Source organism: Pseudomonas gingeri (assembly GCF_013385635.1).
GTDB lineage: Bacteria > Pseudomonadota > Gammaproteobacteria > Pseudomonadales > Pseudomonadaceae > Aquipseudomonas > Aquipseudomonas gingeri_A.
The window spans coordinates 1-57,671 of record NZ_JACAPR010000034.1 but is presented as its reverse complement, the minus strand read 5'-3'; the positions used below and the strand labels follow the sequence as shown (position 1 = coordinate 57,671).

The following is a 57,671-nucleotide window of genomic DNA, read 5'->3' as shown; positions in this document are numbered from 1 at the left end:
GATCAAACCGATGATCGAGGAAAACTCACCGACCTGCACCCGGCCGACCAGGGTCGAGCGGGTACGGATCCGTGGGTTGCCGGTGACCGCGCCCAGACGGGCGTTCTGCAGCAGCGGCGCCACCAGGTAGGCGGCCGTGTGCGGCGCCAGCAGGGCATCGCCGTCGATACACACCAGGTACTCGCTGCGGGCCGCCACCGCGCCCATGCTCAGGGCCACCGCCTTGCCCTGGTTCTGCGCCAGGTGGATCACCCGCAGGCGCGGGTCCTGCTGCGCCAGGCCATCGAGCAACTGGCCGGTGTTGTCGCTGGAGCCGTCATTGATGGCGATCACTTCGATATTCGGATAGTGCTGGGCCAGCGCCGCCTCGATGGTCTCGCCGACATTGTCACCTTCGTTGAAGCAAGGGATCAGGATCGAGATCAGCGGTTCGCCGGCCAACGGCGGCGGCAGGGTGTCGGCTTCCCAGGGCCAGCGTCGCTCCCAGTGCAGCCAGAAGTACAGGCCGCCGGCCATCCACAAGCCCGACATGAACAACGGGTAGAAGAACACGAAGTCCATCAGGAATTGCCCGGTGACCAGGAAAATCACGCCCAGGGGAAACCCCAGGACGAGCGCCAGGACGATCAGTGCCAGGATTCGATCCATCATGATCTAAGGATTCCACTTGTTGGAAAGTGCGGGGCGTACGCTTTTCAGGTCCGGACTGTCTTCGAGGAAATTGTCCGGGTAGTAACCGAAGCTGGTCGCCCCCTGGCGCTTGATCCGCCCCATCCAGTCCGCCAGCTGTTCGCCGGAGATATCCGTCGCCGGCTTCTGCCGCCAGTCCCGGGCCTGCAGTTCGAACACCGTGCGGTCCAGAGCGCCGGGGCGTTGAGCGATCCGCTCGACCAACCTGTCCAGCCAGTCGCCCGAGGCACTCTCGCTCTGGCCTTCCATCAACGGCATGGCCATGGGTGCGGTCCAGTCGTAGCTGGCGAGGAAATCATCGAGGTTCTGCGCGAACCAGGTTTCGCTGGCGGGATCGATGATCGGACGGGCGAACAGATTGCGCGCGGTCTGCACCTGCGGCCCGCGGATGGCGCGCACCTTGGCGGTCAGCTCGTGGGTGAAATCGACCAGGTAGCGACTCTTGAAACGGGTCCAGCGCTGAAGGGTCGCCGGGTCGTCGCGCAAGGCACTGATGGCACCCGGCAGGCCGTTGGTCGCGTAGATCCGCAGCGCTTGCGGGCCGGCATCCTCGAAGTCGGACAGCACGGCGTCGTCGTGATAAAGGATGCCGTCGACCGAAGTCAGCCGGGCCAGGTCTTCGTAGATATCACCGATCTGGCGGCGCACCTCGGGGTCGAACGGCGACAGGCGCAGGTACTGCTCGGGATCGGCCGCCGCGTGGCCGCTCACCGGGTCCCAGCGCGTCACCCGGGGCAACTTCGCGTCCAGGGCGAAGCTGAGCACCGGCATCCAGGCGAAGACCTCGACATGAGCGCGGGTGCGCAATTGCCAGGCGACACGCTCGAAGATATCCGCGCGGACCGGCAGGTGCCGGTTGGGGAAGTACAGCGAGCGCGCCAGGCCATCGCCTTCGGGGTCGGCGAAGGCTTGCAGGAAGACGGTATTGGCACCGATGTCGGAAATGCGCTGGACCAGCTTGTCGAGGTTGATTTCCTGGCGGACCGGATCCGGGTCGTAGACGTTATCCAGGTCGACATGCACCACGCGTTTGGGCGAGCGCGCCTGCACCGCGACGAGGCTGCTGGCGTAGTGCTCGCCATCGGGGTCCGAGGCCACCAGGAAACGCGGGCTGCTCATCAGCCTGTCGACGCTGCCGAGGCCGTCATCCAGGGTCAGCGCCAGCTTGTAGCCCTGGTCGTCGATCACCCGTAAAGCGGTGCCGTCAGCCACCCCGTAGGGCCAGACCCAGACCCGTGGCGCGTGGCCGGTGACCGCGCGGATCTTGTTCGAGATCGCCACCACGTCCGCGCGTATGCGCGCCTGGAAATCGGCTTCGCTTTCATAGCGGCCGGTGGCGGCATCGTAGCGCCGCGTCGCTGCCGCCGGTTGCTGGTTGCCTTGCGGATTGGCCAGGATGCCCAGGTGGCTGGCATCCGTATGGGCGGCGATCTCGACCAGACCCGAGGCGGAAATCTCCTTGATCTGGGCCCAGGTGAGGAACTGCGAACGCGGGCGCATTTCGCCGGCGAAGTTCACCGGCCGATCCGCCGGCGTATCGATCCAGGCCCCGACCGGCGCCAGCAACGCCGGCCACCGATAGCTGCGCAACACCGGCATCACCCGGGTGTAGAAGCTGGCGTAGCCGTCGTCGAAGCTCAACAGCACCGCCTTGGGCGGGAGCGCCGTACCGCCGCTGCGCGCCGCCAGGATCTGGTCGACGCTGACCGGCCGATAGCCGTTTTCCCGCAACCACGCCAGTTGCTCGAGCAACCGCTCGGTGCGCACGGCCACCACGGCCTGGTCCGGGTCGCGATCCTCGACATCGTGATAGGCGATGCCCAGCACCTGGTTCTTCGGCCAGGGTGCCTCATTGGCCGGCAGCGGACGCTGCGCGGGGGCGGTGAAAATCGCGGGAGGCTGGGCGCAGGCGCCGAGCAGCAACACTCCCAGGAGAAGCAGGCAACGCGAGATCAAAGGCATCATCTATCTCTTCTAGAAGCGATAAGTAAGGTCGACGGTCAGACGCAGATCGCGTTCGCGATCGCCGTCGTACGGTCGGCTGAGCCAACTCACGAGCGCACCGGCTTCGAAGACATCGTTCCAGGTCACGCGCTGGCCGTAGCCCAACAGGGCCATGGCGCCGGTCGAATGATCGCGCTGGCTGTAACTCCCCGCACCGGCCTGGAACTGCTGGCTCCATACGGTTTCGTAGCGGTGGTAAAGGATGTGATTGACGTTCACGGTCGGCAACACACTGAAATCGGACTTGGGATTGAAGTACGGGACGTCTTCGCTCTTGGTGTTGTGGCTGGTGCTGACCTCCAGGCCCAGGTCCACTTGCACATGCGGTGCGCTGTAGAGACCTTCGCGTCCGGTGAGCACGGTTTCGATGCGCCGGTTGCCGTCGCTGAAACGCGAAGGCGTCACCGCCAGTTTCCACTCACGGCTTTCGTTGGCCCGCCAGCGCAGGAACGCGCTCGCGGAGTTGGCGCTGATGCCGTTCTTCAAGGCACGCAACGGTGTCGCCGCGGCCAGGCGCTCGAGGCTGCCGCCGTATTGCCAGTGGTCGTCGATGTCCAGGGCGGCGGCCAGGCGCGCGCCGATCTTGCTGCCGTCACCATAAGACTGGTTGGACACCTCGGCTTCCAGAGTCATGTCGCGGGTGCGGCGCTCCACGCCGATGCGCTGCCAGCGACGCTGGGCATCGCCTTCGGTGAACTTGCCGAAGGCGTAGCCGGCACCGGCGAACAACCGCCAGTCCTCATTGATCGGCGGGCTGTACAACACCGTTTCGAGGCCGTAGTCACGGCTGCCGGTCACCGCCCCGGGATCGCTGTCCGAGCCGCCGCCAAAGCTCTTGCCGGTATAGGCCTGGACCCGCAACTCCGCCATGTCATGGACATCGCGCAGCCGTTGCAGGCGCTGTACCTGGCGATTTTCCGGGAAGCGCTCGACCAGGTCGTCGGTCAACGCATCGAGCTGGCGCCATTCCTGCAGATCGAGCGCGGTGTAGCCCTGGACCACCTCCAGGCCGCGATCCCTCGGGGCCTGGCCTTCGGTCTCCTTGTTCAGGTATTCGGCACGACGCGGCCATTCACGGGCCAGGTACATCTGCGCCAGGGCCACGCGCAAGCCGATGTTGCCCGGTGCCTGGTCGAACAAGGCATTCAAGCCTTGCTCGCTCTGCGGCACATCGTTGTCATACAGCCCGACCTGGGCGTTCAATTGCTGGGCATCCATCCACGAATCACTGGGGTTGCCCAGCGGCAATCCCTTGAGAGCGACCCGCGGCCCTTCGTTTTTCGCCAGTGTCTGCGCGACCTGGCGGGCCTCTTCCGGCTTGTCGCTCTCAAGCAGCGCATAGAACAGGGCGGAGGTGTCATCGACGCGGTCGGCGGGGTCGGCGTCCGGTGCCGACAGCGCCTGGCGATACAGCTGCGCGGCGGTCTCGGGCTGACGCACATCGAGATAGGAGGCCGCCACCCAGCGCAGGGCATAGGTGGGAATCCGTACGCCTTCATCGATCAGCTTCTGGTATTCGAGCAGCACATCGGCGCTGCGCGCGCGCGCCTTGAGCGCCCCCATGCGGTCGATGCGCCAGCGCACCACGTCATCCCGCGCCTGGGGATTGGAGGCCCAGGCGCCGAGCAACTGGTCATAGTCGGCCAGGGCGCGGTCGGCGACGACAAAACGTTCGCTTTCGCTGCGCGAGGCGAATTCGGCCAGGCGCACGCGCTCGGCCGCCAGTTCGCCTTCAAGGCGGGCCTGGGGCAACGCTTCGATCAGCCCCGGATGACTGCGGGCCAGGCGCAACGCCGGCTCGGGCAAGCGCGCACGTTCGAGGGCAAAGAGGTATTCGCGAACCACCTGGGGGTTGTCCGAGGCGCGGATAAACGCCTGGTCGTACTCGAACAGCGCGCCATAACGGTCGTCGATCCGTGTCAGCGCATAGCCCAATGCCAGGCGGCGCGCAGGATCGTTGGGTTGCCTGGCCACCAGTTCGCGGGCGCGGCGCACGGCCTCTTGCGCCTCACCGCCGTCAGCCTGGGTCACGGCCAGGCCCAGCTGGGCATCGACATTCTGCGGCTCGCGCGCCAGCGCCAGGCGATACAGGCGTTCGGCGTCGTCCCAGCGCTTGAGGTTGCGATAAGCCCTGGCCGTGGCCGTCAGCGCCTGAACCGGCAGGCTACGGTGCACACCGCTGGATTCGTAGACCGCCACCACCTCACTGTCCAGCCCCGCCCAACTGGCGATCTGCAAGTGGTCGCTGACCTGGCCGGCCGTCTGTTGCCCGGCGGGCATCTGGCGCAATTGGCTCAGCGCCGGAGTGTAGTCGCCGTTACGGGCCTGACGGATGAGTTGGTCATAGGAGGCGTCGGCACAGGCCAGGCCGCTCCAGAGCAACTGACTGCAAAGGGCCACCTGAATGAACAGGCGTCGATCAACACGGGCAAAAGGAATCGCGGTGCTCGGCATCTCGTCAGCTTCCTTACGTGGCAACTAAAGCCCGCTACGTCCAGAAAGCCACCCTTGGATGATGCGAATTGGCTATCTGATTTGGAGCCTTTCACGCAAGGTTAGACCAAAAAATCAACAGCAATAATTATTCGGGCAACGGTGGGCCCGAGGCGGGGCAAGCCGACTCATTCGGATAGAACCGCCAGGGCGAAAGTGAAGATCGTGCCCTTGCCCTCGACACTCTCACAGCGAATGTGCCCGCCATGCCGGTCGATCACCGCCTTGACCATCGCCAACCCCAGGCCCAGCCCTTCGCTGTCGTGGGCCGAGGCAAAACGCCGGTAGGACTCGAACAGCCGCGGCAACTCGGCGGCACCGATACCCCGGCCCTGGTCGCTGATATGGCAGGTCAGCCGGTTATCCGCCACCGTCAGGTCGAGGCTGACGCAGGTCTCGGAGGGGCTGTACTTGATGGCGTTTTCCAGCAGATTGAACAACGCCCGGGTCAGCAGCGCGGCATCGGCACGGACCAGGCTTTCATCGGCCCCGTCGAGCCGATGGCGCAGTTCGATCCCCTTGAGCTGCGCCAATGGCGCCACCTGGTCGAAGGCATCCAGCACCAACATGGCGAACAGCACCGGCTGGAACTGGTAGGCCTCCGACTCGGCCTTGGCCAGGTGCACAAAGGCCTCGGTCAGGCCCAGGGCGCGGCGGACCTGTTGTTCGATCTGCCGATGCAGCGGTGCATCGGGGTGTTGTTCGCGCTGCACATCCAGCAGCGCGAGGATCGCCGAATGCGGCGCGCGCAGGTCATGGGACAGAAAGCGCAACAAGGCCGCCCGCTGTTGCTCGGCTTCGCGCTCCAGGCTCAGGTCCGCCAGGCTGAACAGCCAACCGACGGCGACTTCATCTTCCGCCGACAGCAACGGTGCGCGGTCCAGGTGCAGGGTGCGCTGGCGGCTATCGCGAAACTCCTGACTGGCCAGTTCGGACAATGCCAGACGCTCGGGCCCGTGCATGCCGGGAAAGCCGAGACGCGCCAGCACATCGAGCCAGTCTTCGCCCACCAGTACCGAATCCGCCAACACCGGGGCCAGCAGCTCACGGGCGCTGCGGTTGGCGAGCAGCACCTGACCTTGAGTATCCGTGATCAACGTGGCGACGGGCAGGCACTCCAGGCCATCGGCCATGAAGCGTCGGGTATCGCGGGTGCGCCCGAGGGCCTGCTCCAGGGCGGCGATGCGACCTTGCAGGACATCGCCCCTGGGCACGACCGGCCGGCGGCGTTCAGGCAGCACCCCGGGTTCGTCGTTCAGCCGGGCCAGCTCCCAGCCGAAGTAGGCCAGCACCGCGCTCAGGCGTCGCCAGTTCCAGATCAGGTAAGCCAGCAGGAAACCGCTCAGGCTCGCCGCCGGCGACCACCACAAGCCGAAGCGCAACAAGCCCCAGGCGCCCGCCAGCACCGCCACCATGCAGGCAAGCGTCAGCCACAAGGCGTGCCGCGCACGCAGCAACAAGCCGCCCAGCAACAGGGCCACCGCCGCCACCGACAACAGCATGCCCGCCAATGGCGGTAACTCGACAATACTGCGTTGCTGCAGCAGGCCATTGAGCAGATTGGCCTGGATTTCCACCCCGGCGGTGGTCCCGGCCTGTTCGGAGACCGGCGTGACATAACGGTCGCCCAGGCCCGGCGCGGTGGCGCCCACCAGGATCAGCCGGTCACGCAACAATTGCGGCGGTACCTCGCCACGCAACACGCTGCTGTAGGGCACGCTGGGAAAGGCGCCGGCACCGGCGACAAAGGGCAGCAAGATGGCATTCTGGCGCTGCCAACCGTGGAGCTCGGAGCGATCCGCGGTACCCGGCATCAGTGGCCGCCCGCCCGCCGGCAGCGCGATCTGATAGGCCAGCCAGGCCAGTTGTTCACGGGGCTGCCCGACCGGGCCTTCACGCAGGAATACCCCACGCACCACGCCGTCGTTATCCGCCTCGACGTTGATATGCCCGACCGCCCGGGCACAACGGCGCAACGCTTCGACCGGCTCGATTTCCCGCAGCGGCGTGGCAAACCGCGGTACACCTTCGCGCAGCAGCGGCAAGACCACGTTGCCGGCGCGACACAGGGACTCGGCCAGGCGTTCGTCACCATTACCGGAGCGCTCCGGCTCACTGAAGATCACATCGAACAACACCCCCCGAGGCTGCGCCGCGCTCAGCCGATCCAGCAGTTCGGCATGCACGCTGCGGGGCCAGGGCCAGCGGCCCAGGGTCTCAAGGCTGCGATCATCGATGGTGACCAGCAGGATCCGTGGATCGACCGGCAGCGGGCTCCAGCGACTCAGGCGATCATAGAGAAAATGGCTGAACGCCAGGTTCTGGCTCAGGGACAGCACGGCGGTCAGCGGCAGCAACAGCAAGCCCACCAGCAGCCACTCGCGCAGCAGTCCGCGAAACAGCCGTTGCGCCTGCGTCGGTTCGCGTCCCTCGCGCCGCCGCCAGAACCTCATGGATACGAAACGCTCATGCAGGTGAAAGACCGCGGCTATTGGGCATGCAAGGTCCTGGGCCAGTAGTAGATATCGTAGACCCCAGTCTGGCCCTCAAGTCCCTGTTCGTCGAATGCCGACAAGCGCACGTGGTAGAACGCCGCCTGCAAGTCGCTGAACTGGATCTGCGGCGTGCTGGAGAAACGTTCCTGCTTGATATTGAGGAATTCGACGTCGGTCGCGACCTGCGCGCGGTAGCGCCGGGCACCCTCCAGCGGCTGGAGAAACAGTTGCCAGACCGGCTTGTCGCCGCGCTGGCCGTCCTGTCCCACCAGACGCGGTGCCGGCAGCAGGTCGATGGGTTTCAGCTCGCCGCTGCTGCGGATCTTCAAGCCCTGCCGGGCATTCACCGGTACCGCCGCTTCGGCAACCGGCAGGCGCTGCGGCCCGGTCTTGCCAGGCGTCGCCGGGGCGGCGATACGACTGACCGCGACCTGACCGTCCAGCACTTCGACCAGCACCTGGCCGTCTTCGCCACGGGTGCGGAAATGAGTGCCACGCACACCGAGCACGCCCACCGGGGTCTGGATGCGGAAACGGTCGTGATCGCTGGCGCGCTTGATCACATAGGACTCGACCTGGCCCTGTTCGAGGATCACCTGGGGCACCGCCAGCACATCATCCAGGCGCAGGCGGACCTGCGAGCTGGACGGCAGGACGATCCGCGAGCCATCCCCCAGCACGAGGCTGACAAAGGCATCGGATGCCGTTCGCACCGCCTCCTGCTCATCGACCGTCATCCCCTCTTCCAGGCGGCTTTCCCGGCCCTTGGCGTCGAGCTTCCAGGCCTCACCGGCGAGGTGCAGGACTACTGCCGGCAACGGTTGCGGACGGCATTGCTGTTCACGGTCGAGATAGGGCGCGCGCGACACGGGGGTCGCCGCCGAAACGCCAAGGCCGAGCAGGCCGATCACGGCACCGATCAGCCACGGGGCTACTGTTCGAAAGGGCATGCCGCGAAGCAGGGGAAAGGAAGAAGAGAAAGGCTCGGTCATGGGCTCGGTTGCTCGGACAAGGAGCTGGGATAAGGACTACGGCGTTGAGCCAGGTTTCTCAATCATGCCACAGCACCCTGCAACCACCAGGCCGCACTGTATGTCCTGATATGAAAGGAGTGCCACAAAAAAATGGCCAAGGGAAGGCATCCCAACCTTCCCTCGACAACGATTCGTGTGGATCCGAATCGCTACCCGTCCGTGGGTCGGACTTGCTCCAAAGTGCCCCTGTGCTACTGGAGCTACTGTATGGGCAAATCCGTCGATGGCGGGCAATCTGCCAGAATTGTTCAGAATTGCCCGGCTCGGAATTATCCGTTTCAGAATATCCAACGCTGCTGCTCCTGCCGCACAGCCCGTTCCTTGATCCACTGCGCCAGCGCCAGGCTGCGCGAGCCCGGCAACTCAGCGGGCGCGACCAGGTCGCTGGCCGCGGGCATCGACAGGCGTACGGAGACGATCGTCGCCGTACGCGAGGCCGAGTAGAACAGGCCGAAGGCAAAACCAAGTCCCAGGCACAGCATCAGCCCGGTGATCACCGACACCATCGCCCAGGGTTGCCAGCGAATGACGCGAAGGGGGCTGCCCATTGTTCCTTCTCCTTGTATCCACGAACCGGTACCCTGCAACCAGGCAACTCGAGCCCCGCACAGCAGGCACCGGCAATTTGATATCAGCCTAACCAGCCGGCGCGGGTGCCTGAGGGATTCGCCAGAATTGTTCAGATTTCGCCGACGCCGATCCGTCAGAATCGGGCTTATCAGGCAAGGAGAAAGGACAAGACCATGCGTGTCGCCATACTCGATGACGAACCCGCCGAACTGCGTCGGGTCGAGCAGACCCTGGGGCAGATGGCCCAGGCGGGCGAACCGCCCTGGACCGTGCACAGCTTCGAGCGCGGCGAAGACCTGCTGCGCCAGTTACGCCGCGAAACCTTCGACCTGCTGATTCTCGACTGGCAGTTGCCGGATCTCAGTGGCCTGGCGCTCCTGCGCTGGACCCGCGAGCACATGGAAGCGCCACCACCGGCGATCATGCTCACCAGTCGCGACGCCGAGAACGATATTGTCCTGGCCCTGAGCAGTGGTGCCGACGACTACGTCAGCAAGCCGTTTCGGGCCAATGAACTCAAGGCGCGGATCAACGCGGTGCTGCGCCGGCATGGCGTGCAGCGTCATGCCGCCGGCGAAACCGCGACCTTCAATGACCTGAGCTTCGACGATGCCGAACTGCTGGTCAGCCGCGACGGCCAACCCATCGGCCTGACGGAACGCGAGTACCGCCTGGCCCGTTGCCTGTTCGCCAACCTCGGGCGGCCGCTGTCGCGCGAGTACCTTTACGAGCGTTTCTGGCCCCACGAGGAAGTACTGTCCTCGCGGCCCCTCGATACCCATATCTATCGCCTGCGCAACAAGCTCGGGCTGACCGCCGAGCGCGGCTGGCAATTGCAGACCGTGTACGGTTATGGCTATCGACTGGAAAGTGTCACGTCAGAAACGTAGGAGCCCGTTACCTGTAGGAGCCGAGCTTGCTCGCGAAGAGGCCCTCAAGGCCTGTAGGAGCCGGCTTGCCGGCGATGGCGTCCTTGAGATCGCTAAAAGCTTCGCGAGCGAGCTCGGCTCCTACAGGTCACGAAAGCGTCCCGGGCAAGCACGCTCCCACATGGCGGGTGCTTACTCGGCGGCTTCAGCGCCGCCCAGGCCACCGACCTTGGACATCATCAGCGCGATGAAGTCTTCCACCGGCATCTTCTGCCCGTTGAAATCCACCTGGCCAGCGGCGTAGTGCAGCTTGGAGACGATATCCGTGCCCGAGAGGGTCGCCATCTCGGTGGACACCGCCATGGTGCCGGCCATTTCACTGGTCATCGACGCGTACTGCGCGATGGCCTTCGGATCGGTCTGGCCCTCGACCTGCGCCTGCACGCCGGCAAGATCGGCGATCATCGGCTTGGACAGCGACAGCTTGGCGTCCAGCTGCGCAATCAGTTGCTTGCCCAGCTCCAGCGGCGGCAACTGCGTGGACGACGGGTTGGTCAGGTCCAGCAGCAGGCTGAAACGGCTTTCACCATTGGCGGTCTTGAACGACAGGTTTTCCACGGCGATCTGCGGCTTGCCGGCCAGCAGTTGCTTGATATCGGCCTGGGCCTTGAGTTGCTGCTCGGCGGTCAGGGCCGGCATCGTCGGGGTGTCTTCACCCTGCGCGGCGGCTTGCTGCATGGCCTGCAACTCGGCCTGGTAGGTCTGGGTCAGGGAGCGTACCGCCGGGATATCGAGGTTCTTCGCGGCCAGGCTCATCTGCGCGCTGCCCACCGATTTGCCGTTATAGCCGATATCACCAATGGTGTAGGCCAGGCGTCCGGCGAGGATATTGCCGGTGGCGTCCAGGGCGTCCTTCTGCTCGAAGTCCTTGATCGTCACCGTCGCCGGGCTCACACCATAGGTCACCTTGGCGTTGCTCAGTTCCAGGGTGTTGCCGCCCAGGTAGAAACCGAAGTCGCTCTTGGCCAGGTCGCTGGCCAGGGTCAGGCCACCCAGCTCGACCGATACCGGCCCGTCCTCGGCGGACTGGGCGGCGATCTTCAGGCTGTCCATGTAGCCGTTGAGCTTGATCTTCGCGCCACGGTCGCTGCCGGTCAGGTTCAGGTTCAGCCCGGAGAACTTCACCGTGCTCTTGTCGTCCGGCGCGAAGTCCAGCGGGATCAGTTCGACGTTGCCGTCGATCGAGTTGTTGTAGCCCAGCGCAACCACGCCCTTGAGCGGCGCGGCGCCCTTGGCGGCGTCGAACCACTTGGCGGTCACGTCGTTCTTTTCCAGCTCGTAGTTGCTGTTGACCATCACCGGCGTCAGCTTCAGCGCCTTGAGGCGCGACCACGGCAATGGCCCGTGTTCGATATGGTCGACGAACAGCAGCTCGACGTCCTTGTTGTCTTCACCGAGCTGCAGGTTCTGCAGCTTGAGCCGGTAATGGGCGGTGCTGGTGAACAGGTTGCGCTCCAGCGACACCAGCTCGATGCTCGCGTTGCCGCCGCCACTGCTCAGGGCCGTCTTCAATTGTGCGTTGGCTTCCTGGATCGAAGTGTTCAACACCCCTTCCAGCTGATTGCCGGTGTACCACGCGCCAGCGGTGCTCAAGGCACCCACCACCACGACAAACCCCAACAGTACGCCTGCTGATTTATTCATGAATTGACCCGATCAATGTCCGTTGTGTTGAAAATGCTGGTCTTCCCTGAACCCCTGGTCGGGTTCGGCTCGACGGCGCCCGAAAGGACGAAGAGTAGCATTTGCACGAAGACGGGCGCACCTGTCACCCCGGTATCGGCATGTGACGAAGGCAGCAAAATGCACAGGAAGAACACGCGCAGGCACCCGGCAAGGCTGCCGGGGTACATTGCATTGACGCCAGGACCGCCATTAAGTTCGGGTCACGCCTGGCGACTCACGAATACTGCAGCTCCATTTCGTCCAGCTGATGGTCGAAGGTCTTCAGCCGTGCCGTCCAGGTGTAGACCAGCACCTCGAAATCACGGTTGATCACCACACCATCCGGCGAATCGTTGCGCGGGTCGCAGACGTCCAGTTGATAACGCTCGCGGGCCATGGCAATGGCCACGTCCGCCAGCTCACGGGCATTGCTCAGCCAGTGGCGCTCTTCGTGGGCCACTTCGTGGTCGAGTTTCAGGCATTGGCTCTTGAGGGTTTCGAGGCTTTTTTCCAGGGGCGTGCCGGTCAGCTCGCCCATGACTTCCTGGAAGGTCCGCCCCGGCTGCCAGTAGCTGCCCCAGAAATAGCGGTCGAACACGGTTTCGACCCGGCGCAGGGCGACCTTGGTGTCCCAGACCAGCACCAGGGTCTTGCTCTGCGATAACTGGCGCTTCTTCACCTGCTGGCTCTGGTAACTGGCCCAGGCCACCACCACGATGGACATCACGGCAATCAAGGCACTGGCGCTGTCGAGGAACACCAGTGCCTTGTCGATCTGGTGGGCGAGCATCACGCCGTAGAAATACGTCGCCGAGAGCAACACCAGGGCCACCACCGCACACCAGAAACCGGGAGCATAAGGGTTTTTCATTATTAGAATCCCCATCAAGCCACGCCGACCGCGCGTGAGGATTCACCCGAAGCCCCGAACCAACGACGGCCAGCCGATAGTTCAGAGCATAGCAACGGACTCAGGGTTTCGCGTGTTCCACAGGTGGCGTTCGTCCGCTTTCCCAACCACCGCCCAGTGCCAGGAACAGATCGATCTGACTCATCGCTACCTGGGTGTTGGCCGAAGCCAGTTGCGCGCGCACATCGGTGTAGGTGCGGGTGGCTTGCAGGTCGGCGAGGAACGAGGCGCGACCGGCCTTGAAGAAGCGGTGCGTCTGATCCGCCGCGAGGCTGGCCGACTGCTCGGCATCGGCCAGCGCATCGCGGCGGTCGAGTTGCGCGGTGTACTGGGCCAGGCTGGTCTGGGTCTCGCGGATAGCGTTGAGCACCACGCCGTCGAAGTGCGCCAGGACACCCTGGGTGGTCGCTTCGGCCTCACGGATCCGCGCCCGCGCGCCGTTGGTCGGCACGGTCCAACTGATCGCCGGACCGAAGCCCCAGCGGTTGGTCGACGGGTCGCCGAGGTCTTTGAGGATACCGACCGTCCCGACCGTCGCGCCGATGCTGATGTTCGGGTACAGCTCGCCCGTGGCGACGCCGATACCGGCGGTCGCCGCCGCCAGCCGGCGTTCGGCCTGGCGGATATCCGGACGGCGCTTGAGCAACTCGGCACCGTCGCCCACCGGCAGCAGTTGGACGATATGCGGCAGCGCGGCGCAATCGGCGACGCCAGCAGGCAGCTGATCCAGCGGCCTGGCCAGCAACATCGACAGACGATACAAGCCGGCCTGGCGCGCCGCCGTATAACGCGGCAGCTCGGCGCGCAGGGATTTGAACTGGGTCTGGGAACGGGTGACCTGGGTTTCATCGCCGCGCCCGGCGTCGCGCAGGCGTTTGGTCAACTCGGTGCTCTGGGATTGCAGGTCGAGGGACTGCTCGGCAATCTCGCGTTCCTCGTTCGCCGCGCAGACCTGGGTGTAGGAGCGCACCACGTCCGCCACCAAAGTGATACGGGCGACATCGCCCGCCGCCTGGGTCGCGTCGGCATTGGCCTTGGCCGCCTCGATACCGCGCTGCAAGGTGCCCCACAGGTCGAACTGATAGGACGCGGACAGCGCGATTTCACCGATATTCGCCACCGGCACCTTTTCCGGCAGCAGGAACGCCTGGCCGGACTCCTGCAAGCGCTGCGCCCCGGCTTTCACGCCGGCACTGAAACCGCCGGCCGCCTCGGCCTCGTCCACCTGCGCCCGGGCCCGCGACAGGCTCGCCGCCGCTACCCGCAGGTCGGTGTTGGACGCCAGCGCCTGGCGCACCAGTTCATCCAGGCGCGGGTCCTGGTACAGGCGCCACCAGTCGGTCGGTACCGGCGCCGAGACGACATTGTCGCCGCTGCCGGCGATCTCGCCCTGCAGGTCCTTGCGCTGCATCGCCGAGTCGCCCGGCAGATGGTAGTCAGGGCCGACGATGGAACAGGCCGACAGCAGCAGGCCAAGGCCGAGTGTGGTGACTTTCACCAGCGGTTTCATTTCGCGGCCTCTTTCTTCGCGGCGTCCCCGGCATCATCGATGATCGAAACGGTCGCCGTCCGTCCGGCGATCATGCGGAAGTCTTCCGGCACATCGACGAAGGCGATCCGCACCGGAATCCGCTGGGCCAGGCGCACCCAGCTGAACGCCGGGTTGACGTTGGGCAGCAGGTTCGAGCCGCTGCTGCGGTCACGGTCCTCGATCCCGGCGACGATGCTTTCCACCCGGCCGCGCAGGCGGGCCTTGTCGCCGATCACGCGAATATCCACGCTCTGGCCGACATGGATGCCGTCGAGCTTGGTTTCCTCGAAATAACCGTCGATATGGAACGAGCCGCTGTCCACCACCGACAGCACCGGCCGGCCCGCCGTGACGAACTCCTGCTCACGCGGCGCGCGGTCGTTGACATAGCCGTCCACCGGGCTGCGGATCACCGAACGGTCGAGGTTCAGTTGCGCGGCGTCCACCGTCACCTGGGCTTCGGCCAGGGCCGACTCGGCACGGGCGACCTTCGACTGGCTTTCCTCCAGTTGCTCGCCGGCCACCAGGTTGCCGAGGCCACGGTTGCGCTTGTTCTCACGCTGGGCCTGGGCCAGGGTTTCCTGGCGGTCGGCCACCGCCGCCCTGGCCTGGCGCAGCGCCAGCTTGAAGCGGTCCTGGTCGATACTGAACAGCACCTGCCCGCGACTCACCAACTGGTTGTCGCGCACCTGCACCTGCTGGATCAGTCCGGAAACGTCCGGAGCGATCTGCACGATATCGGCACGGATATGCCCGTCCCGGGTCCAGGGCGCGAACATGTAGTACATCACCATGCGCCAGACCACGAGGCAGGCGAAGATCACCACCAGCAAGGTCAGGACCACACGGCCAATGGTCAAGATAGGTTTTTTCATGTCATCAGGTATCGACTGAACGAATCCACAACGCCCAGCAGCAAAGCGTAGAGACCGACGTTGAACAATGCCCGGTGCCAGACCAGGCGATAGAAGTGGCAGCGCGTCAACAGCCCGTGCACCACCAGGTACAGCGCATAGGTAATGCCCATCAGCACCAGCAGCGTGGGCAGGAACACCCCGCTGATATCGACGTCACCGATCATAAAGGCACTCCATTGATCCCATACGGCACGCTCTCCGGCTGCTCGCCGAGGTCGACGAACTCCACCCCGGGCAACAGCGCCAGGCGCAGGCCGCTTAGGGCGTGCAGCAGGTGCAGGCGGGTCTCGCCATCGTCCAGGCCCTGGGAGCTCAGGGCCCGGCGCGTGCGGTCCAGGGTCATCAGCAGGGGCGCCGGGGCCGGCAGCCGCTCGCGGGCCTTGAGGCAGGCGCGGAAGTACGCGCCGACCTCTTCCACCACCTGCTTGAGCAGCACGTTGGCCACCCCCAGCACGCGCGGGGTATAGGCCAGCAGGTCGAGCAGATTCAACGCGACCCGCAACTCGCGCAGCGCAGCGCCGGTGTCCTGGCCGGTCATGGCCAGGCGCGGCAGGTGCTGCATCAGCCGGTCGAGCATCTGCGCGCCCATGTGCCGGTGCTCGGCCAGGGTCGCAGCCTCAGTCAGGCTGACGATGTCGCGCCAGCTGAAACGGGTCAGGCGCTTGGCCGCCAACTCGGCACCGAAGGGCCGCGCCACCAGGGTCCAGATAAAGGCGAACAGCAGCCCCACGGGACCGGCCAGATTGGCGTTGGTGAAGTTCAGGAAGTCCGCGTCATAGGCGCCCGAAATGCTGATGAAGGACGAGGTGTTGACGATGGTCAGCAAGGTGCCCAGGTAGAAACGCGGCTGCACGGTGAGGGTGCCGACGCAGATGAACGGCACGGCGAACGCCAGTACCAGCATCGGAAAATCGTGCAGGTTGGGCAGCACCACGAAGAGGTAGAGGCTGGCGAAAATCACCGACATCGCGGTCCAGAAAAAGAACCGGTAGATCTGCGGCGCCGGGTCGTCCATCGCCGCGAAGAAGCTGCAGGCCACCGCCGCGAGAATCACCGCGCTGGCGCCGTCGGTCCAGCCGAGCAGGATCCACAGCACCGAAGCGACAATGATCGCCAGGACCGTGGAGCCGGCCGAATACAGCATCAGGCCGCGGTCGAGAAACGGCGTCAGGCGGCTCAGGCGCCAGTGGCGATAGACCGCGCGCCAGTTGTCCTGGCTTTCGCACTGGATGGCGTATTGCAGGCTGCGCAGGTCCTGCCACAGGTCGATCCACTCGCCAAGGCGATAGAGGGCGTTGGAGAACAGCAACTGGCGACGCTCATCCAGCTCGACCGGGCTCGGTTGCAGGCTTTCGACCTGTTCGCGCAGGGCCTGCCAGCGTTCGACCGGCGCTTCCCGGGCGGTGCTTTCCAGCCATTCGCGGGTGGCGACGAGCAGCGGCTCGAAGCGCTCCACCAGTTCCGGAGTACGCCGTTCCATGGCGTAGAGCGCATCGTCCAGAGCATCGACCACCGGCAGCAGGTGGATCATCCGCCCGCGCAGTTCCCTGGCGTTGCGCACAGTCTGTGGCCGCGCGCCTTCGTGGCTCAGTTGGCCGATCATCAATTCCAGACTGTTGAAGGTGGCGACCATGGCCGAGCGCAGGCTGCTCACTTCCTCGGCCTGCACGTTGCGCTCAAGGAATTTCAGGCTGTAGTTCGAGGCGTCGCCAAACCACTTCTTCGCCGCATCCTGCAACACCGGCGCCAGCCGGCGCGGCCAGAACATGCTGCCGACCACGGCGGCGACGACGATGCCGAGAAAGATTTCCTCGGTCCGCGACACGGCGATATCGAACACGTTCAGCGGATTGTCCACCACCGGCAGGGCGATCATCGGCATGGTGTAGCCGGCCAGCATCAGCGCGTAGCTGTTGGCGGTGCGCAGGTGCAGCGAGAGAAACAGCAGGATGCCGGTCCACAGCGCGACCGCCACCACCAGCAGGAACGGCGTCTGCACGAACAGCGGCACGAACAGCACCGCCGCCGAGGCGCCGAGGAACGTGCCGACCGCCCGATACAGCGCCTTGGAACTGGTGGGGCCGACAAAGGGGCTGGACACGATGTACACGGTCGCCATCGCCCAGTAGGGGCGCGGCAGTTCCATCAGCAGCGCGATATACAGCGCGATCATCGAGGCCGCGAAGGTGCGCACGCCGTAGAACCAGTCGCGGGCCGGCGGCATGCCTGTCCAGAAACCGTTCAAGAATCGGCCACTCCCGACGCTTGCCCGGCGGCCTCGAAGGCCCGGATCACCCGCAGTGCCGCTTCCAGATCGGCCGGCGCAATGCCATCCAGCACCTCGCGACGCAGGCGCACCAGTTGGGTTTCGATATCGTGGAACAGGCCGTGGCCGGTCTCGGTCAGGCCCAGGGTCTTGGCGCGGCGATCACTGGCGTCCTCGGTGCGCTGCACGTAGCCGGCATTGCACAGTTGATCGAGCAGGCGGACCAGCGACGGGCTTTCCATCCCGGCGACCTGGGCCACCGTGACCTGGCGTACTCCCGGTCCCATGCGCCCGATGATCAGCAACGGCATGGCGCAGGCTTCGGAGATGCCATAGTTGGCCAGCGTGGTCTGGCAGACCCGCCGCCAATGACGCGAAGCGAGCACCATGCCAGTGCTGATGTTCTGCTGGAGCTGTTCGAGATGCTTGGACACGAGAGGATTCGCACAATGTTAGTTTGCTAACTATCAATATCGCGTATCGATCAGGATTTCGTCAAGTCTTGAAACAATTTGTTCTTGTCGGTTCGGTCAGGCGCAGAGGGACCGTGGCCGTTGGGGTGAGCGTAGCTCATGGGAGGGTGATCGTTTCCACGCAGGGCGGGTGGAACAATCAAGGGCAAACCGCAATCAGCCTGCGAGAACGTCGCGAAAAACGTCAGGACGTAGCGCGGCAATGTGCAGCAACGACCGAGCGGCACCGGAGGGCGAACGCCGTCCCTGCTCCCACTCCTGCAAGGTCCGCACGGAAACACCCAGCAGTTCCGCAAACCTGGGCTGTGACAGTCCGGTCCTGCTGCGGGCCTCGGCTGCTTCTGTCACTTTCACCGCGTGAACAGCCCCGTGGCGGCCGGCCTTGACGTCGACGATGGCGGCAAGGAGCTCTTCGCCAAGATCACGCTTGGCGTCACGTTCCAGCAATTCTGTTTCAGTCAGGGGCATGATTCATCTCCTTTGCCACCTTGCGCAGGATATGCGCCGGAATACTCTCTGTGGCTCCCTTGCCATATATCAACAGCGCAACCAATGAGCCATTCGCCAGCTGTGTCATATAGATGACCCTGACGGCGCCACTCTTGCCACGCAAGCCGGAACTCCAACGTACCTTGCGACAACCGCCCGAACCTGGAACGACAACACCACACTCTGGATGACTCGCCAGATGAGTCATGAACTGATCGCGTTCGTCCTCGGTCCAGTAATCCCGCCAAAGTTTGCTGAACAGAGGCGACTCTATGATCGTCAGCATAATTGATTCTACGTCTTTGACGTACAAGCAGACCAGGTTTCTGGTCGGCTTGTACGCACCTATGGGAGGAAAGTGAACGGAAGGAAACCGTGTCAACTTATCCAGAAGCGTTTTGACCTGGAATCAGGGAAGTAACGCCTGGCCTATAGGTAGATGCGCCGTGTCAGGTAGCCGACGTCATCTCAAGAGGTAGGAACTACCGAGGAACATCAGATAAGCTTGATCTCAGCCCTGCCTCCCCTTGCGCAACAACACATCCAACTGATCCACCACCTCGGCCCAGTCCGCATCCTCGAGCACTTCGCTGCGCAGGAAATCCGCCTGGCTCTTGCTCCAGAAAAACGCATCGGCCAGGTGCAGCTCCGGCTTGAGCGGCGAGTGGATGGCAACAAACTTGTCGATGCTCTCGGGGTCATCGGGTAGCCCCAGTTGCTTGAACAGCGACGGGAGGTTGTGGGTAGGTGATTGCATGGGGGTTCTCCAGTGATCAGCGAAATAGCGGTGCCTTGATCGTTCCCACGCTCTGTGGGGCATGCAGCCCGTGACGCTCTGCGTCACCAGAGCGGACGCGGAGCGTCCAGAGAGGCGTTACCACGCAGAGCGTGGGAACGATCATCAAGTAGTCCGGCAATGGAGGGCACGGGCGGGCCAAAGGTTCAGTGGCAGACCTCGCACACTTCGGCATGGGGCACCATGCGCAGGTACTCGCCCATTTCCATATGCACCAGGTTGTGGTGGTTGCCGGCTTCCAGGTAGATATCCTTCTCGCGGGTCAGCAGCGGGTCGACCACCATGCGCAGGCCATAGGACTCGCCCAGGGCCGGCACGGCGCCGCGCTCGCAGTCCTGGAACAGATACGCCAGGGTGCTTTCCCGGGTGATCTGCCAGGTCGAGGCGCCCCGCACCTTGCTCAGGTCCAGGTGCCGGCTGGCGGGCAGGACGGCCATCAGGTAATGCCCATGCCGGTCGTCGAGAATCACCGACTTGGCCATGCGCTCCGCCGGAATCCCCGCCAGGCGGGCGGTCTCCAGGCTGCTGGCCGAATGCGGGTGATGGATGATGTCGAATTCGCAGCTCGCCTTTTCCAGGCTGCTCTGCACGGTCCTGGCCATACGCATGATGCACCTCCGAGCCCCGCAGAATGCCCCGGGGCGATGGGTCTACGGCAATCCATGGGTATGAGTCTAGGCAGTCCGGCGCCAGGCGTCGGCCCGAGGCAATCACCGTTATCGCTATCGCCGGGCCTGGATAGTCGACTTGGCGCTAAACGCAGCCGCCACCGCTCGACTAGACTGCAAGAGGGGGTGACGAACTCGCGGAGAAACCTGTGAGCATGACCATCCACCCCAGTGTGGCGCTGATCCTCCTGGGTATCGCATTCATGCTGGCCGAGACCTTTCTGCCGACCTTCGGCCTGATCGGTTTCGGCGGCCTCGTCACGTTCGTGGTCGGGCTCTTGCTCCTGATCGACAGCCAATGGCCCGGCTACGCAATTCCCCTGCCTTGGCTCGTTCTGCTGGCGGTGAGCGGTGCCCTGTTGCTGCTGGCACTGATCGCCGCGGCCGTGAAGGCACGCCAGCGCCAGGTGGTCAGTGGCGATGCCGGCCTGGAAGGCAGCCTCACGTCCATCACCGCACTGCAAACCGGCGATGTCCATCACGGCCGGGTCTATGGCGGCTGGGTCCAACTGCAAGGGGAAAACTGGCAGGTACTGAGCCCGACGCCGCTGCACCCCGGACAACGGGTGCGGGTGATCGCGCGCAAGGGCCTGCTACTGGAAGTGAAGGCTGCTGACGACCCGCCAAGGCGAGGAGATTGATCATGGTCCTGCAACTGGGTTCCGGAGCGCTGCTGGTGCTCCTGCTGCTGATGCTGGCGGCCTCGACCTTTCGCATCCTGCGTGAATACGAGCGCGGAGTGGTGTTCCAGCTCGGACGCTTCTGGCAGGTCAAGGGACCGGGGCTGATCCTGCTGATTCCACTGGTGCAGCAGATGGTCCGGGTGGACCTGCGCACCGTGGTGCTGGATATACCGCCCCAGGATGTGATCACCCGCGACAACGTCTCGGTCAAGGTCAACGCGGTTCTGTATTTCCGTGTGCTCGATCCGCAGAAGGCGATTATCCAGGTCGAGGATTTTCTCGCCGCCACCAGCCAGTTGGCGCAGACGACCTTGCGCGCGGTGCTGGGCAAGCATGAACTGGATGAACTGCTGGCCGAGCGCGAGCGCCTGAACACCGATATCCAGCACGTGCTCGATGCCCAGACCGATGCCTGGGGGATCAAGGTGGCGAATGTCGAGATCAAGCACGTGGACCTCAACGAGTCGATGATCCGCGCCATCGCCCGGCAGGCCGAAGCCGAGCGCGAACGGCGGGCCAAGGTGATCCACGCCGAAGGTGAATTGCAGGCTTCGGAGAAACTCATGCAGGCGGCCGAGATGCTCGGACGCCAGCCGGGGGCCATGCAGTTGCGCTATATGCAGACACTGGGGGCGATTGCCGGGGACAAGACCTCGACCATCGTCTTTCCGCTGCCGATCGAATTGCTCAAGGGCATGGCGGACCTGTCGTCGAAATCCTGAAAGCCATTTTTCGCCGGATGCCGGAAAGCTGTGGGGATGGCGTTTATACGGGAGTGGGCTTGCCCACGAAGCTTTTAGCGATCTCGAGGGCCTATTCGCGGGCAAGCCCGCTCCAACAGGATGTTTTTCAGCCTCGACGCAGGTGCTCCAGCGCCTCGTAAGGCGCCCGGGCCCAGGAGGATATCCGCTCCCTGAGCCGCTCGGAGGCCTCGCGGTGCTTGTCCTGGCTGTCGGGCACAAACACCTGGGCAGGCTGTTTGGCGTGTTGTCCGACCGTCGCGAAAACCCGGTTTCGTTGTTCGCCATCCAGACCGAAAAAGTCTGCCAGGTGCCCGTCCATGGCCGCCGGCAACTCGCGGTAGTTCACCGGCACGCCACCCAATGCCCGGCAATGCTCCAGGCCCTGCTGGAAAATCCGCCCCAGCCGCCGGGCGATATAGTCTTCCCGCGAGTCGTCCTGCCCCGGGCTGTCCAGGGAGCTGGCGCCGATCATCCCCGGGACCATGTGCATGCCCGCCCGACGCCAATGGGACACGGCGATTTCCAGCGGGTCGCGGTACACGAACAACCAGGGCGTGGCGGGAAAGCACTCACGCAACAACGGCAGCTCGGCGATATTCCAGGCATCGAGCTTGATCACCAGTTTCTGTTCGCCACCACGGCGCAATTGGCCGTAGGCCGCCAGCAGGCCACGCAACGCTGCCTGTCGCTCTCGCGGCTCGAATGTCCCGCGCAACAGAGTATCCAGCGCCGGAGGTTCGGAGATGACGATAGCCTCGTCGAGTTGCGCCAGCATCTGGCTGAGCAAGGTCGAACCGCAACGCGAGGCGTGGTAGATAAAGGCCGTCGGCGCCACCGCCGGGGCACGCCACTCGCTGAGTGCCGCCAGGGACGTTTCACGACGGAATGCCTGGTTGAACGGCAGGCGTAGCGCGTCGTCCACCGCTTCGCGAAAAAACGGCTGGTCGAGTTTGCGCCCACCGAACCAGCACCAGTCCACCCGCCACTCGCCGGCCTGCTGCCAGAGGCGGATCGGCAGCCAGTCCTTCAGGCCATCCATTGCTGGCTCCAGCGGCTGCGGCCCTGGCGCATCGCCGAGCGGATGTCCTCACGGCCGAAGCGCAGGCCGCGCTCGCCCGCCAATTGCAGGGCACGGGCGATAAAGGCTTCGCTGTCCTCCAGAACCTGCAAGGCCTGGCATAACACGGGATCGTTCTCCAGCAAGGTCCGAAACCGCGCAAAATCCGCGGCGGCCCGGCCGATACCCGGTGCCGGCGTAGTCGCCAGCCCGCTCGCGATCTGCTGCTCCAGCCAGGGGTTCGGTCGGCAATCGAGCACCAGGTGAATCCGCTCGCCCCCGCCCCAGTTATCGACGCCGTGGGGCCGTGACAGATCGAGAAACCAGCATTCGCCGACCTGCATCGGGATGCGTTGGCCATCGAGCATGAAGTCCACATCCGGCGGGCTGAGCAGGGGAATGTGCAGTCGTCGGTCCGCGTCCGGCGCACCGAGGTCGTAGTCGCGATGCTCGTGAATCCGCCCGCCCGGCCCCAGGCGCAGCAACCGCGCCGAACGTATCTCCAGGGGCAGGTCCAGGGCCGCCGCCCAGGTTGCATCCAGCAACCAGGGCTCGCGCTCGGTCGGCGCACCGGCCCCGGGCGCCAGCTCGCTCAAGGCATCCGCCGCCGAAATCAGCGCGACGCCACTCCAGTCACCGTCGTAGTAATCGGCATTGAAGTGGGCTTTCCAGGCCGGTCCGGCGATACGAGAAAGGGCTTGCTGCAGCAGCGGCAAGGCCACCGCCACAGGCAAACGGGAAAAGGCCGGCAGGCTCAGGGAATCACCCCGGACGACTGCAGATGGCCCAGCAGTTGTTCGACACAGGCTTCGACAGAGAGGCGCCCGGTATCGAGGATCAGATCGGGTGCCCGCGGCACGTCATAAGGCGCGGAGATCCCGGTAAAACTCGCCAGCTCGCCGCGCCGGGCGCGGGCGTAGTGCCCTTTCGGATCGCGCCCTTCGCAGACCTGCAACGACGCGCTGCACCAGACCTCACGATAATCCTCACCCAGGCGCCGGGCGAACAGTTCACGCAGGTCGGCCTGGGGCGCGATCATCGCCAGGATGACGATCTGGCCGTTGTCCACCAGCAGTCCGGCCAGCTCGCTGGCGCGACGGATATTTTCCTGGCGATCGCTTTCGGCGAACCCCAGGTCGCGATTCAAACCGCCGCGCAAGGCATCGCCGTCCAGCACCAGGCACTGCAATCCACGTGTGAACAACTCAGCCTGCAGCGCCTGGGCCACGGTCGACTTGCCTGCCGCCGGCAAGCCGGTCAGCAGGATCGCCGTGCCGCGATGGCCGTTGCGGGCCTCGCGCTGACCGCGACTGACGCTTGCCCGCGGCGCCAGCAGGTTATTGTCCTTCGGCATGGGCCACAGGCGCGCTGATATTGCCGGCCGCCCACTGCGACTCGCGTGTCGCCATGGCCCCGGCAATCGCCGCGACCTTGGTCGACGAGACTTGCGCCGGCAACGGATCGAGCCCGGCGCTGGCGAAGATCTGGCCGTAGGCGTTGCGCAGGTCGGCATAGGCCAGGTCGCGACGCAGGTCGGCCTGCAGGGTGTTGAGTTCGCCCTGGATCAGGTCCAGCTCACCCAGCCCGGCGGCCTTGTAGCGGTTGCGCAACTGGCCGACGATCTGTCCGTCGATATTCGACAGTTGCTGGCTGGTCTTGAACTGACGCAGTGCCTCGCGGTAGTTGGCGTTGGCCACGTAGAGCTGCGCCAGCACGGCGATCGACATCGCCTGGCGGCGCGCGGTCGCCACTTCCTCACCGGCCTTGGCCACATCGATGGCCGCCGGCGCGGAGATCACGTTGAACAGGTTCCAGGTGACTTTGACGCCGAAGTCCGCCCACTTGTCATTGACCAGGAACGAGTTGCTGTCGTAGTGACCACCGGCCGAGAACTCCAGGCCCGGCAGCAGGCGCAGCATGGCCTTGCGGGTTTCGGCGGCGCTGATACGGCTCTGGTAATCCTGCTCGCGCAGTTCCGGACGGCTGGCCAGGGCCTCGTGTTCCAGCTGGGCCATATCGACCTTGAGCTCCGGAATCGCATAATCATCCGAGGTCGCCAGGGTCAGGTCGGTGCCCAGTGGCAGATTGATCAGGGTCGCCAGTTCGGTCTTGGCCAGGGACAACGCCTTGCGCTGCTCTTCCAGTTGGCGGGTGGCCTCGATCAGCGAGCGCTGGTAACCCAGGGCCTGGATCGGATCGCCGATGCGCTGCTCGCTCATCTTCTCGCTGTTGCCCTGCGCCGCCTCGACCCGCACCATCAGGCTGTCGATCTGCTTGAGCAGGCGTTCGGCCGCCACCGCCCGCCAATAGGCCGAGCGCACGTCCTGGACGATGGTGTTGATCACCTTGCGCCGGCGTTCCTGGACAATCAGGCGCTGGTCGCCCTGCTGCTTGGCGCTGATATAGCTGACACCGAAGTCGAGCACGTTCCAGACCATGGTCAGGTCGGCGACGCGACGATTCTTGTCCTGGGAGGTCGAAGGTTCCAGGGACTGGGTATGAGTCTCCACGCTTTCGCTACTGGAGCCGCTGACGTTGTTACGCCCGGCATAACCGGCCGAGAGCGCCATGCGCGGCAACATGTCGAAGCTGGCGAGGTCCAGCTGACGCTTGGACAGCGCCTCCTCCATGATCTTCAGGCGCCCTTCGAGGTTGTATTTCACCGCACGGGCCATGGCTTCGTGCAGGGTGAGCGGGCCGCTGAGGGGTTCCTGATCCCTGTACATGCTCTGCAGATCGGTTTTGGCGCGTTGCTCACTGACGCTGCGATCGATCGGTTGGCTGGTGACGGCACAACCGCTGACTACCAGCGCCAGCAAGCTGACGCTGAACAACTTCTGACTTCTTCTCATTCCCTGGCACCGCCCCTGACTACCGCTCTCTATTTTTATAGGCGCCGACAAACGTCGGCGCAGATCTCAAATCATTGTTCAGGCCGGTATTTCGCTGACACCGACCTGCTCCAGAGCCCAGGCTAGTTCATGCAGCTGTTTCTGCTCGGAATCCTTGAGCTGCTGCAATTGCTGGCCGAGGGTCGGCGCACCGAAAATCCCGCGCAGGCCCTGGGACGGATCGCCCAGGCTCTTGCTGCCCTGGCGCTCGAACGCCTTGAAGCCGCTGCTGTCGCCCGTCGTCGATTCGCGATTGAACAGGCCCGACAAGGTGCTGCTGCCGAACACCCCGCCATCGCCGCCGCCAAAACCGAGGAAGCCGCTGCCGCTGCCGTCGCCACCGCTGTCGGTGCTGAACACCTGGGCAATGAAGCTCGGGGCCAGGGCACCGTTGCGGATGAAGATATTGCCGAGCGGCGGCAGGCCGCCGCCCACATCACGCTGTTCGAACAGCGGCGGGAAGCCGATAGGCGAGCCCAGGTTGCCGCCGGGTGGGCCGAAGACGATCGGCTGCAATGGCACATTCGGCAGGTCCGGCGCGGGCGCCGGGTCGGTGATGCGAAATTGCGGGTCGCCGCCCAGGGACACCGTGGTGATCCCGTAGTTGTTGGAGTTGGCGAAACCCGTACCGGCGTTACCCGCCAGATCGGTGACCAGGCTGGTATCGAGGGTGATGAAGTTGCTCGGATCGGTGATATTCGCCGTCGGCGTCAGGGTCGCGGTCCAGGTCTTGCCGCCATCGCTGCTGGCCAGGTTGGACAGCACACCGTTGGCCACGCTCAGGTCCGACAGGTCGAAGCCGGTGACTTTCTCGCTGAAGGTGAAGGTCACGGTGGTGGTCTGGCCGGCGGTCAGGTTCGGGTTGGCGACCACGATGGTGGCGGTCGGCAGGTCGGCGTCGACCCCATAGTTGTTGGAGATGGCGATACCCGAGCCGGTGTTGCCGGCGCCATCGGTGACCAGGCTGTTATCGAGCACGATCAGGTTGGTGGCATCGGTGACGCCGACGGTCGGTGTCAGGGTCGCGGTCCAGTGGATATTGTCGCTGGTGGTCAGGTTGGACAGCACGCCATTGGCCACGCTCAGGTCCGACAGGTCGAAGCCGGTGACCGCCTCGTTGAAGGTGATGCTCACCGTGGTGGTCTGGCCGATCCCCACGTGAGGGTTGGCCACCGAGATGGTCGCGCCCGGCCGCTGGGTATCGATGCTGTAGTTGTTGGAGTCGGTGGTGCCGCTGCCGGCGTTGCCCGAGGCGTTGGTGACACCGCTGTTGGCCAGGGTGATGACGTTGGTGGTGTCGGTGACATTGCTGGTCGGGGTGAGCGTCGCGGTCCAGGTGATACCGCCGTCACTGGAGCTGACGTTCGTCAGTGTGCCGTTGCTGATGGTCAGGTCGGCGTTGCTGAAACCGCTGACCGCTTCACTGAAGGTGATGGTCACCGCAGAGCTCGCCCCGGCATTCAGGCTCGGGACCGCCACGACGATGGTCGCGGTCGGCCGCACCGTATCGATGGTGAAGTTGGCCGAGTTGGTCACGCCGGTGCCGGCGTTGCCCGCCAGGTCGGTATAACCGGTGTTGTTCAGGCTGATCAGGTTGGTGGTGTCGTGAACGTTGCTGGTCGGGGTGAAGGTCCCGGTCCAGGTGACACCGCCGTCGCTGCTGGTCAGCGTGCTCAGGGTACCGTTGGGCACGCTCAGGTCGCTGTTGTCGAGACCGGCCACCGCTTCGCTGAAGGTGATGGTCACCGTCGCGGTCTGCCCGACGAGCAGGCTCGCGCTGCTGACCACGATGCTCGCCGTCGGCGCCACGGTATCGACACTGTAGGTATTGGACTCGGTGGTGCCCGTGCCGGCATTGCCGGCGATATCGCTGAACAGGGCGTTGTTCAGGCCAATGACACCGCCGCTCTGGGTGGTAGCGGCGTTCGGCGTCAGGGTCGCGGTCCAGGTGATGTTGTCGAGGGTGCTCAGGCCGCTCAAGGTGCCGCCGACCGCTGTCAGGTCGCCCAGGGAAAGACCGGTCACGGCTTCGCTGAAGGTAATGGTCACCACGGATGAACCACCGATATTCAGGGCGTTGGTGCTGACCGCGATGGTCGCCGTCGGCCGCTGGGTGTCGATGCTGAAGTTGTTGGAATTGGTGGTGCCGCTACCGGCGTTGCCCGAGGCATTCGTCACGCCAGAGTTGTCCAGCACGACCAGGTTGCTGCTGTCGGCGATGTTGCTGGTCGGCGTGAAGGTCGCCGTCCAGGTGATGCCGCCGTCGCTGGTGGCGACGGTGGTCAGTGTGCCGTTGCTGATGGTCAGGTCGGCATTGCTGAAGCCGCTCACCGCCTCGCTGAAGGTGATGGTCACCGTCGAGGTTTCGCCGATCGTCAGGGAGTTGTCCGCCACCACGATGGTCGCGCTCGGCCGTACCGTATCGATGGTGAAGTTGCCCGAGTTGGTCACGCCGACACCGGCGTTGCCCGCCAGGTCGGTATAGGTGGAGTTGTTCAGGCTGATCAGGTTGCTGGTGTCGTGGACATTGCCGGTCGGGGTGAAGGTGGCGGTCCAGGTCACGCCGCCGTCGCTGCTGCTCACCGCGCTCAGAGTGCCGTTGGGCACGTTCAGGTCGCTGTTGTCGAAGTTGCTCACCGCTTCGCTGAAGGTGATGGTCACCAGCGAAGTATCGCCGGCCGCCAGGGTCGGATTGGCGACCACGATGGTCGCTGTCGGCCGCACGCTGTCGACGTCATAGGCGTTCGAGGTACTGGTCCCGCTGCCGCCGTTGCCGGCGATGTCGGTCACGGTGCTGTTGTCCAGGACAATGTGGTTGTTGTTCTGGGTGATCCCCGCCGTCGGCGTCAGGGTCGCGGTCCAGACGATGTTGTCGAGGGTGCTCAGGTTGCTCAGGGTGCCGTTGTCGGTGGTCAGGTCGCCCAGGGAGAAACCGGTCACGGCTTCGTTGAAGGTGATGGTCACCACGGAGCTGCCGCCGATGCCCAGGTGATCGGTCGTCACGGCGATGGTGGCGGTCGGACGCTGGGTGTCGACGATGTAGTTGTTGGAGAGGCTGGTGCCGCTGCCGACATTGCCCGAAGCCGCGGCCTGGACCCCGCTGTTGTCCAGCACGATCAGGTTGCTGCTGTCGGTGATGTTGCCGGTCGCGGTGAGCGTCGCGGTCCAGGTGACGCCACCGTCGCTGCTGCTCACCGCGCTCAGGCTACCGTTGGCGACACTCAGGTCGGCATTGGTGAAACCGCTGACGGCCTCGTTGAAGGTGATGGTCACCTGGGACGTGCCACCGATATTCAGCGACGGATTCGCCACCACGATGCTCGCCGTGGGGAGCACGGTGTTGATGGCGAAATTGGTCGAGTTGGTGGTGCCCACGCCCGTGTTGCCGGCCTGGTCGGCGATACCGGTATTGGCCAGGGTGATGACGTTGGTCGCGCTGTTGACGTTGGCGTTCGGGGTGAACGTCGCGGTCCAGGTGATGCCTCCGTCGCTGCTGCTCACCGCGCTCAGGGTACCGTTGGCAATGGTCAGGTCGGTATTGCTGAAGTTGTTCACCGCCTCGCTGAAGGTGATGGTCACCAGCGAGGTTTCACCCGCGCTCAGCGTCGGATCGGCGACGACGATGGTCGCAGTCGGCCGCTGGGTGTCGATCGCGTAGTTGTTGGAGTCGGTGGTGCCGGTCCCGACGTTGCCGCTGGTGTCGGCATAGCCGGTATTGTCCAGGGTGATGACGTTGCTGGTGTTGGTGATGTTCGTCGTCGGGGTGAACGTGGCGGTCCAGGTGATGCCACCGTCAAGGCTGTTCACCGCGCTCAGGTTACCGTTGGCGAGGGTCAGGTCGGCGTTGCTGAAACCGACCACGGCTTCGCTGAAGGTGATGGTCACCAGCGAGGTGTCACCGATCTTCAGGGCATTGTCCGCCACCACGATGGTCGCGGTCGGGCGCACGCCGTCGATGGCGACGTTGTTCGATGTGCTGGTGCCGCTGCCGGCGTTGCCCGCACCGTCAGCGACCCCGCTGTTGTCCAGGGTGATGTGGTTGCTGGCGCTGACGATCGCCGCCGTCGGGGTGAAGATCGCGGTCCAGGTGATGCCACCGTCGCTGGTGCTCACCGCGCTCAGGCTGCCATTGGACACCGTCAGGTCGGTGTTGCTGAAACCGGTCACGGCTTCGCTGAAGGTGATGGTCACCGGTGAGGTCTGGCCGATGCCCAGGTTGGTGTTGCCGAACACGATGGTCGCCGTCGGCCGCTGGGTGTCGACCGCGTAGGTGTTGGACGTGGTCGTGCCGCTGCCGGCGTTGCCCGCGACGTCGCTGACCTGGGTGTTGTTCAGGGTGATGACATCGCCGGTATGGGTGATCCCGGCGGTTGCGGTCAGGGTCGCGGTCCAGGTGGTGCCATTCACCTGGACCAGGTTGCTCAGGGCGCCGTCGGCGACGGTGAACGCGGAAGTGGTGAGGTTGTTGACCGTCTCGCTGAAGGTGATGGTCACCTGGGACGTGCCACCGATATTCAATAGCGGACTCGCCACTGCGATGGTCGCGGTCGGCAACACGGTGTCGATGACATAGGTGTTGGACGTGGTCGTGCCCGTACCGGCGTTGGTCGAGGTGTCGGTATACAGGCTGTTGTCCAGGGTAATGACGTTGCCGCTATTGTTGTTGCCCGCGGTCGGCGTCAGGGTGGCGGTCCAGTGGATGTTGTCGCTGGTGGTCAGGTTGCTCAGGGTCCCGTTGGATGCCGTCATATCGGACAGGCTGAAACCGCTCACCGCCTCGCTGAAGGTGATGCTCACCGTGCCGTTGGCCGTGGTGCTCAGCGTCGGGCCGCTGACCGAGATGGTCGCGGTCGGGCGTGTGGTATCGATAGCGAAGTTGTTCGATGAGGTGGTGCCGCTCCCCGCCGTACCCGTCGCCACACTGTTGACCCCGGCGTTGTTCAGCACGATGGTGTTGCTGGCGCTGCTGACGCTCGAGTCCGGGGTGAAGGTCGCGGTATAGGTGATATGATCGCCGCTATCCACCAAGTTGCTCAGGGTGCCGTTGGCAATCGTCAGGTCGGAGTTGGTGAACCCCGTCACCGCCTGGTTGAAGGTAATGGTCACCAGCGAGGTGCTGCCGATGTGCTGCGCGGTGTTGCTGACCACGATGGTCGCGGTCGGTGCCGGGTTGTAGGCGGTGTTCGCCGTTCCGCCGATATCGTTGAACAAGCCGTTGACAGCGGTCGGTTTATTGCCTGCCGAGGCGCCCGAGGCGCTGACCAAGCCACCGTTGCCGCTGGCCCCCGCATTCGCGGAGCCACCCAGGGCGGCAAAGTTGGCCGCCGTGATCAAGACCGTGCCTTTGTTCCAGATGGCACCGACACCCAGGCCACCGTCACCGCCATTGAGAGCCGTGCCGCTGCCGGTCGCCGAACCGCCACCACCGCCGCCGCCGGCACCGATGTTACCGGTAATCGAGCTGGTGCCGACGATGGTCAGGGTGGCGCCGCTGGCGTTGTAGATACCGCCGGCCGCTCCGCCGCCCTTGCCACCGGCACTATTCCAGCCGGAGCCACCACCACCACCGCCGATCGACAAGGAACCGGAGCTCGCTGTACCGCCAGCGGAACCGTTGGTATAGCCGTAAAGGCCGTTCGAGCCGGCACCGCCGCTGCTCGAACCGCCGTGACCGCCCATGGTCGAGTAGCCACCACCCTGGCCACCCTGGTTGGCCGTGCCCACGCCTCCGGCGTAGGCACCGGTCCCGGAGCCGGTGATGCCACCATGCCCGCCGTTGCCGCCACCCACCGCGCCACCACCGCCACCGGCACCACCGACATCGCCGTTGACCACGCCGCCGCCGCCACCGCCGCCCGAGGCTGCGTTCGCGGTCACGCTGACGTTATTCAGGGTCAGGTTACCGAAGTTACTGATCCCCGCCCCCAGCAAGTTGCCCGCGGTAGTACCGTTACCGCCATTGCCGCCGTTGCCGGCCATCAGCCCCTTGGTAATGACCAGCCCGTCCAGGGTCGCGGTGACCCCGGAATTGACCGTGAGTACCTGGGTCTTGTACTGCCCGCTGATGGTCACATCGGCAGTACCGTTGTTGTCCAGGTCGCCATCGATGGTCAGGTTCTTGGCGATCACCAGTTGCGAATTCAGGTTGACCGTCATGCCCGGCGTGCTGAAAGTCACGATATCGCCCGCCACCGCATCGCTGAGGGCCTGGCGCAGGCTGCCGGCGCCGGTGTCGGCGCCAGTGTTCACGGTAATGGTGGCCAGGCCGTACTGGTAGGCGGACATGGCATCGGCCGACAGCGCGTTGTGGCTTTCGATGCTGCCGGTGGCGATTTCCAGGGTCCAGTCGCCGCCCAGGCCGGTGCGGTTGGTCGACGCGGCGATGTCACGCCCGGTGTATTGCGCCAGGGAGTCGACAAAACCGATGCCCTTGTCGCCGGCAGCCGTGTTGCAGGCATAGATCAGGATATCGCCGCCGACATTCATCTCACTGCCGATCTGCGCCAGCACATCGGCCCGCGCCGCGACGTTGTCGGAGGAAAGGTAGGTGTTGCCCAGCCACAGGTCTCCCGAGTTGCCGTGGGCGATGATTTCCACCGTGCTCACGCCCTGGTGGGAGCCCAGATAATCGGCAATCTGCTGCAGGCCGTCCTTGCTGGCATCCAGCACGACGATCTGGGTGCCGGGCGCGGCGCCCTTGAGCAGACTGTCGAAATCCTTGACCCGGGAGTCGACGAAGACCACCGACTGGCCGGGCACGGCAGCCGGTGCCGGCGTCACCGGGGCATCGGATTGCGGGTGGGCCTCGGCGGGAGCGGCCGCATGATCGGTGGCCGGGGCCTTCGCCGCATCGGCGGTGGGGTGGCTGGTCGGCTGCGCGGCCTCGGCCACGGTGGCGGCCACGGCACCGTCGAACAGCATGCGCGGTTCCAGTGGAATGATCATGGGTGAAACCAGGCTTCTCATGCCCACAGCCCGCGCTTTCGGTTTGCTCCACCACATGTTTCACCTGCACTCGAACGCTGACGCGCTCAACGGATTTTTTTATTGGAATGAAAAACCGCGATCAACTGACCGCGGCATTGGTTTTCATGCGAATGACATTCGCGGCACTGGCAGAGCCATCGTTCCAGAACGACAACTCGGCATATTTTTCGAACAGGTCCGGCGGCAGGATCGTGCGCCGTGACTCCAGCGCCACCTTGGGCTTGACCTTGTGCAGGCCAGCAACGCCGAGGGCCTGGTCGAATTCCGGAGCGTCATAGGCCAGGTGCTCGAAATCGTGTTCGAACCAGGGCTCACCGATAAAGTCGTAGACCAGTCGCAAGACCCGCTCCGGGGCCTGGGACAGCAGGTCGTAATCGATCAGCAGCAAGGAGTCGGCGTGTTCGCCGTAATAGGCTTCCTTGAGTGCGGTCCAGGCATACCCCACCAGGCGATTGCGCTGGGCCAGGGTTTCGCAGCGGCTGTAGACGGTGTTGCGCTCGATCTGATCGTTGAACAGCTTGGTGTTCTCGAAGGGGTTGGCGCGGTACAGTCGTTCCAGGCTGTCCATCACCCAGGCGACATTGCGCACGCAGGCGATGACCTTGGACCGGGGAAACAGGTCCATCAGCGCGGGCAGGCGCGCGCTCCACTGGCGATTGGTGTCGAAGATCACCGACTGTTCGGTCTTGTCGGCGTAATACGACTCGAACAGCCCGCCCAGCAGGCGGCGGCGCATGTCGGTGTCGATCACCGCGCCGAACTCGCTGCCGGCGCTGCACTGGTCCAGCACGCTGTTGAACAGGGTGCCGACCGGGCTGGTCATGCCGGCATGAAAACGTGGGTTCTGCAGGAGAATGGCGGAGAGCAGGGTTGAGCCTGAGCGCGGTAGTCCGGAGATAAAGTGAAAACTGCGCAATCCATTCACCGTGGCGTAAGTCCATTTGTAGGACAAAGCGTAGCGTAAGGAATTGTTGCGGACTAGTAGTATTTTGACATCAATCGTAGGGTCTTTAAGTCGGAATAGGCCCATAAACACGAGTGTCCATGGGACTAAAACATGAACTGACCGCTCTATACCAGGCCTCCTACGGTTAGTGCCCGCTACACGAAGAATGGCAGGTCTCATATAAAACCGCCTGGGTATCCCCCCCCGCGTGCTGGTCGATTTTCCGCCAGCCGGTCGGAATCGACGGGAACTCGTCCGGTGCCACACGGCTCATCACCAGCCAGACCCGGCCATTACCGGGCGGCAGGTCTTCCAGATGATCGAGATAGACCCCGGCATTTTCATCGATCAGGGTACCGAAACCGTAGCTGTTGGGCCGGGTCGACACACCCTGGACGGTAGGCCGGGTATACAGCCGTGGTGCCGTGGCACTGGTGTCGTAGTAGGCCCAGGTCAGGTACCAGAACATGTCGCCCAGGACCACCTGGTCGCCAACCGCTCGGTGCTGGTCCATGTATTCGACCATATTGCTGAACTGATCGTTGGGGTCGCCAGTCGCGCTGTAGTTGTTTCTCAGCCCCACGCCCTCCACCGCCAGGACCGTCACCAGCACCAACCCCGCCAGGACCTTGAAACGCCGGGCCAGCCGGTCGATGAACAACGCCAGGATGATCGGCAGGGCCAGCGCCGGCACGGTCAGGTAACGCTCGATAAACACCGGCGAGACAAACGAGACCGCGAACACCAGCACCAGCGGCAGCGCGCTGTAGATCACCAGCATCGTGTCGAAGTGATAACGGCTGCGATCGCTCCAGGCCGTGAAGGCCAACACCGCCGCCATGCTGGCCGGCAGGCTGAGGAACAGCCACAACGGCATGGTTTCACCGTCGTCCTGGGCCATCAGTTGCCAGATCATCGACGGCAGCGAACGCCAGGTGACCGGTGGCTCCCAGCCGACATCGCCGCCGACCTTGAGGTCATCCATGTGCAGCACCAGGTCGATCAGGCCCGGCAACCACGGCAGGAACAGCAGCACGATCGCCACGTTGGCCAACCACCACTCGCGACGGGCGATATAGCGGTGCGCGCTGCCGGGCTGCCGGCGGATCACCAGCAGATAGAGCCAGTGCGACAGCACGCACAGCGCGGAAAAGTAGTGGGTATAAAAGCCGGCCGCCATCAACAGCGCGTAGATCACCAGGTAGCGCTTGCGCTCGGGCGCACGGACCCAGTACACAAGCGCCACCGTCGCCCCCAGCAGCCAGACGCCCATCAGCGAATACATGCGTATTTCCTGGCTGTAGCGCACGGCCGTGGGCAGCAGCGCCAGCAGCAGACAGGCCAGGAGCGTCGCCCGGCGTCCGGCGACCAGGTGGGTCAGCCAGGTGCCGAGGAAGACCGTGATCACCCCGGGCAACGCGCTCATCATGCGGATCGACAGGATCGAATCGCCGAACAGGCCGATCCAGCCATGCAACAGGGCAAAGTACAGCGGCGGATGGACATCGTGGGCCGCATGGACCCACAGGCCGGACAGCGGGTACTGGGCCAGCAGCAGGCTGGAGCCTTCGTCGCCCCAGATCGCCGCCGCCGTCAGTTGATACAGGCGCAACGCCACCGCCAGCACCAGGAGCGGCACCAGCCAGGGTTCGCGAAGCAGCTGTACAAGGGGTTGCGGGTGCGTGACAGGCTGACCGTAAAGTCGCGTTGTCGCTTCATCATTACTCGGAACGCCCATCACCACCCTCTGGAAATCAACCACTGCCCCCACTCGGGAAGCATGACCCGGTGATTGTAGGCTAGAACGTCATCGACTTGCCCGACTGTTCCAATCGCGACCTCTACCCCGCAAAAAAACCGGCAGGCCCCAAGCCAGCGTCTACGCTTTGGGGCGGTGCACACAAAGCCCGGGCACAACGGGTATCGCACCTCTCCCAACACTGCTGAAGGAAAAGGATCCATGGAAGTATTTCTCGGCACCATCCAGATGTTCGGCTTCAACTTCGCGCCACGTGGCTGGGCCCTGTGCAACGGACAGTTGTTGTCCCTCGCGCAAAACCAGGCGCTGTTCTCCTTGCTGGGTACCGTCTACGGCGGCAATGGCCAGCAGACCTTCGGCCTGCCCAACCTGCAAAGCCGGTTGCCGGTCTGCCAGGGCAACGGGCCGGGCCTGACGCCCCGGGTCATGGGTGAATCCAGCGGCACGGAAAACGTATCGGTCCTGACCAGCAACCTGCCGACCCAGGTGATTCCGACCGCCAGCCTGACCGTCAACACCACCATCAACCTGGCGAGCGTCCCCAGCAATCCGGTCACGGCACCGACCAGCACCAACGCCTATATCGGTGCGTCCAACCCGGCCGGGCCGCCCTCGGCGGCGATCTATTCCGATGCGCAGGGCGCCGCACCCGTGGCGCTCAAAGGTGCCGCCAGCACCATCGCCGGCAACCTGACCATTCCGGGCGGCAACCTGCCGCTGGGGACGATGAACCCGTTCCTGGTGGTGAACTTCAGCATCGCCCTGGAAGGGATCTTCCCGTCGCGCAACTGATACGCTGCACGCTATTGTAGGAGCCGGCTTGCCGGCGATGGCTCTCGCAAGGTCGATACAGGGCTTGCCGGCCTCATCGCCGGCAAGCCGGCTCCTGCAAAGTCCCCGCCTACCGTGCATGACGGAGAACATCGATGCTGCAACAGGTTTCCAACGAACATTTCCAGTCACTGGTGAACCGGCCTTGCCCGCTGCACCTGCCCGACGGCAGCCTGCTGTCGATCCAGATCGAGTCGATCCAACTGCGCCCACAAGCGCGCCTGCCGGAAAACCCGCGTATCCCCTTCAACGTGGCATTGCGCAGCCTGGGCCCGACGGACTTCGTCGATGGCCTGTGCGCCCTCGATCTACCGCAACTGGGACGCCTCGATGCGGTGTTCGTCTCCCGCGAGCCGCCGCTGGGCCGTGATCCGGCCCTGGGCTACTTCAATATCGTCTTCAACTGACGCCCGGATACCACACCAGCCGCTCGGCGGCTGGTGAGCTTTCCTCGACCCGGAACCCCAGCGCCAGGTAATGCTGGCGCGCCAGGGGATTACTGGCCCAGACTACCGTCGCCACCGGGCAGCGCACCTGTTCGGCGGCTTTCTGCACCCCTTGCAGCACGGTACGTCCGAATCCCTTGCCACGGGCTGCCGGAATGAAGGCCAGGTACAACACGCGGATTTCGTTGGGGCCGAAGTCGGCAGTGAGTACACCGATCGGCGTGTCGAGCTTTTCCACCACGTAATGCAGCGCATCGGGAAAGTGCTCGCCGATCCCCTGCTCCTGCACCTGGAACTGCTGGGCAACCACTTGCTCGATCAGCTCAGGCTCGGCGTCGATCCACTGCAGTTCGGGCCGCGCCGACTGGTAGAGGCTCTGCAGAAAAGGCCCGTCGGTGGCCCGCGATGGCCGCATGGACAAACCCGCGGCGGACGAACTGTTCAACATCGGTTGTACTCCCTGAACCGTTGTAATGACTAGAAACCACTCTCGCGCACACCCAGCGCCGCCATGCGCCGCCAGGCCGTGCCCAGCAACGACTCGTTGCGGCCCTGCAACACCGCCACGCCGCGCAGTGGATGGCTCGGCGTCGGTACTTCATCCAGCAACTTCAGGCGCACCCCGTATTGCGCCTGCACCGGCTCCGGACGACGGTTTTCGTCGCGCCGCACGGCAATCGGGCCGTGGTGATCGGAGGTCAGCGCCTCCTGATCGATAGCCGCCACGCCGTTGGCGTCGACATCCAGCAACTCCACCGGCCAGGCCGGGCGCATCGGGTCGTCGGCGACAAAACGTCCGCTGGCCCCCGGCGCCACCCGCCACAAATCCTCTTCGGCCAGGTAGCCGCGCAGGCGGGTGCCTTCCTCGACAATCCGCGCCAGCGGCTCCCGGGTCGAGACCCAGCGTCCGGCCACCAGTTGCGGCATCAGGTCGCGCACCTGGCCGGCCTGGGGCGCCCGCAGCAACAGGCGCTCGCGCCGGGCCAGCAGGCCGCGGTACTCGGCCACCGACTCCGCCAGGCGCTGTTCGAGCACACCGACATCCGCCGCCGTTTCGCTGCGGCCGGCCTGGCGGCGCATCTGCAATTGCAGGATATCGATTTCACGACGGACGATGATCAGCCGCGAATCGACGTCCGGCGACTCCAGTTCCACCAGCACCGTACCCTGCTCGACCACCTGCCCATCGTGCACATTGACCTGCTTGACCCGAGCCGCGACCGGCGCATGCATCGCGGTGACCCGCCCGGCTTCGAGCATCGCCGGTACTTCCACACTGCTGCGCCACGGCACCGCCACCAGTAACAGCAGCGCCAGCAGCGCCAGGCCGCTGAGCAGCACCCGCGGGGTATGCGCCTGTTCGCGCCTTGACCACCACTCGCGGGCCTCCTTGAAAATCGGCAGGAAGATGAACCAGCCCAACTCCACCAGCATCAGGAAGATACCCAGCAACTTGAAGAACAGGTGATAGACCGCCAGCGCGATGCCGAAGAACAACGCCGCGCGCCACAGCCAGGACAGGAAGCCCCACCACAGCAGGCGCCGCTGCATGCCCGGCGACCACGGCTCGGGCGCCGGCTCGTCGTAGCCGAACAGGGTTTCGCGCAAACGCCAGCGGCACAGGGCAAAGGCCCGGCCCTGGAGGTTGTCGACTTCCCAGAGATCGCTGAGCAGAAAATAACCATCGAAACGCATGAACGGATTGAGGTTGACCGCCAGGGTGGTCAGCCAGGTCGCGCTGGCAAGCATGAACGCTGCCGTGCGCGCCGGTCCGTCGGGCAGCAGCGACCAGGCCAGCAGAGCAATACAGGCCAGCACCAGTTCGGCCAGGACCCCACCGGCACCGATCAGCAGCCGCGCCTTGCGGTCGTTGACCCGCCAGGCATCGCTGACATCGGTGTAGAACAACGGCAGCAGGACCATGAACGCCACACCCATGCTCTGCACCCGGCAGCCGGCGCGCTTGGCCATGAAGGCATGGCCGAACTCATGGCAGAGCTTGGCGAAGAACAGCGCCACGCCAAAGGCCATCGCCCCACCGAGGCTGAACAGATGCGGGAAGGTCGAGAGAAAGCGCTCCCAGTCTCGCGACACCAGAAACACGCCGAGCCCGAAGGTCAGCGGCAGGCCGTAGCGCAGCAGATTCGGCCCGAAGCGTTGCATCCACGGCCAGGCGCGATTGAGAAAGGCATCCGGACGCCACAGCGGAATGCGGAAAAACAGGTATTGATGCAGCGCCATCTGCCACAGGCTCTGGCGCGAAGCCGCGGCCTTCCAGGCATAACTGGCGCGCTGCTGGGGGTCTAGGGCGGCGATCAGGTCATGACTGCGCAAAAAGCCCAGCAGTTGCTCCAGCTCCGGTTCGCCCAGGGGCAGGCCCGGCTCGTTGTTCGCCGCCTGCAGTACTTGTTGCGGATCGCCCAGCGACCAGTGGCGCAGCAGGCGGATGGCCTGGGCACCGAGCTTGAAGTAACGCCCGCGCACCGGGTCGGCCAGGGTCCAGCGTGGCGAGCCGTCCAGGGCCGTCGATGCGGGCGTGAGCTGCAGATCGGCCCGCAGGCTGGGCAGGTTCATTACAGGCCGACGCTCTGGCGCAGCCCGGCCAACGGCCGGCGCAGCAGGTACAGGGCCAGCGGCGCGCGCTGGCCGAAGATTTTCGCGGTGCCGCGCAGGCCGATACGCGGTGGCGGCGAATCGGTAAACCCGGCATCCAGTCGATAGGCCAACTGTCCGGACGGTGTCGATTGCGCTTCATAGGCCACCCGTTCCAGCTTGGCCGAGTGGCGCTGCAACGGGTCGCTGTCGAGGAACAACGCCACTTCGGCGTTCGATTCCAGGGCGATGGCGTCGCCCACCGCCAGCTCGATGCGCAGTTCGGCCTGGCTCGGGTCGGCGATTTCCATCAGTCGTTCACCGGTCTGCACCGGCTTGCCGGTCCAGCGTTCGGCATCGGCGAAAACCGCGATGCCGTCGCGCTCGGCGCGCACTTCGCTGCGCTTGAGCAGCTCGGCGGCGTAATCGCGCTCGGCGCGTTTCTGCTCGACCCGCGCCGCCAGCAAGTCGATCTTCGAGCTCGACTCGGCATCGGCAAAGGCGCGCTGGGCATTGGCCTTCAATTCGGCCTCGGCCACCCCGAGGGCACGCTGGGCGACATCGGCCTGGGCCTTGAGGGTGGTGCTTTCGAAACGCACCAGCAGGTCGCCGGTCTTTACCCCCTGGTTGGGCTTGACCAGGAACTCGGCCACCACCCCATCCAGCGGTGCCGCCACCACCCGCCCGGCCAGCGGTACGACTTCCGCCGGCGCCAGCACCGATTGGCGCACCGGAATCAGCAGGCTCAACAACGCCAGCGCCACCAGCACTACCTGGCGCTTGCGCGTCAGGCGCAAACGCCACGGTCGACGCGGCTGCAAGGCCAGCCAGGCGTGGCTGTAGGTATCGCCCAACTGCGCCAGCAACACCTGCTCGGAAGGGTTCCAGGGGTTATCGCGGGCAAACCAGAGACCGCCGAAGACCTCGCCCTTGTGGTCGAGCAACGGCAGCCAGAAGACCTGCGGTGCCGACAGGCTCTGCCAGTCCTCGCGAACCGAGGTGCTGAAGGCGTCCATCGGCACCACGGTCGCGGGCTTGGCCCGTTCCAGCTTGAAGATCTGCGCCACGGCCTGTTCGACAAAGGCGACAAACGGCGCATTCGGTTCCACCGAGCTGACCCCGGTCACCGCCCGTACCTTGCCGGCGATCAGCAGCGCGGCATGACGAAAGCCGAACAACGCCTGGCCATCGTTGACCAGGCTATAGGCAAGCTGTTCGGTGGTACGGGCCGCACGGGTCAGACGTTCGAGGTCGAGGAACTGGGCAAAGACCCGCTCCGCCGCCCCCGCGACCGGCGCGTTCACTTGAGCTCCGCGAAATGCGCCGTGCCGCTCATGCCCGACAACAGGCCTTCGGCCTTGGGCAGGCTGGCCACCAGCAGCAGGGTCTGGCTGCCTTCATCGATACGCGCACCGAGGCGCTTGATGGTGGCGGTCAGCGCCTGGCCGGTTTCGTCCGGGACAAAGCTGAAGGTCTGCCCGGGCTTGAGCTTGCCCATCCAGCGCGAGGGCACCAGCAGATGGATTTCCAGAGTGCGGTTGTCGACGATTTCCAGCATCGGCGAACCGATCGAGACACTTTCGTAGCGCTGCACCTTGCGCTGCACGACCTGGCCGTCATAGGGCGCGATCACGTTGCAACGCTTGACCTGGACCTGATAGACCTGCGCCTGGGCCTGGGCTTCGGCAACCTTGGCTTCGGCGCGGGCCACTTCGAAACGGCCCACCGAGTTGAGCGAAGCGAGCTGGCGGTTATGGGCCAGTTCTTCATTGGCGCCCCGACCGGCGGCCTGGGCCGCATTGAGCTGGGCCTGGAACGCCGAACAGTCGAAACGCGCCAGGGTATCGCCCTTGTTGAACGTTTCGCCTTCGCTGAACGGCAGCTCGATGATCCGCCCCGACAGTTCACTGGCGAGCATCGCCTGATCCCGCGCGCGCAACACGCCACGGGCCTCGCTGGCCGAGGCCGCATGGGCACCCGGCGCGGCATTGTCCAGCAACGGATCGCCCTCGCTGGCCGCTTGCACCTGAGTCAGGCACGCCACACAGGACAATCCGAACACCCAACCCCACAAACGCTGCATAACAGTGACTCCTTGTCGGACAATCGCGAGTCTACGACAGTCAGGTCAAGCGTCAAGCAAATTGCCATCACCTTGATCAAACGCGCTCGATGTGCGGCAGGTCACAGCCTGCGATGCCTCGCCTTGCACAAGCATAGGTGTAGATCCCGCGCTTCGGTATGATGGCGTCCCCTTCGGCCCTCGGCGCCGCACGTTACCGGATTAAGGACAATTCATGCGTATCGGTCTTCTGTCATCCCTGGCGCTGGGCGTCGCATTTTCCTCCCTGGCCCAGGCCAGCTCCGATAATTTCTGCTACCCGCGCTGGTCCATGGTCCAGTACGACCTCGACCGCTGCAGCAACCTGGCCTTCCTCAACCCGAGCAACGACAGCCGGGTCAACCTGCGCCTGTTGCTGGCCGACCAGGGCAACGTGGCGCTGACGCCCAACGAACTGAGCGAGGACGATCTCGCCGAGGGCTACGGACCGGTGCCGTTCGCCAACACCCGCCTGGACCCGGCCAACTCGCCGGATGTCACCGACGAGCCGGACGACTCCACCACCGCCAGCCTGGAAGAGACCCTGGAGAAGCTCGGGATCAAGCGTGAAAGCGAGACGCCAGCCGGCGACGCCTTCCTTTCGGGCGAAGGCAGCCGCTGCCGCAGCAACTCGGACGACAGCGCCAGCGCCTTTATCACGGCATTGATCGGCACCGGCGAACTGTCCGCGACCGAGCGCCAGGCGCTGGCGAATTCGCGAGTACAGATGCTCGGCGCCTGCACCTGGGACCCGGCGCAGCAGGCGGCGCTGGTGCCAAGTGCCATCGAGTCCGCCCCGGGCCAGGCGTTTGCCGCCTACCTGCGTGCCGCCAGCGACTTCTACAGCGGGCGCTTCAGCGAGGCCGCCAGCGGCTTCGCCAGCCTGGGCCAGAGCAGCCAGCCGTGGCTGAAGGAAACCGCGCTGTACATGCAGGCGCGTACCGCCCTGAATATCGCCCAGCAGAACACCTTCGATGCCGACGGCATGCCCACCGAGGGCGAAGCCGATCCGGCGCAGTTGAAACAGGCCGAAGACGGTTTCAATGCTTACCTGAAAACCTACCCGCAGGGTCCGTATGCTGTCTCCGCCCGTGGCCTGCTGCGCCGGGTCTACTGGCTGGCGGGCGATTCCGACAAGCAGGCGGCGGAATACCTCTGGCAACTGAGCCAGCCCGAAGACGCGTTGCGCAATGTCTCCTCAAGTGACCTGGTGCAGGAAATCGACAACAAGCTGGTGTTCGGTTCCGGCAAGGTCAACCAGCCACTGTTCCAGGCGGTCAACGACCTGATGGGCATGCGCCCGCTGAACGACGACAACCGCACGCCACGGCTGACCCTGGAGACCTTGCAGGCGCAGAAAGCGATATTCGCCGCGCAACCGGCGCTGCACGACTACCTGCTGGCGGCGTTCCACCTGTATGTGGAAAAGAACCCGGAGCTGGCGCTGAAGATCCTGCCCGCCGAGATCCCGGCGAAGCTCGACTATGCCGCCTTCAGCCAACAGGCGCTGCGTGGCCTGGCCCTGGAAGCCAAGCAGGACTGGAACGGCGCCGAGGCGCTGTGGTTGCAGTTGCTGGCGCAGGCCAAGCAGCCGCTGCAACGTGAAACCCTCGAACTGGCCCTGGCCAACAACTACGAGCGCAGCCAGCGGGTGGCCAAGGTCTTTGCCGCCGATTCGCCGATCAAGACACCGCAGGTCCGCGCCATCCTGCTGCGCCATATCGCCGATGCCGGGCTGCTGCGCCAGCAGGTCAACCAGGGCGCGGACGCCACCGAGCGCGACAGTGCCTTGTTCGTGCTGCTCTACAAGGACCTGCGCCTGGGCCACTACGCCGACTTCGCCGAAGACCTCAAGCCACTGCCCGCCGAGCCGGCCGACAGCCGCCTGGGCACCAGCATCGGCTACACCTACAGCGGCGGCCAGTCGCTGAGGCTGTTCCGCTGGACCGGCGCCAAGGCCGAATCCGGCTACCCCTGCCCGACCATCGGCGAAACCGCCGCGGCCCTGCAAGCCGACGACAAGGCTCCGGCGGCGCTGAATTGCCTGGGTGAATTCATCCTGCGCAACAGCCTCGACGGCATGCCGCTGGACAGCCAGCGCAACAAGGACGAACTGGGTAGCACCCCGTCACTGTTCAAGGGCCCGCTGTACTCGCGCCTCGACGGCTACCAGAGTGTGATCGCCAACCCCAAGGCGACTCACGCGGACAAGGGCTACGCGCTGTTCCGGGCGATCAACTGCTATGCCCCGGCGGGCTACAACAGTTGCGGTGGCAAGGACGTCGAACCGGCGCAACGCAAGGCCTGGTTCAAGCAGTTGAAGAGCGGCTTCGCCGATACCCAGTGGGGCAAGTCGGCGCAGTATTACTGGTAAGTCGCGATGAGCCGTTGGCGCTGGCTGTTGCTGGCCGGCTGGCTGGGTGCCGGCAGCGTGCTGGCAGCGGTCGATGCGCGGGAATATGACGCCTTCTGGCTGTGGAGCGGCGTCGCCCCGTAGCCGGTGCTAGCCCAGGCCCGCAGCCTGTACATCCTGCAGGGGCAGATCAGCCAGTCACGCCGCGCACCGCAGCAGGGGGGCAGTTTTATCGCCCAGGGCATCGCGATTCCGCGCCTGACCCGGGGCGAAGTCTGGGTGGTCTATCGCGCTCACACCCTGCGTTGGCCGGAGCCGGTCTACCGCCAGTTGCTCGGCCAGGTGAAGCGCTGGCAGCAGGCGGGCAACCCGGTGGTGGGCATCCAGATCGACTTCGATGCCCGTACCCGTTACCTCGACGAATACACCGCCTTCCTGCGCGACCTGCGCCAGCGCCTGCCGCCGGAGCTGCGCCTGAGCATCACCGGCTTGATGGACTGGAGCAGCAACGCCGATCCGGCGGCCATCGCCCAGCTCAAGGGCGTGGTGGATGAAGTGGTGGTGCAGACCTATCAGGGCCGCCACAGTATTCCCGACTACGCCGCCTACCTGCCCCGGATGAACCGGCTGGGGCTGCCGTTCAAGATCGGCCTGATCCAGGGCGGCGAGTGGCAGGAGCCGGGCTATCTGAAAGGCAACGAGTGGTTTCGTGGGTATGTGGTGTTTTTGCAGAATCGCTGAGGCAGGCGGCGCCTGGGCCTGCGCCTTCGCGGGCAAGCCCGCTCCCAAAGACCATGCCAACACTGTGGGAGCGGGCTTGCCCGCGAAGGCGTCAGCCCGAACAACACCGCTTACCGCTGCATGCCCCAGCGCTTCACCGTCACCCGTTCCAGGGTATCGAACACCAGATTCTCCACCAGCAGGCCGATCAGGATCACCACGGCAAGACCGGCGAAGACCTTGTCGGTGTACAACTCGTTGCGGTTCTGGAAGATGTACCAGCCCAGGCCGCCCTTGCCGCTGGTGGCGCCGAATACCAGTTCCGCCGCGATCAGGGTGCGCCAGGCGAATGCCCAGCCGATCTTCAGCCCGGCGAGAATCGACGGCAGCGCCGCCGGAATCAGGATGAACAGCACAAAACGCAGCCCTTTCAGGCCGTAGTTGCGCCCCGCCATGCGCAGGGTTTCCGAAACCCCGAGAAAGCCGGCATAGGTATTGAGCGCCAATGCCCACAACACCGAGTGCACCAGCACGAAGATCAAGCTGTTCTGCCCCAGTCCGAACCACAGCAACGCCAGGGGCAGCAGGGCAATCGCCGGCAACGGGTTGAACATCGAGGTCAGGGTACTGAGCAGGTCGCGGCCGAACTGGGTCGATACCGCCAGCGTGGTCAAGGCGAACGCCAGGACGATCCCCAGCACGTAGCCTTTGAGCAGCACCACCAGGGAAATCCCCACCTTGTCCAGCAACTCGCCGCTGAGCAGGCCGTCGTACAAGGCGCTGGCCGTCTGCAGGAAGCTCGGCAGCAGCAGGTCGTTGTTCTGATAACGCGCCGCGGCTTCCCAGAGAACCGCCAGCAGGATCAGGATCAGGCTCTTGCGCAGCCAGCCCTGTTGCCACAGCCGTTGCGCCAGCGGCAATTCGCGCTCCAGCGGGACTTCGAGCAGCGGCTCCAGGGTCACTTCGTATTCTTCACGCACGGGGGATGAAAGGCTCATCGGGCATTGCTCCAGCCGCTCAATAGGCGATGCGGATATCGGCGAAATCCAGTTCGGTTTCGGCCTGCGGGGTTTCGTCGAACAGCAGCCGGTGGATCTTGCGCGCCGACGCCTGGAACGCGGCGCCACCCAGGCTGTGCAAGTCGTACTGATGACTGTGGATTTCCGCCCGCACCCGCCCCGGATGGGGTGACAGCAGCAGGATGCGGTTGCCCACCACCAGCGCTTCTTCAATCGAGTGGGTGACGAACAGCAGGGTGAAACGCACCTCCTCCCAGAGCTGCAGCAGTTCCTCCTGCATCTTGCGCCGGGTCAGCGCATCGAGGGCGGCGAAGGGTTCGTCCATCAGCAGGATCTTGGGCTGCATCGCCAGCGCCCGGGCAATCGCCACCCGGGCTTTCATGCCCCCGGACAAGGTGTGCGGGTAGGCGTCGGCGAAAGCGGCCAGACCGACCTTTTCCAGGTAATGCAGCGCCCGCTCTTCAGCGTCCCGGCGCTTGAGGGTGCCGGACGCCAGCAGCGGAAACATGACGTTCTGCTTCACGGTTTTCCAGGGCGGCAACTGGTCGAACTCCTGGAACACCACGATGCGGTCCGGGCCCGGGTCGGTGACCACCTGGTCTTGCAGGCGGATCTCGCCTTCGCAGGGGCGGATAAACCCGGCCACCGCCTTGAGCAGGGTCGACTTGCCACAACCGGAAGGCCCGAGCAGGACAAAGCGGTCTTCCCGATCGACCTCGAAACTGACCCGGTGCGTCGCCCGTACCACCCGCGCCGGGGTGCGATACTCCAGGCTGACCTGATCGACCGCCAGCAACGCCGGGGTCGCTGCGATCGGATTGCTGGCCGTGTGGCCTTGCAAGGGGGCATTCATGTCGGTCAGCTCCCCTGCAGCAGTTTGGCGTCCTCGAAGAAGTAGTCCTTCCACGATTGCGGCTTGTGCTTGATGGCGCCCACACGGTAGAGGAATTCAGCCAGCGGGTAGGTGTTCTTCGGCGTCACGCTGAATTCGAACTGTGGGTTGTCGATGATTTTCAGCAGCGCTGCGCGGTCGATCTTGGCTTTGGTCACCCGTAGATAAGTGTCTGCCGCGGCGCCTTTATCCTTCTGTGCGAAGTCGGCGGCTTCGGCCAGGGCATCGACGAAGGCCTTGTAGGTCTTCGGGTTGTCATTGCGGAATTTCTCGGTGGCGAACAGCACGGTCGGCGAGTTCGGCCCGAGCAGGTCGTAGCTGTTGAGCACCACGTGGACGTTGGGATTTTCCAGCGCTTGTTCCTGGAACGGCGGGTTGGAGAAGTGCCCGGTCAGTTCGGTGCCGCCGGCGATCAACGCGGCCGTGGCATCGGGGTGCGGGACGGCGACGGTGTATTTGTCCAGGCGGTTGAACTCCTTGTCGCCCCACTCCTTGGCCGCCGCGTATTGCAGGAAACGCGACTGCACGGACACCCCCACCGCCGGCAAGGCGATGCGGTCCTGGTCGGTGAAGTCGGCAATGGTCTTGACCTTCGGGTTGTTGCTCACCAGGTAGTAGGGGAAGTTGCCCAGGGAAGCCACGGCCTTGACGTTCTGCTTGCCGTAGGTGCGGTCCCAGATGGTCAGCAGCGGTCCGACGCCGGCACCGGCGATATCCACCGAGCCGGACAGCAGGGCGTCATTGATCGCGGCGCCACCGGACAGCTGGGTCCAGTCGACCTTGATATCGATGCCTTCGGCCTTGCCGTATTTCTCGATCAGGTGCTGGTCGCGCACCACGTTGAGCAGCAGGTAGACAATGCCGAACTGTTCGGCGACGCGGATCTGGCCTTCCGCCTGGGCGGCGGCCGGTGCCAGCAGGCTGCCGGCCAACAGGCTCAAGCCCAGGCCGATGGACGTGGTGAGGCGGCCGAGTTTCGGCAATAGCGCAAAGGGTGCAGGCATGGGGATGCTCCTTGAAGCGATCAGGTCAGAACGGGGCATCGCCCTGGATGGTGGTGCGGTAGAGCTTGCGCCGCAGGTGGCTCGGGCAACCGGCGGCCAGGTGCACCAGCGAACGGTTGTCCCAGAACACCAGGTCGTGGGGCTGCCATTGATGGCGGTAGACGTTTTCCGGGCGCACGCTGTGGGCGTACAGCTCGCTCAACAACTGGCGACTTTCGTCTTCCGGCAGGCCGACGATCCGGGTGGTGAAACCCTCGCTGACGAACAGTGCCTTACGCCCGGTTTCCGGGTGGGTGCGGACGATGGGGTGCACCACTTCGGCGACCTGGGCCAGTTGTTCCGGGGTGAGGGTCGGCCGCCAGTTGCCTTCGAATTTGCTTTCGCTGTAGCGGGCCGTGTACGAGTGCGCCGCCGAACGGCCTTCAACCGCCTGGCGCAGTGCCTCGGGCAGGGTGTCCCAGGCCTTGTGCTGGTCGGCGAACAGGGTGTCGCCGCCTTCGGCCGGCAACTCCTGGGCGTGCAGCATCGAGCCCAGGCTCGGCAGTTCCTTATAGGAAAGGTCCGAGTGCCAGAACTTTCCGGCGTCGCCCAAGCCGATATTCTGACCGTTCTCGATGATGTTGGAGACGATCAGGATTTCCGGGTGGCCGGCCAGGAGAAATTGTTTAAGAACGTGAATCTGCAACACGCCGAAACGACGACTGAAGGCGATCTGTTGCTCGGGACTGATGCGCTGGTCGCGAAAGACCACCACGTGATAGTCCAGGTGCGCGCGATGGATGCGGGCGAAATCCTCTTCATTGACCGGCTGGCGCAAGTCCAGGCCGACGATTTCGGCACCGACCGCGCCGACGAAGGGACGAATCTCGAAGGATTGGGACGCCACCACGGACGCCGGGGAAACCGCTGAAGCCGAAGACATACATTCACTCCCACGCAGAGCACGCTTTCAGTGCGCGCCTCGATCAGAAACTCACGGTGGTCCCGTGTTCGTTCAGTTCGTGCGGCGCACCGATTGGTCGGTGGGTACGCAGGGGGATGACGATATAGTCATAAGAAAAATAATTTAAATACTATTTAGGAATATGCATAGGACAACAGCACCGCCCACCAGCGCCGTTTCACATCCGCGTGCAAATTCACCTCGTCGCTGACAAGTAATACTTACTCACAAAAATGACCGCTCCCTACACCCCTTTAAGAAACGATTGATGGTTAAGCGGGGTGCCCTCGAAGAAAATGGCACCTTGCGATCACCGATCATGAGCTGCGGCCAGTTTGACAAGCACCCGGGCAGCTCCTAGCGTGCCATTGGATCCAATTTGAATTCTGTTCTCGAGCAGCAGGTAGTTTTAGCGTGGCAGAAAAACCGAACCCTTTGAGCAGCATCCTCGTCAACGGTCCGATCCCCGCCCACCTCGCGCGGGCGGTGATCGAGGAAACCTTGCGCAGCGCTATTCTGGATGGGCGGCTGCCCTGCGGCATGGCGTTGCGCCAACAGGAGTTGGCAACGCTGTTCGGCGTCAGTCGCATGCCGGTCCGCGAGGCCTTGCGCCAACTCGAGGCCCAGGACCTGCTGCATGTCGTCCAGCACAAGGGCGCCGTGGTCGCGCCGCTGATCGACGATACCTCGACTGAAAACTACAACCTGCGCATCCTGCTGGAGTCGGAAGCCCTGCGCCTGTCAGTCCCCCTGCTCACCGAGGAAGACTTCGCCCGGAGCGCCGCCTATATCGACCAGCTTGAAACGGAAACCGACTACACCCAGGTAGGCCGGCTCAACCGCCTGTTTCACATGAGCCTCTACCACAAGGCCCCCAACCGCAAACTGCTGGGCCTGATCGAACAGGGCCTCGTGGAGGAAGAACGCTTCCTGCGTTTCAATCTCTCGGCCATGGGCCTGGGCAAACTGTCCCAGGACGATCACCGGGAGCTGCTCCAGACCGCCCGTGACGGCCAGGTCGAAGCGTGTGTGGAGCACTTGCGCCACCACTTGCAACGCGGTATCGAGGTCATCCAGCGCTACCTGGGCAAGTCTTGAACCATTCACCGACACACGCCATGCCCGTGCCTTGAGCACAACAACCCCTTGACCTCGCTGTTGAAACGCAACCGTGCCGGCTGGGTCCACGGTGGGATAACCGAGCCTGTTCGAAGCGTCGGACGCGCTTCACATCCCCTGGCGATAGTCGAGCCATGCATTTGGGCACACTCTGGTCGATCGAGGCGGCACGAGCGAATCACGTACGAACTCGCCCACGACGCCCGGACAAGAGACAGATCAAAAGGAGAGCTTTGCCACAGACCAGGGCACGGATGAACCGTGCCCCGGCCTCGTCTATCAAACCACTGGCCATCCCGTTCAAGAGTGCTCGAGTGAGGCATTCACTCAATGTTCCTTATTCTGTTCATTATCGAACGGAAGAGCTGCTCTCATTCCCATAAAACAACCTGAAATTGTTTTATCGGAGTTGTTCAGCCCTTGCAAACAGGAAACTTTTACTATTTTAAAAACAACTTGATCGCCACTTGTTTTCTGGACTAGTTTTGAATAACCGCCAGGTTGCAACCCGCCTGTGACAGCCCGCAGTGTGGAGACGCCTTCCCGGCAGAGCCAGGCAAGACAAGCTCACACAACCAGCAGACACAACGACAATGGCCCGTGCGCCGTTGATTCAGGCTCTTGAGTTTTCCAACTCTTGATCAGGGAATTCGCTCGTCCGCCATTTATCGACGGCCATGACACAACATGACAAGCAACTGCACAACAGTGTTTGCCGTTACTCCATTTACCAACCGAACAGGTGGCTAATGAATATTTGCAAAGAACATCTGGAACACAGAAAAAACCAATTGAGCGAACATGCTGTTTTCAGTGAAATACATTCACTGCCATTACTCAGACGTTTTATGCAAGTGCATGTCTTCGCGGTATGGGACTTCATGTCGCTGACCAAGCGCTTGCAACGGGAGCTGACCGGCCTCGATCTCCCCTGGCTGCCCCCCAGGGATCCACGGGCGGCCCGCATGATCAACGAGATCGTGCTGGGCGAGGAGTCGGATGCGCGCCACGGGGCAGGCCATTGCAGCCATTTCGAGCTGTACCTGGAGGCGATGCGCGAGATCGGTGCCGACACAGGGGTCATCGAAGGTTTTATCGAACGCTTGCGCGAGGGTGTCGCCGTCGACAGCGCGCTGCAACAGGCCGGTGTCGACCCGGATGCCGGCCGCTTTGTCCGGCAGACCCTGGATATCGCCTTGAACGCGGCGCCGCATTGCGTCGCCGCAGCTTTCCTGCATGGCCGGGAAAGCCTGGTTCCGCGGATGTTCCAGCGGCTGCTCGAACAGTGGGGTATCGACCGGGCCCAGGCGCCGACCCTGCACTACTACCTGCAGCGGCATATCGAGTTGGATGCCGGTAACCACGCTCCGGCCGCCGGACAACTGCTGGAGCGCCTGATCGATGCCGACCCGCAACGGCGGAGCGAAGCCTGCGCCGCCGCCCTGCTGGCCGTGGAAAGCCGCCTGACGCTCTGGGACGACACCCAGCGCAAACTGCGCTCCGGGACGCGCGAGGTAGCGCTATGAACGCCGGCGACTACAGCGCTTTCGCCGACGCCTGGGAAAGCCGCGCCAGCATCCGCACCCGCCCACGGCGCCTGCTGGAAAACGATGACCGGCTGATCTACCCCCTCAGCCGCCAGCCGTTGGTCAACAGCGCGGCGTTTCTCGCCCAGTGCCCCGAACAGCGCGATTTCGTGCTGATCCAGAGCCTGTACAAGTTCATCAACGACGTGGTGATTTTCGAGACCGAGATCGTCGACCGCACCGCCCGCCGCATCGCCAAGGACCGCTTCCCGATCCGCTTTCCGTTCGCCTGTCGCCATGCCGCCATGACGGTCGTGGTGGACGAGGACTATCACGCCCTCGCGGCCATGGATTTCATGCAGCAGACCATCGCCCTGACCGGCGAGCAACCGATCGCCCTGCCCGCCGAGATCGAGCTGAGCCGCGCCATACCGGCGGCCCTGGGCATGGCGCCGGAGCACCTGCTGGGCGCGGTCGAGCTGATCTGTGTGGCGATCGCGGAAAACACCGTGACCAGCGATGTCGCGGCCTTTGCCAAGGACGACACGGTCAAGGCCTCGGTCAAGGGACTGATGGCCGACCACCTGCTCGACGAAGGCCGCCACGCGGTGTTCTGGACACGCCTGGTACGTCTCTACTGGCAGAGCGCAAGCGCGGTCGATCACGAACTGATCGCCGCCATCCTGCCGGTGTTCATCGTCCATTACCTGACCAACGATATCCAGAAGGCCTTCGATTTCGCCGTGATCGAGCACTTGCCGGTCGACGAACCGGTCCGCCGGGCACTCAGGCGCGAAGCCCTGGGCCTGGCCTATCCGATCAATCGCCAGCATCCGCTGGTCATCAATATCGTGCGCTTCCTGCGCAACAGCTCGCTGCTGGATTCGCTCGCCGTCCGGGACGCCCTGGGCGACTACCTGCTCTAGCCAAGGAGATCATCATGAGACGTCTCGAGATTCTGCTCGTCGGGCGCAGCCAGGTGCTCGATGAACTGACGCAGGAACTGGAACAGCAGGGTCATCTTGCCCGGCGCCTGGATACCCCCCAGGCCGTCGACGCGGGCCTGCCGACCGCGCCGGACCTGCTGATCGAGGATGGCAGCCTGGCGCTGCCCGTCCACATCGATGACGCGGTGCAACTGGGCTTGCGCGTGGAGTACGGCCCGCTGACGGCTGCCGGCCTGCCCGCCCTGGCGCTGCGCTGCTGGCAGGAAGGCCGCCTGATCGAACGCAGGCCGGTCGACCAGGACGGCTCCGGCAATGGTCAGGCCCTGCGACTGGCGGCAGCCGCGGCCTTGCTGGAGCTGTGCACGCTGCTGGTCAGCCGCTTTGCCCGTGACGCCGACTACTTCCGCGATATCCCGCCCGTGGCAGCGTTGCCATGGGATGCGCAGCATCCGCTGCCGGTGCTGGAGTCGCTGGCCTTCGAACATCGCTTCAACCAAACGGCCCGCCCCGACCTCCTGGCGCTGGCGGCGATACCCGTGCTGCAGCGTATCGAAGACAGCCTGCGCCGATTCGCCGAACGCCCGGCCCTGACCTTCAATGGCAACTCGTCGAGCTATCGCCAGTTGCATGCCCACGGCCTGGCGATCCAGGAGTGCCTGCTGGCGGCACTCGCCGGGCTGGACACCCGTGGTACGGCGCCGGTAATCGGTGTCTGCCTGGACAAGACGCCGGCGCTGTACGCGACGCTCCTGGCCATCCTCGGTTGCGCGGCGATCTATCTGCCGCTGGACCCGAGCCATCCACGCCAGCGCCAGCGGTTTATCCTGGAGGACGCCGGGGCGGTCCTGCTGCTGCACGAGGGTCGCCCTCCCCTCGATGATCACCTGCCCTCGCTGGATATCCGCGCGGTACAGATCGACCACGCCGCGCCGTCCTCTTCTTCCCTGTTGCGCCAGGTATCCGCTGCGCAAGCGCCCTGTCTTGCGTTCTACACCTCGGGCACCAGCGGCCAGCCCAAGGGTGTGTTGCTCAGCCAGGCCAATCTTGCGCATTTCACCGCCTGGTACGCCGACTATGTGCAGCTCAGCGAACACAGCCGGGTCCTGCAGTTCTCGACCCTGAGCTTCGACGCCTCGCTGATCGATATCTTCCCCAGCCTGGTACAGGGCGCCGAACTGGTGGTCGCCAGCGAGGACCAGCGGCGCGATCCCTTGCAACTGGCGACACTGATCCGCCGTCAGCGCATCAGCCACGCCTTCCTGCCACCCATGCTGCTCGGCATCCTGCCCCTCGATCCGCCGCTGGGGCTGAGCCATGTGATGACCGGCGGCGATGTCTGCGAGCCCTGGGTGATCGAGCAACTCACGCGCCAGGCACGCTTCTACAACCTCTACGGGCCCACCGAGGCCACGGTGCTGGTCACCGCGCGGCAGTTCCGTTCGGGAACCAGCAATCGCAGCCTGGGCCGGCCGATCGCCAACAGCCAGGTGTTCATTCTCGACGAGCACGGCCAGCCGGTGGCCGAGCAGACGCTCGGCGAGCTGTATATCGCCGGACCGGGCGTGGGCCTGGGCTATCTGAACAATCCCGGGAAGTCCGCCGAATGCTACGTGCCCCTGGATACCGGCGACGGCTCGGTACGACGGGTCTATCGTACCGGCGACCTGGCGCAATGGACCGTCGAGGGCATCGAGCTGTGCGGACGTCGCGACCATCAGGTGAAGATTCGCGGCTTTCGGGTCGAGCCCGGGGAGATCGAGCACTGCCTGCGCAACAGCCGCTTGTATCGCCAGGTGGCCGTGATTATCGACAACTGGCGTCGGATACTGGCGTACATGGCGCAACCGATCACCGCCGACAGTGGCCGTGATGCCTTGCGACAACATGTCGAGCGCTGCCTGCCGGGCTACATGCATCCGGCCGCCTATGTCGAGCTGGCCGAACTGCCGTCCGCCGGCAACGGCAAGGTCGACCGTCATGCGCTGCTGGAGTTGCCCGTCCACCTGCCCGACGCTTCTCGCCTGCGCTTGCCGGCCAATGCCGATGAAGCCTGGTTGCTCGGACTCTGGGCCAAGCTGCTGGAACTGCCGGTAGACGAGATTTCCACCGACGAGAGCTTCTTCAACCTGGGCGGCCATTCGATCCTGCTGTCGAAACTGCTGCTGGGGATTCGCGAACACTACGGACATGGCATCTCCATCAACCGCTTTATCGAAGAGCCGACGCTGTGTCGGCTGGCGGTACTGGTCAGGGGCGAGTCGACCCAGGAGGCCGTGAGCCCGCGGGTATTTATCGATGCCGTGCGCCAGCTGGATTTCCAGGCGCTGCCGGCGGCACGCGCGGGTGATCCGGGCAAGGTGGTGCTGACCGGCGCCAACAGCTTTGTCGGCGTGCATATCGTCGAGGCCCTGCTGGCCGCTGGTGTGAGCGAGATCGCCTGCCTGGTGCGCGACAGCACGACGACCCCGGCGGCCGAGCGTTTCGCCCGGGCATTGCGCGACAACCGCCTGGAGCATCTGGACCTGAACCGCGTGCGGGTCTATCCGGCCGATATCCGCCAGCCACGCCTGGGGCTGGCGGTACAGGTGCATGAGCGGATCGACCGTGAGTTCGGCGTGCTGATCCACAATGCCGCCCACGTCAATCATGTGCTCGACTACGAGACCCTGGCCGCCGACAACGTCGACCCGCTGTTCGAATGCCTGCGGTTGTGCGAGGGCCGCAGCAAGAAGGTCTTCAATTTCATCTCCAGCCTCTCGGCCTGCAGCCGTATCGCCGAGGACGGGCGGGTGCTGGAGCAACTACCGGCCGATACCCCGCCGATCTATATCCGCAACGGCTACAACCTGTCCAAGTGGGTCGGCGAACGGATTCTGCAGCGGGCGTATGAACAAGGCGCCTGGGTCAATCTCTACCGCCCCGGGAACATCAGCTTCAACAGCCGCAATGGTGTCTGCCAACCACAGCGCAATCGCCTGCTGCTGATGCTCAAGGGCTCGCTGCAACTGGGCCAGGTGCCGGCCCTGGCGCTGAACTTCGATCTGATGCCGGTGGACTTTCTCGCCCGGTTCATCGCCTTTGAAAGCCGCCGCGTGCCGGACAGTCCCGGCGTATTCAACCTGCATAACCCGCAACCGCTGAGCTGGAACGACTATGTCGCGGCGTTCCGCGAAGCCGGCCATGACTTCCAGCTGGTCAGCGTCGCCGACTGGCAACGGCAACTGCAACGGGTCGATCGCGATAACGCGCTGTTCGAGGTGCTGGGTTTCTACCTCAACGGTTTCGAAGAGGACATCGGCGATATCTCGGCCATCGAACATGACCAGGCCGAGGCCGGCATCCGCCGTATGGGCGATGCCTATCCGTACAAGACCCCGGCGTTGCTGCGCAAAGGCTGCGATTACCTGCGGCAGATCCGGTTCATCTGATTCCCCACAACCACCAGGAGCACCCTCATGAATACCCTGCAACCCGATACCCTGATCCGCAACCCTCAAGGCCAGCCCGTGGTGTCCGCGGTCGAGATTCCCCGCGATGCCGCCAGCACCTGGGCCGTGGTCGGTGATTTTGCCGGCTTTGCGGCCTTCGTTCCCGCGCTCGCGCAGATCGAGATGACCGGTACTGGCGCGGGGGCGCTGCGCAAGAAGTTGTTCAAGGACGGCAATGTGGTGGTCGAGCAACTCAACAGCCGCGATGACTCGGCGATGTACATGACCTGGACCACGCTCTACAACACCCTCGGGGTCGACCAGCTCTGGGCGGCGATGCGTGTCGAGGCATTGGCGGCGGACCGCTGCCGCGCGACCTGGACCATCATCGCCGAACCGGCGAGTGTTGATCCCGAGGGCTTGCCGGGCTTTCGTCGTTTTATCCAGGACTTCGCCGATGAGGCGATGGGGAATGTGCGGATGTTGCTGACCTGAGGCATCCTGGTTTGATGATCGTTCCCACGCTCTGCGTGGGAATGCAGCCCGTGACGCTCCGCGTCACAAAGAGCGGAGGCAGAACGTCCAGGGAGGCGTTCCCACGCGGAGCATGGGAACGATCAAGGGGTCGTCAGATCCTGAAGCTGTCCACCAGTTGCTTCAACCGGCTGGCCTGCTGCGACAGGGCATCGCAATCCTTCAGCGTTTCATTGAGGTTGGCCACGCCCTGCTGGTTCAGCAGGTTGATCTGGTTGATGTCGACGTTGAGGGTTTCCACCACCGCCGTCTGCTCCTCGGTCGCCGCCGCCACCGATTGGTTCATGCCATCGATCTCGCCGATCCGCTGGGTCACGCTGATCAGCCGTGCACCGGCCTGGTTGGCAACTTCGACGCTCTCTTCGCTGGAAGCCTGGCTGGCATTCATGGTCGTCACCGCCTCACGGGAACCGACCTGCAACGAGGTGATCATCTTGTGGATCTCCTCAGCCGATTCCTGGGTGCGGTGGGCCAGGTTGCGGACCTCGTCGGCCACCACGGCAAAACCGCGCCCCGCTTCGCCCGCACGGGCGGCCTCGATGGCGGCGTTGAGGGCTAGCAGGTTGGTCTGCTGGGAGATGCCCTTGATCACATCAAGAATGTGCCCGATGTTGTCGGTACTGGCGTTCAAGGTCTCGATCTGGGTGCAGGACAGGCTGATTTTCTGCGACAGCTCGGTCATCGCCAGGATGGTCCGTTCCACCACCTGGCGACCGTCATCGGCCTGCTCGCTGGCACCACTGGCGTGTTGCGAGGCATCCGCGGCATTGCGGGCGATCTCCTGTGTGGCCGCCCCCAACTGGTTGATCGCCGCCGCGACGCTGTTGGTCCGCGCGCTTTGTTCATCGGAACCGATGATCGAGGCATTCGAGGAACTCATCACCCGCTGGGACAGGTCGTGCACCTGGCGGGTAGCCGAGGACACTTCGGAAATCGACGCGTGGATCCTCTCGACGAACTGGTTGAAGGCGCTGGCCAGTTCACCGAACTCGTCCTTGTTCTCGATGGTCAGGCGCCGGGTCAGGTCGCCCTCGCCCTGGGCGATGTCTTGCATCGCGCGCCCCATGGTGGTCAGTGGACGCATCAGTACCTGGATCAGCAAGGTCAGCAGCACCGCAATGGCGACCACCGCGATGAGCATTGCGATCAGCGCCGAAGTGCGGAACTTGCTCAGGGGCGCATAGGCCTTGTTCTTGTCGATGGACAGGCCGATATACCAGTCCGCCGACGGCAGGCCCACCACTGGCGTGAAGGAGAGGATGCGCTGCTGGTTGTTCAGGGTGACTTCCTGGATGCCCTTGGTGATGCGCACCGCCGAGCCCGGGTAGATGTCCTTGAGGTTCTTCATCACCTGGTCCTTGTCCGGGCTGACGATCACCTGGCCGTCACCGCTGACGAGGAACGCCTGGCCGATGCCACCGAAGTCCACCGAGTTGATGATCTTCACCAGGGTTTCCAGACTCAGGTCGCCGCCGACCACGCCAAGCAGTTGCCCGCCGCTTTTCACCGGCATGGCGATGGTGATCACCAGGCCGCCGACCGAGGCCATGTACGGTGGGGTCAGCATGGTCTTGTCGGCGACCACGGCGGACTTGTACCAGGGACGCTGGCGTGGATCATAGCCGTCCGGCATCTTTGCATCGGGGCGTTGGGTGAAGGTGCCATCTGTCTGGCCGACATAGGTGAACTGGAAGTTCGAGGTGAATGCCGGCTGGCCCACCAGGCCCGGGTAATCGGCCTTGCTGCCTTGGTGCGCTACGTCCTGCGCGAGGTTTTCCAGGACCAGGATCCGCCCGCTCAGCCAGTTCTGCACACTGCTGGCGGTAAGGTCGCCGGCCTGTTGGACCGACGATTCGAGGTTCTGCCGGATAGTGCTGCGCTGCAGGTAATCGTTGTACAGCGTGAACAGCGCGAAGGCGAGAACCACGACACCGGAGGCGGCCAAAAGGATTTTATGGCTGAATTTAAGGTTCATTTCATAGACTTCTTATGCCGAAGGTGGGGATGCGTGCAAAAGGGACATTCCTTGTACGGCGTAGGCAGCGTTCTATGACTGCTCCACTTTGGTGCACGCATTGCTCACCATGCTGTCGGCACCATGGAGCGAAAACTTAACTCATTTCGGCAAATGGTTGATGGCTTTTTGCCGGCCAAAAACAAAACCCCCGTCTGCGTTAGCAGACGGGGGTCTCGGAATTCAATCTTGACGATGACCTACTC

44 protein-coding genes and 1 pseudogene (1 of these 45 running past the window's edge) are annotated in these 57,671 nt (G+C 64.3%); 12 read left to right on the top strand and 33 right to left on the bottom strand.

Annotated elements, in window-relative coordinates; translation table 11 throughout:
* From pgaC to HX851_RS31710, 6 genes are all read right to left on the bottom strand, one after another.
* On the bottom strand, positions 1-651 hold the start of the coding sequence (gene pgaC / locus HX851_RS31735; RefSeq protein WP_177066403.1) for a poly-beta-1,6-N-acetyl-D-glucosamine synthase. The gene continues 705 nt to the left of window position 1, outside the view; 651 of the gene's 1,356 nt are visible here — the first part of the coding sequence; the start codon lies at positions 649-651; its stop codon lies beyond the left edge, outside the window.
* A gap of 3 nt (positions 652-654) precedes the next feature.
* Positions 655-2,652, bottom strand: coding sequence for a poly-beta-1,6-N-acetyl-D-glucosamine N-deacetylase PgaB (gene pgaB / locus HX851_RS31730; RefSeq protein ID WP_177066405.1), 1,998 nt, complete (start codon positions 2,650-2,652; stop codon positions 655-657).
* A 12-nt stretch (positions 2,653-2,664) separates the two neighbouring features.
* A complete protein-coding gene (gene pgaA, locus HX851_RS31725) occupies positions 2,665-5,148 on the bottom strand; it encodes a poly-beta-1,6 N-acetyl-D-glucosamine export porin PgaA (RefSeq protein ID WP_177066414.1) in 2,484 nt (827 codons plus the stop codon).
* Between the two features lie 167 nt (positions 5,149-5,315).
* A complete protein-coding gene (locus HX851_RS31720) occupies positions 5,316-7,640 on the bottom strand; it encodes a CHASE2 domain-containing protein (RefSeq protein ID WP_177066416.1) in 2,325 nt (774 codons plus the stop codon).
* A 35-nt stretch (positions 7,641-7,675) separates the two neighbouring features.
* On the bottom strand, positions 7,676-8,632 hold the full coding sequence (locus HX851_RS31715; protein ID WP_256737018.1) for a FecR family protein: 957 nt from the start codon (positions 8,630-8,632) through the stop codon (positions 7,676-7,678).
* A 362-nt stretch (positions 8,633-8,994) separates the two neighbouring features.
* Positions 8,995-9,264 carry a hypothetical protein gene (locus HX851_RS31710; RefSeq protein WP_177063516.1) on the bottom strand — a complete coding sequence of 90 codons (270 nt, stop codon included), beginning with the start codon at positions 9,262-9,264 and terminating at the stop codon, positions 8,995-8,997.
* Between the two features lie 195 nt (positions 9,265-9,459).
* On the opposite strand from HX851_RS31710, the gene HX851_RS31705 reads away from it, so the two are divergent.
* Positions 9,460-10,176: a response regulator transcription factor gene (locus tag HX851_RS31705; RefSeq protein ID WP_177063515.1), complete on the top strand. Its 717-nt coding sequence runs from the start codon at positions 9,460-9,462 to the stop codon at positions 10,174-10,176.
* A 171-nt stretch (positions 10,177-10,347) separates the two neighbouring features.
* On the opposite strand, the gene HX851_RS31700 is transcribed toward HX851_RS31705, so the two are convergent.
* The 11 genes from HX851_RS31700 to HX851_RS31650 form a co-directional block, all read right to left on the bottom strand.
* Entirely contained in the window at positions 10,348-11,859 is a 1,512-nt protein-coding gene (locus tag HX851_RS31700) for a YdgA family protein (RefSeq protein ID WP_177066418.1), read from the bottom strand.
* Positions 11,860-12,115: 256 nt separating this feature from the next.
* Complete coding sequence (locus tag HX851_RS31695; protein WP_177066421.1) at positions 12,116-12,751, bottom strand: NADH:ubiquinone oxidoreductase subunit N; 636 nt, start codon at positions 12,749-12,751, stop codon at positions 12,116-12,118.
* 100 nt (positions 12,752-12,851) lie between these two features.
* Entirely contained in the window at positions 12,852-14,300 is a 1,449-nt protein-coding gene (locus HX851_RS31690) for an efflux transporter outer membrane subunit (protein ID WP_177063513.1), read from the bottom strand.
* Entirely contained in the window at positions 14,297-15,196 is a 900-nt protein-coding gene (locus tag HX851_RS31685) for an efflux RND transporter periplasmic adaptor subunit (RefSeq protein ID WP_177063512.1), read from the bottom strand. The genes HX851_RS31690 and HX851_RS31685 overlap by 4 nt, the downstream gene beginning before the upstream one ends.
* A complete protein-coding gene (locus HX851_RS31680; protein WP_177063511.1) occupies positions 15,193-15,402 on the bottom strand; it encodes a DUF1656 domain-containing protein in 210 nt (69 codons plus the stop codon). Before HX851_RS31680 ends, HX851_RS31685 begins: the two co-directional genes overlap by 4 nt.
* Entirely contained in the window at positions 15,399-17,483 is a 2,085-nt protein-coding gene (locus HX851_RS31675) for an FUSC family protein (protein ID WP_177066422.1), read from the bottom strand. Before HX851_RS31675 ends, HX851_RS31680 begins: the two co-directional genes overlap by 4 nt.
* Positions 17,480-17,893: a MarR family winged helix-turn-helix transcriptional regulator gene (locus HX851_RS31670; protein WP_218170809.1), complete on the bottom strand. Its 414-nt coding sequence runs from the start codon at positions 17,891-17,893 to the stop codon at positions 17,480-17,482. Before HX851_RS31670 ends, HX851_RS31675 begins: the two co-directional genes overlap by 4 nt.
* Positions 17,894-18,133: 240 nt before the next feature.
* The gene (locus tag HX851_RS31665; RefSeq protein ID WP_177063508.1) at positions 18,134-18,445 is read right to left on the bottom strand and encodes a helix-turn-helix domain-containing protein; all 312 of its coding nucleotides are present in this window, start codon (positions 18,443-18,445) and stop codon (positions 18,134-18,136) included.
* Complete coding sequence (locus HX851_RS31660; protein ID WP_177066424.1) at positions 18,432-18,752, bottom strand: transcriptional regulator; 321 nt, start codon at positions 18,750-18,752, stop codon at positions 18,432-18,434. Before HX851_RS31660 ends, HX851_RS31665 begins: the two co-directional genes overlap by 14 nt.
* A 225-nt stretch (positions 18,753-18,977) precedes the next feature.
* Complete coding sequence (locus HX851_RS31655; protein ID WP_177063506.1) at positions 18,978-19,223, bottom strand: DUF2789 domain-containing protein; 246 nt, start codon at positions 19,221-19,223, stop codon at positions 18,978-18,980.
* A gap of 185 nt (positions 19,224-19,408) precedes the next feature.
* Positions 19,409-19,870, bottom strand: coding sequence for an aminoacyl-tRNA deacylase (locus HX851_RS31650; protein WP_177066426.1), 462 nt, complete (start codon positions 19,868-19,870; stop codon positions 19,409-19,411).
* A gap of 215 nt (positions 19,871-20,085) precedes the next feature.
* Here HX851_RS31650 and HX851_RS31645 point away from each other — a divergent pair, with 215 nt between their 5' ends.
* The gene (locus HX851_RS31645) at positions 20,086-20,571 is read left to right on the top strand and encodes an NfeD family protein (protein WP_177063575.1); all 486 of its coding nucleotides are present in this window, start codon (positions 20,086-20,088) and stop codon (positions 20,569-20,571) included.
* A gap of 2 nt (positions 20,572-20,573) precedes the next feature.
* Positions 20,574-21,335 carry a slipin family protein gene (locus HX851_RS31640; protein ID WP_017124773.1) on the top strand — a complete coding sequence of 254 codons (762 nt, stop codon included), beginning with the start codon at positions 20,574-20,576 and terminating at the stop codon, positions 21,333-21,335.
* A gap of 127 nt (positions 21,336-21,462) precedes the next feature.
* On the opposite strand, the gene HX851_RS31635 is transcribed toward HX851_RS31640, so the two are convergent.
* From HX851_RS31635 to HX851_RS31605, 7 genes are all read right to left on the bottom strand, one after another.
* Positions 21,463-22,395 (bottom strand): sulfotransferase family protein, encoded by a 933-nt coding sequence (locus HX851_RS31635; protein WP_177066428.1) that lies wholly within the window; start codon positions 22,393-22,395, stop codon positions 21,463-21,465.
* Positions 22,383-23,171, bottom strand: coding sequence for an aspartyl/asparaginyl beta-hydroxylase domain-containing protein (locus HX851_RS31630; RefSeq protein ID WP_177066441.1), 789 nt, complete (start codon positions 23,169-23,171; stop codon positions 22,383-22,385). The genes HX851_RS31635 and HX851_RS31630 overlap by 13 nt, the downstream gene beginning before the upstream one ends.
* The gene (gene cysC / locus HX851_RS31625) at positions 23,168-23,767 is read right to left on the bottom strand and encodes an adenylyl-sulfate kinase (RefSeq protein ID WP_177063503.1); all 600 of its coding nucleotides are present in this window, start codon (positions 23,765-23,767) and stop codon (positions 23,168-23,170) included. The genes HX851_RS31630 and cysC overlap by 4 nt, the downstream gene beginning before the upstream one ends.
* Positions 23,751-25,247 (bottom strand): TolC family protein, encoded by a 1,497-nt coding sequence (locus HX851_RS31620; protein ID WP_177066442.1) that lies wholly within the window; start codon positions 25,245-25,247, stop codon positions 23,751-23,753. Before HX851_RS31620 ends, cysC begins: the two co-directional genes overlap by 17 nt.
* 96 nt (positions 25,248-25,343) lie before the next feature.
* Positions 25,344-32,249 carry an Ig-like domain-containing protein gene (locus HX851_RS31615; RefSeq protein ID WP_256262843.1) on the bottom strand — a complete coding sequence of 2,302 codons (6,906 nt, stop codon included), beginning with the start codon at positions 32,247-32,249 and terminating at the stop codon, positions 25,344-25,346.
* Between the two features lie 121 nt (positions 32,250-32,370).
* Positions 32,371-33,216: a sulfotransferase family protein gene (locus HX851_RS31610; RefSeq protein ID WP_177063502.1), complete on the bottom strand. Its 846-nt coding sequence runs from the start codon at positions 33,214-33,216 to the stop codon at positions 32,371-32,373.
* A gap of 166 nt (positions 33,217-33,382) precedes the next feature.
* On the bottom strand, positions 33,383-34,975 hold the full coding sequence (locus HX851_RS31605; protein WP_177066431.1) for a glycosyltransferase family 39 protein: 1,593 nt from the start codon (positions 34,973-34,975) through the stop codon (positions 33,383-33,385).
* Between the two features lie 222 nt (positions 34,976-35,197).
* Here HX851_RS31605 and HX851_RS31600 point away from each other — a divergent pair, with 222 nt between their 5' ends.
* Entirely contained in the window at positions 35,198-35,788 is a 591-nt protein-coding gene (locus HX851_RS31600) for a phage tail protein (RefSeq protein ID WP_177063500.1), read from the top strand.
* A gap of 134 nt (positions 35,789-35,922) precedes the next feature.
* Positions 35,923-36,234, top strand: coding sequence for a DUF6916 family protein (locus HX851_RS31595; protein WP_177063499.1), 312 nt, complete (start codon positions 35,923-35,925; stop codon positions 36,232-36,234).
* Here HX851_RS31595 and HX851_RS31590 read toward each other — a convergent pair.
* The 4 genes from HX851_RS31590 to HX851_RS31575 are packed head-to-tail and all read right to left on the bottom strand — an operon-like array spanning position 36,227 to position 40,948.
* Complete coding sequence (locus tag HX851_RS31590) at positions 36,227-36,721, bottom strand: GNAT family N-acetyltransferase (protein ID WP_177063498.1); 495 nt, start codon at positions 36,719-36,721, stop codon at positions 36,227-36,229. The genes HX851_RS31595 and HX851_RS31590 overlap by 8 nt on opposite strands.
* A gap of 29 nt (positions 36,722-36,750) precedes the next feature.
* Positions 36,751-38,847: a site-2 protease family protein gene (locus HX851_RS31585; protein WP_177066433.1), complete on the bottom strand. Its 2,097-nt coding sequence runs from the start codon at positions 38,845-38,847 to the stop codon at positions 36,751-36,753.
* Positions 38,847-40,169 (bottom strand): efflux RND transporter periplasmic adaptor subunit, encoded by a 1,323-nt coding sequence (locus HX851_RS31580; protein WP_177063496.1) that lies wholly within the window; start codon positions 40,167-40,169, stop codon positions 38,847-38,849. The genes HX851_RS31585 and HX851_RS31580 overlap by 1 nt, the downstream gene beginning before the upstream one ends.
* Complete coding sequence (locus HX851_RS31575; protein WP_177063495.1) at positions 40,166-40,948, bottom strand: efflux RND transporter periplasmic adaptor subunit; 783 nt, start codon at positions 40,946-40,948, stop codon at positions 40,166-40,168. Before HX851_RS31575 ends, HX851_RS31580 begins: the two co-directional genes overlap by 4 nt.
* Positions 40,949-41,162: 214 nt before the next feature.
* Here HX851_RS31575 and HX851_RS31570 point away from each other — a divergent pair, with 214 nt between their 5' ends.
* A complete protein-coding gene (locus tag HX851_RS31570) occupies positions 41,163-43,340 on the top strand; it encodes a PA5441 family protein (protein ID WP_177066435.1) in 2,178 nt (725 codons plus the stop codon).
* Positions 43,341-43,346: 6 nt separating this feature from the next.
* A pseudogene (locus HX851_RS31565) lies at positions 43,347-44,060 on the top strand (DUF3142 domain-containing protein).
* A 110-nt stretch (positions 44,061-44,170) separates the two neighbouring features.
* Here the strand turns inward: HX851_RS31565 and HX851_RS31560 are convergent.
* The 4 genes from HX851_RS31560 to HX851_RS31545 are packed head-to-tail and all read right to left on the bottom strand — an operon-like array spanning position 44,171 to position 47,876.
* Positions 44,171-45,037 carry an ABC transporter permease gene (locus HX851_RS31560; protein ID WP_177063492.1) on the bottom strand — a complete coding sequence of 289 codons (867 nt, stop codon included), beginning with the start codon at positions 45,035-45,037 and terminating at the stop codon, positions 44,171-44,173.
* 19 nt (positions 45,038-45,056) lie between these two features.
* Positions 45,057-45,911 carry an ABC transporter ATP-binding protein gene (locus HX851_RS31555; protein ID WP_177063491.1) on the bottom strand — a complete coding sequence of 285 codons (855 nt, stop codon included), beginning with the start codon at positions 45,909-45,911 and terminating at the stop codon, positions 45,057-45,059.
* Positions 45,912-45,916: 5 nt separating this feature from the next.
* Positions 45,917-46,954: an ABC transporter substrate-binding protein gene (locus HX851_RS31550; RefSeq protein ID WP_177066436.1), complete on the bottom strand. Its 1,038-nt coding sequence runs from the start codon at positions 46,952-46,954 to the stop codon at positions 45,917-45,919.
* Positions 46,955-46,979: 25 nt separating this feature from the next.
* Entirely contained in the window at positions 46,980-47,876 is an 897-nt protein-coding gene (locus HX851_RS31545; protein WP_177066437.1) for a TauD/TfdA dioxygenase family protein, read from the bottom strand.
* A gap of 435 nt (positions 47,877-48,311) precedes the next feature.
* Between HX851_RS31545 and HX851_RS31540 the strand changes: the two genes are divergently transcribed.
* From HX851_RS31540 to HX851_RS31520, 5 genes are all read left to right on the top strand, one after another.
* Positions 48,312-48,995 (top strand): GntR family transcriptional regulator, encoded by a 684-nt coding sequence (locus HX851_RS31540; RefSeq protein WP_177066438.1) that lies wholly within the window; start codon positions 48,312-48,314, stop codon positions 48,993-48,995.
* 770 nt (positions 48,996-49,765) lie between these two features.
* Positions 49,766-50,542, top strand: coding sequence for a DUF3050 domain-containing protein (locus HX851_RS31535; protein WP_177063487.1), 777 nt, complete (start codon positions 49,766-49,768; stop codon positions 50,540-50,542).
* On the top strand, positions 50,539-51,468 hold the full coding sequence (locus HX851_RS31530; RefSeq protein ID WP_177063486.1) for a diiron oxygenase: 930 nt from the start codon (positions 50,539-50,541) through the stop codon (positions 51,466-51,468). Before HX851_RS31535 ends, HX851_RS31530 begins: the two co-directional genes overlap by 4 nt.
* A 14-nt stretch (positions 51,469-51,482) precedes the next feature.
* Complete coding sequence (locus tag HX851_RS31525; RefSeq protein WP_177066439.1) at positions 51,483-54,917, top strand: amino acid adenylation domain-containing protein; 3,435 nt, start codon at positions 51,483-51,485, stop codon at positions 54,915-54,917.
* Between the two features lie 27 nt (positions 54,918-54,944).
* Positions 54,945-55,412 (top strand): SRPBCC family protein, encoded by a 468-nt coding sequence (locus HX851_RS31520; protein ID WP_177063484.1) that lies wholly within the window; start codon positions 54,945-54,947, stop codon positions 55,410-55,412.
* Between the two features lie 133 nt (positions 55,413-55,545).
* Here HX851_RS31520 and HX851_RS31515 read toward each other — a convergent pair whose 3' ends face one another.
* The gene (locus tag HX851_RS31515; RefSeq protein ID WP_177066440.1) at positions 55,546-57,426 is read right to left on the bottom strand and encodes a methyl-accepting chemotaxis protein; all 1,881 of its coding nucleotides are present in this window, start codon (positions 57,424-57,426) and stop codon (positions 55,546-55,548) included.
* Positions 57,427-57,671 lie beyond the last annotated feature (245 nt).

Bases quoted from the DNA above. Each gene is read 5' to 3' on its own strand.
- HX851_RS31520 (WP_177063484.1), top strand. From the start codon at position 54,945: ATGAATACCCTGCAACCCGATACCCTGATCCGCAACCCTCAAGGCCAG.
- HX851_RS31645 (WP_177063575.1), top strand. From the start codon at position 20,086: ATGACCATCCACCCCAGTGTGGCGCTGATCCTCCTGGGTATCGCATTC.
- HX851_RS31655 (WP_177063506.1), bottom strand. From the start codon at position 19,223: ATGCAATCACCTACCCACAACCTCCCGTCGCTGTTCAAGCAACTGGGG.
- HX851_RS31600 (WP_177063500.1), top strand. From the start codon at position 35,198: ATGGAAGTATTTCTCGGCACCATCCAGATGTTCGGCTTCAACTTCGCG.
- HX851_RS31605 (WP_177066431.1), bottom strand. From the start codon at position 34,975: ATGGGCGTTCCGAGTAATGATGAAGCGACAACGCGACTTTACGGTCAG.
- HX851_RS31685 (WP_177063512.1), bottom strand. From the start codon at position 15,196: ATGAAAAAACCTATCTTGACCATTGGCCGTGTGGTCCTGACCTTGCTG.
- HX851_RS31560 (WP_177063492.1), bottom strand. From the start codon at position 45,037: ATGAGCCTTTCATCCCCCGTGCGTGAAGAATACGAAGTGACCCTGGAG.
- HX851_RS31615 (WP_256262843.1), bottom strand. From the start codon at position 32,249: ATGATCATTCCACTGGAACCGCGCATGCTGTTCGACGGTGCCGTGGCC.
- HX851_RS31660 (WP_177066424.1), bottom strand. From the start codon at position 18,752: ATGCTGACGATCATAGAGTCGCCTCTGTTCAGCAAACTTTGGCGGGAT.
- HX851_RS31515 (WP_177066440.1), bottom strand. From the start codon at position 57,426: ATGAACCTTAAATTCAGCCATAAAATCCTTTTGGCCGCCTCCGGTGTC.
- HX851_RS31710 (WP_177063516.1), bottom strand. From the start codon at position 9,264: ATGGGCAGCCCCCTTCGCGTCATTCGCTGGCAACCCTGGGCGATGGTG.
- HX851_RS31575 (WP_177063495.1), bottom strand. From the start codon at position 40,948: ATGCAGCGTTTGTGGGGTTGGGTGTTCGGATTGTCCTGTGTGGCGTGC.
- HX851_RS31635 (WP_177066428.1), bottom strand. From the start codon at position 22,395: ATGGATGGCCTGAAGGACTGGCTGCCGATCCGCCTCTGGCAGCAGGCC.
- HX851_RS31535 (WP_177063487.1), top strand. From the start codon at position 49,766: ATGAATATTTGCAAAGAACATCTGGAACACAGAAAAAACCAATTGAGC.
- HX851_RS31640 (WP_017124773.1), top strand. From the start codon at position 20,574: ATGGTCCTGCAACTGGGTTCCGGAGCGCTGCTGGTGCTCCTGCTGCTG.
- cysC (WP_177063503.1), bottom strand. From the start codon at position 23,767: ATGCCGAAGGACAATAACCTGCTGGCGCCGCGGGCAAGCGTCAGTCGC.
- HX851_RS31585 (WP_177066433.1), bottom strand. From the start codon at position 38,847: ATGAACCTGCCCAGCCTGCGGGCCGATCTGCAGCTCACGCCCGCATCG.
- HX851_RS31665 (WP_177063508.1), bottom strand. From the start codon at position 18,445: ATGCCCCTGACTGAAACAGAATTGCTGGAACGTGACGCCAAGCGTGAT.
- HX851_RS31715 (WP_256737018.1), bottom strand. From the start codon at position 8,632: ATGCCCTTTCGAACAGTAGCCCCGTGGCTGATCGGTGCCGTGATCGGC.
- HX851_RS31550 (WP_177066436.1), bottom strand. From the start codon at position 46,954: ATGCCTGCACCCTTTGCGCTATTGCCGAAACTCGGCCGCCTCACCACG.
- HX851_RS31670 (WP_218170809.1), bottom strand. From the start codon at position 17,893: ATGGTGCTCGCTTCGCGTCATTGGCGGCGGGTCTGCCAGACCACGCTG.
- HX851_RS31570 (WP_177066435.1), top strand. From the start codon at position 41,163: ATGCGTATCGGTCTTCTGTCATCCCTGGCGCTGGGCGTCGCATTTTCC.
- HX851_RS31695 (WP_177066421.1), bottom strand. From the start codon at position 12,751: ATGAAAAACCCTTATGCTCCCGGTTTCTGGTGTGCGGTGGTGGCCCTG.
- HX851_RS31590 (WP_177063498.1), bottom strand. From the start codon at position 36,721: ATGTTGAACAGTTCGTCCGCCGCGGGTTTGTCCATGCGGCCATCGCGG.
- HX851_RS31545 (WP_177066437.1), bottom strand. From the start codon at position 47,876: ATGTCTTCGGCTTCAGCGGTTTCCCCGGCGTCCGTGGTGGCGTCCCAA.
- HX851_RS31595 (WP_177063499.1), top strand. From the start codon at position 35,923: ATGCTGCAACAGGTTTCCAACGAACATTTCCAGTCACTGGTGAACCGG.
- HX851_RS31650 (WP_177066426.1), bottom strand. From the start codon at position 19,870: ATGCGTATGGCCAGGACCGTGCAGAGCAGCCTGGAAAAGGCGAGCTGC.
- HX851_RS31690 (WP_177063513.1), bottom strand. From the start codon at position 14,300: ATGAAACCGCTGGTGAAAGTCACCACACTCGGCCTTGGCCTGCTGCTG.
- HX851_RS31700 (WP_177066418.1), bottom strand. From the start codon at position 11,859: ATGAATAAATCAGCAGGCGTACTGTTGGGGTTTGTCGTGGTGGTGGGT.
- pgaA (WP_177066414.1), bottom strand. From the start codon at position 5,148: ATGCCGAGCACCGCGATTCCTTTTGCCCGTGTTGATCGACGCCTGTTC.
- HX851_RS31525 (WP_177066439.1), top strand. From the start codon at position 51,483: ATGAGACGTCTCGAGATTCTGCTCGTCGGGCGCAGCCAGGTGCTCGAT.
- HX851_RS31705 (WP_177063515.1), top strand. From the start codon at position 9,460: ATGCGTGTCGCCATACTCGATGACGAACCCGCCGAACTGCGTCGGGTC.
- HX851_RS31530 (WP_177063486.1), top strand. From the start codon at position 50,539: ATGAACGCCGGCGACTACAGCGCTTTCGCCGACGCCTGGGAAAGCCGC.
- HX851_RS31555 (WP_177063491.1), bottom strand. From the start codon at position 45,911: ATGAATGCCCCCTTGCAAGGCCACACGGCCAGCAATCCGATCGCAGCG.
- HX851_RS31680 (WP_177063511.1), bottom strand. From the start codon at position 15,402: ATGATCGGTGACGTCGATATCAGCGGGGTGTTCCTGCCCACGCTGCTG.
- HX851_RS31720 (WP_177066416.1), bottom strand. From the start codon at position 7,640: ATGAGGTTCTGGCGGCGGCGCGAGGGACGCGAACCGACGCAGGCGCAA.
- pgaB (WP_177066405.1), bottom strand. From the start codon at position 2,652: ATGCCTTTGATCTCGCGTTGCCTGCTTCTCCTGGGAGTGTTGCTGCTC.